Source organism: Sphaerisporangium album, assembly GCF_003323745.1.
Classification (GTDB): Bacteria; Actinomycetota; Actinomycetes; order Streptosporangiales; family Streptosporangiaceae; genus Sphaerisporangium; species Sphaerisporangium album.
Window position 1 is genome coordinate 44411 of record NZ_QOIL01000028.1, and the last position, 57671, is coordinate 102081.

Sequence of the window (57671 nt, forward strand, 5' to 3'; positions counted from 1 at the left end):
CGCGAGGACGCCAACGCCGAGGAGGACTTCGCTCTCGGCGGCTACCGCGACCGCCTGATCGTCGAGCTGGCCCAGAACGCCGCCGACGCCGCCCTGCGCGCCGGCGTCCCCGGCCGTCTCCGGCTCACCCTGCGCGACGGCGTGCTGAGCGCCGCCAACACCGGTGCCCCCCTCGACGCGACCGGCGTCGAGGGCCTGTCCACGCTGCGCGTGTCCGGCAAGCGCGACGAGGCCGGCTCGATCGGCCGGTTCGGCGTGGGCTTCGCGGCCGTCGTCTCCGTCTGTGACGAGCCGCTGATCGCCTCGCGCGCCACCGGGGCCGTCCGCTGGTCGCGGGCCGAGACGACGGAGCTGGTCGCCGCCGAGCCCGCCCTGTCCCGCGAGCTTGCCGGGCGTGACGGCCATGTCCCGCTGCTGCGCCTGCCCTTCGAGGCCGGGCCGGTGGAGGTGCCCGACGGCTACGACACCGTGGTGCGGCTGCCGCTGCGCGACAAGACCGTCGAGCAGGCCGTGCGCCAGATGCTCGCCGAGACCGGCCCTGCGCTGCCGCTCGCCATGCCCGCGCTCGCCGAGATCGAGGTCGAGGCCGACGGCGAGTCCCGCACGATCACCGCCGACGGCTGGCAGGTGGTCGAGGCCTCCGGCGACTTCAGCGCCGAGCAGGTCGCCGAGCTGTTCGCCGACCGTCCCACCGAGGAGCGCGCCCGGCCGTACTGGCTGGTCCGCTGGGCCGTGCCCGACACCCAGGGGCGGCTGCCCAAGGACGTCGCGCCCGTCGTCCACGCGCCCACCCCGAGCGACGAGCCGCTCGACCTGCCCGCGCTGCTGATCGCCACCTTCCCCCTGGCCACCGACCGGCGGCACGTCGCGTCCGGGCCGCTGACCGACTACCTGGTCGAGCGCGCCGCCGAGACCTACGTCGAGCTGCTCAAGACCCTGCCCAAGACGCCCCGCCTGCTCGATCTCGTGCCCGGCCTGATGGGCAAGGGCGAGCTGGACGCCGCGATCCGGCGGGCCATCCTGCGCCGCCTGCCGGACACGCCCCTGCTGCCGGCGATCTCCCCGCCCGCCGACGCCGAGCCCGCCGACCGCTCCGGCGATCTGTTCGTCGTGAGCGGCCGTGAGGCCTCCGTGGTCGAGGGCCCGGCCGAGTTCCTGGACAGGATCGCCTTCGCCGTGCCCGGCCTGCTGCCCGCCGGCTGGGCCGGGCGTCACCCCGCGCTCACCACCCTCGGCGTGCGCCGGGTCGAGCTGTCCGACGTGGTCGACATGCTGTCCGGCGACGCGATCGACGACAGGACGCCCGCCTGGTGGCATTCGGTGTACGACGTCGTGCCCGCCGACGACCGCGAGGCCCTAGGCGCGCTGCCCGTCCCCCTGGCCGACGGCCGCCTCGTCCGGGGGCCGCGCGGCACGCTCCTGCTCGGCGACGCCTCCTCTCTCGACGCCTCCCTGCTGGCACCCCTCGGCCTGCGCGTCGTCCATCCGGAGGCCGCGCACCCGCTGCTTCTGCGGCTCGGCGCCGCCGAGGCCACCCCGGGCAGCGTCCTGGACGACCCGCTCACCCGCGCCACCGTCTCCGAGTCGCTCGACAGCGCCGATCCCGAGCCGGTCGCCCAGGCCATCCTCGCGCTCGTCGAGGCGGCCGGGCTGTCGGCGGGCGAGGCCCCGTGGCTGTCCGCGCTCGCGCTGCGCGGCGCCGACGGCGAGCTCTACCCCGCGGGCGAGCTGCTGCTCGGCGAGGGCTCGCTGGCCAAGCTCATCGACCAGGACGTCCCGTTCGGCGTCGCCGCCCCCGACCTGGTCGAGCGGTACGGCACGCACGTCCTGTCCGCGGCCGGCGTCCTGGACGGCTTCGCCGTGGTCAACGACTCCGACGTGCCGCTCGACCCCGACGAGTGCGACCACGAGCTCGACGCCGAGGACGAATGGCTGGAGGCCGTGCTCGACCTGCTGCCCGAGACGATCGTCCCGCCGGTGGCGCGTGAGTTCACCGCGGTCCGCGACCTCGAATACGTCGCCGACTGGCCCTCGGCGCTGGCGCTGCTGTCCCGCCCGCCGCTGCGGGCCGCGCTCCAGCCGCTGCGCGCGCTCGCCGACGGGCAGATCGTCGAGGTCCCCTCGTACACCGCGTGGTGGCTGTCGCGCCACCCCGTCCTGGACGGCCGGCGCCCGACCTCCCTGCGCCTGCCCCACGGCGACCCGCTGCTGTACGGCCTGTACGGCGACGCGCCCGAGGGCCTGGACACCGGCGCGCTGGCGATGATCGGCGTGCGCACCACCCTCGCCGACCTCCTGGCCTCGCACGGGGGCCCGGACGAGCTGCTGGACCTGCTGGCCGACCCCTCCCTGGAGGTCGACCGCGCCCAGCTCAGGTCGCTGTGGATCGCCCTGGCCGCCGTCGAGCCGTCCCGCGTCGCCCCGCCGGCCGCCGTCCGCGCCGTGCTGAACGGCCGCATCATCGTCGCCGACGCCGAGGACGGGCGCCCGCTCGGTGGTAACGGCCCGGCCGACGCCGACGTCGAGGGCCTGGTCGCGGCCGGCCCGCCGGTCGTCGTCGAGGCCCCCGACCTGCTCGCGCTCGTCGCCTCCCGCCCGCTCGTGCTGGCGCCGTTCGACCTCGCCGAGGCCCTCTCGGAGCTGCTCGACGTCCCCGTCGCGGGGGAGGAGGTCGCGGGCGAGGTCACCTCGACCGGCGAGCAGCGTCCCGTGCCCGTCCAGGTGCGCTCGCTGCTGCCCTCCGCGCCCGCGACGTACGTCGAGCACGCCGAGCTGAGGGTCGACGGCGTGCCGGTGCCGTGGCGCTTCTACGAGGGGGCCGTCCACGCGACCGGCGTCGAAGGGCTCGCCCGCGGCCTCGCCTGGGCGAGCGGGCAGTGGGGAGACCGGCTCGCCGTCGCCGCCCTGCTCCGCGACCCGGACGCCGTGCCCCTGCTCCTGGCGGAGGCCGACCTCGACAACTAGCCGATCCGCGGCCTCGCGCACCCGGGGCCGCCGGACGCGTCCGGCTCGGAGGTGCGTGCGGATCAGGAGGACGGAGCCCTCGCCGGCAGCGGCGACGGCTTCGACCTCACGATCGTCCGCTACCGCCGTCCGATGCCCGCTCGCTGACGCGCGACGAGCCGTCGCCGGCCGGAGCCTGGGCCCGTGCGGCGGCGCGCCGGTCGCGGCGCCAGACGTAGAACATCCCGAACAGCCCGAGGCCCACGCCTGCGACGCACGTCCAGATCCACCAGCGATCCTCCGGGGGGATGCCGAGGGCGAGCAGGACGACCAGCGCGACGATCCACAGGCCCGTGCCCGCGAGAATCGCCGCGATGTCGTTGGTCTCCAACGGGGCGGGATCCGGGGGGCTCGGCTCGTTCACGCAGTCCAGCCTAGGCGAGAACCCCCGGCGCGGTGCGCCCGGGGGCGGCGATCTTCGCACAGGATCCGAACCGCATACAAGTTGGTCTCGAAAGGACTACGAGCAGCTCAGGACTCTTCTCCCCTCTCAGAGGGCCTGCCACTCTGCCCGCGTGAGCGAGATAACTGCCCCCACATCCCATCCGACCGGTGTCGTCGGCCGGCTCGACCGGTACTTCCACATCACCGAGCGGCGGTCGACGATGAGCCGCGAGATCCGCGGCGGCCTGGCCACCTTCTTCACCATGGCCTACATCGTCGTGCTGAACCCGCTGATCCTCGGTGGGGTCAAGGACGCCGACGGCCAGTACCTCGGTGACGGAAGCGCGCCCAACTACGCCCTCATCGCCGCCGCCACCGCCCTGACGGCCGGAGTGCTGACGATCCTCATGGGGTTCGTCGCCAAGGTGCCGTTCGCCCTGGCGGCCGGCCTGGGCCTGAACGCCTTCGTCGCCTTCGGCATCGCGTCCCACATGTCCTGGGAAGACGCGATGGGCCTGATCGTGCTGGAGGGCATCGTCATCACGATCCTGGTCCTCACCGGGTTCAGGACGGCGGTCTTCCACGCGATCCCGGCCCAGCTCAAGACGGCGATCAGCGTGGGCATCGGCCTGTTCATCGCGCTGATCGGCTTCGTCGACTCCGGATTCGTCCGCAAGGCCGCCGGGACCCCGCTGGAGCTGGGCATCGGGGGCTCGCTGACGAGCTGGCCCATCTTCGTCTTCGTCGCCGGCCTGCTGATCACCGTCCTGCTGGTGGCCCGCAAGGTCAAGGGCGCGATCCTCCTCGGCATCGTCGGCACGACGATCCTGGCCATCATCGTCGAGGCCGTCGCCAAGGTCGGGCCGTCGCTCGGCGGCAAGAACCCGCTGGGCTGGAGCCTCGTCGTCCCCACGCTGCCCGAGAAGGTCTTCGGCATCCCCGACCTGAGCCTCATCGGGCAGTTCAGCCTGTTCGGGTCGTTCGGCAGGATCAGCGTCGTGCTGGCCGTGCTGTTCGTGTTCACCCTGCTCATCACCGACTTCTTCGACACGATGGGCACCATCGTGGGCGTCGGGGGGCAGGCGGGGCTGGTCGCGCCGGACGGCACGCTGCCGCGCACGCGCGAGATCCTCCTGGTCGACTCCATCGCCGCCGCCGCCGGCGGCGCCGCCTCGACCTCCTCCAACACCACCTACATCGAGTCGGCCGCGGGCGTCGGCGAGGGCGCCCGCACGGGCTTGGCGAGCGTGGTCACCGGCATCCTGTTCCTGCTCGCCGTCTTCCTGTCGCCGCTGGTCAACGTCGTCCCCTACGAGGCCGCCGCCCCCGCCCTGGTCGTCGTCGGCTTCCTCATGATGACCGCCATCCGGGAGATCGACTTCACCGACTACGAGATCGCCATCCCCGCGTTCCTCACCGTCGTCCTGATGCCCTTCACCTACTCCATCTCGAACGGCATCGGCGCGGGCTTCATCACCTACGTCCTCATCAAGGCCGTGAAGGGCAAGACCCGCGAGGTCCACCCCCTGCTGTGGGTCGTCACCGCCCTCTTCGTCATCTATTTCGCCATCGGCCCCGCCAAGATCCTGCTGGGCCTGAGCTAGCGCGGGCGGCCGTTCCGGCGCCTCGCGCGTCTCCGGGGCGGCCGTACTGAGCGACCTGCGTCGCCCCGAAATGGTGCCGGGCCTCGCTCGGGCCTTCGCCACGGTCCCGGCCGGGGCGGTGGCCGCGATGTCGGTCCCCATCGTGGCGATCAGCCTGTACTGGTTCTTCGACCGCGTTCCTCTGCCGCTCACGACTTGGTGCTCGGGCTTCGCGGCAGGACGCTTGCATTCGGGCCGGGAGTTACTTATAACTGTAGTAAGAGGTTTTCGAGGAGGCAGGCTTGAGGAAACCTGCCTGGTTCAGTGGAGGTGGTGACCGATGTTGCTGACGTCGATCGACCCGTTCATCCAGGAGTTCGACCGGCAGTTCGACAGGTTCGCGCGGCAGGCCCTCGGGACGGGCGAGAACGGGGCGCGGGGAGTCATGCCGCTGGACGGCGTCCGGCGCAAGGACGACGTGCTCCTGAAGTTCGATCTCCCCGGCATCGACCCGGACTCCATCGAGGTGACCGTCGACCGCGGCGTGCTTTCCGTCAGCGCCTCCCGCGCGGAGGAGTACGGCGAGGACGACCGGCTCTTCGTCCGCGAGCGCCCGATGGGCTCCTTCACCCGCCGGGTGTACCTCTCCGAGCACCTCGACAGCGACAAGATCGACGCCGCCTACTCCAACGGCGTGCTGGCCGTGCGCATCCCGGTGATCGAGAAGGCCAGGCCCCGCAAGGTGGAGATCCACAAGGGCCAGGAGGTCAAGTCCATCAAGGCCTGAACGCCCTGATCCGCACACCGACATCTCGACAGGGTGGGTGCCGCGCCGGCGCCCACCCTGTCGGGGTTCACACGACACCCAGGAGGTCCGGACGTACCCCCGGAAGGAGCCGACATGGTCCGACTGCCCTTCGACGACGAGCACGCACCCCTGTACTCGGTGGGGCAGGTGGCGGACATGCTCAACGTCGAGCAGGCGTTCCTGCGGCGGCTGGACGAGTACGACGTGGTGCGCCCCGCCCGCTCGAGCGGAGGCCAGCGCCGGTACAGCCGCCACGAGATCGGTGATGTGCAGGACGCCATCGCGCTCGCCGGCGAGGGCATGACCCTGGTCGCGATCCGCCGTATCTTCGAACTCCAGCAGCAGGTCCGCGACCTCCAGGCCGAGCTGGCCAGAGAGCGCGCCCTGCGGCGGGATCCCTCGTAGTCAGCGTTTGACGGCGCGGAGGACGACGAACTTCGGGTCGCTCGCCGCGACCTCGCAGTTGCCGAAGAGGCGGCGTAGTTTCGCGTGGTACCCGAGGTGGCGGTTGCCGACCACCCAGAGTTCGCCGCCGCGGCGCAGGGCCGCGCGCGCCCCGTTGAACATGCGCCAGGCCGTCGCGTCGCTCGTCGCGCGGTGGGTGTGGAACGGGGGATTGTTCAACACGAGGTCGACCGACCCGTTCGGGATGCCCGACATGCCGTCGGTGGTCACGAACTCCGCGGGAGCCTCGACGTTCGCCCGCCACGTGGCCTCGGCGGAGGCCAGCGCCTGGTAGGACTCGTCCACGAAGACCACCTCGGCGTCGCCGTTGTCCAGCGCGGCGGCCAGCCCGAGGACGCCGTTGCCGCAGCCCAGGTCCACGACGCGCTCGCGCCCCCGCCGGTGGGGGAGGTTGCGCAGGAAGAAGCGGGTGCCGATGTCGAGGCGGTCGGCGCAGAAGACGCCCGCGTGGCCGACGACGGTCCTGCCCGACACCGCTCCGACGTCCTCGGGCAGCCTGTGGCTTCGGGGCCACGGGTTGGGGGGCGGGGTGAGCCCGGGGTCGGGGGAACAGAAGACGAGCCGGGCCTTCTTCACCGCCAGGGACGTCCTGGTGGGCCCGAGGATCCTCTCGAACGCCCGCAGCGTCGAGGTGTGGATCTCGGTGACCATTCCCGCCGCGACGACGACGGTGCCGGCGTGCAGGTGCGGCGCGAGGCGGTGGAGCTGGTCCTCCAGGAGCGCCAGGTTCTTGGGCACCCGGACCAGCAGCACGTCCACGCGCTCGGGCGGGGGGTCCTGGGTGGTCAGGAGCCGTACGGCGGCCGCGTCCACGCCGTTGCGCGTCAAGTTCGCCCGGGTCGCCTCCTGGGTGAGGAACGAGTCGGTGATCTGCACGGGGTGGTGATCGGCGAGCGCGGTGACGAGCGCGCCCCAGCGGTCGCCCAGCGCTACCACGGTGCCCGACAGGTCCACGGGGGCGGCGTCGACTCCGCCGAGATGGCGCAGCAGGTATTCGTCGGCGGCGTCCCAGGCGCGGAGCGGGTCGCGAGGGTCCTCGGGGAAACGGGCGAGGTCGAGCTCACCCCTCGACGTCGTCATCCGGTTCATCGCGCCCCAGGCTAGCGAGTCGCCCGGCGTACCGGGTAACGAGTCGCCTGGCGCGGGTGATCCCGTGAGCCGGTTACGGCGGGCCGGTGGTCTTTCCGGGCCGGAGCTCCTTCGTGGCCGGAGCTCCCCCGTGCTCCGCCGGGGCGGGCCGAGCACGGGGGGAACTCCCTGGCCGGCCCCTGGGGGCCGGCCGCCGATCATGGCCGGGCGGGCCGGATCGGACTCCGAAGCCTGCGGCGGGCCGCGCACGATGCGGCGTGCCCGGCCCGCCGCAGGCCGGTCTCGGGCAGGCTATTTGGCGGTCACCTCGGTGACGTACGTCCCGCAGGTGAACAGGGTGGTCGTGGCGGGCGGCTGGAGGCCGCCGGCCGACGGGTTCTGCTCCGGCAGTCGCTGCAGCGCCTCCACGTCGAAAGTCAAGATTTCTCACCTCCTCGCTGGGTCGAGGGGTCCCGCGGCGGGTTCGCCGGGGAGGTCTGGTGGATGTGGTGGTCGCCCGGCCTCCCGCGCAGCACGATGACCCCGTCGCCCGCCACGGGCACCGCGCGGGTGTGCGAGGTCTCGCCGTCGGCGAGCCGTTGCCAGGCGCCGCCGGGCAGCCGCCGGATCTCCAGGGCGAGGCGCTCGGAGCCATAGGGGGCCGTCAGGCTGGTCACCGTACGGCCGTCGGGGGAGGCCTGGTAGGAGGTGCGGAACCGCATGTGCTCCACCGAGGCGGTGGCGGGGGCGAGTTCGGGGGCGTTCACGTGGCCCCCTCGCCGTCGGCAGCCGGGGCTGTGGCGAGCACCTGCCGGCGAGAGGTGGCCTGCGAGGCCGGGGCCGTGGCGAGTGCGGGGAGCGTGGGCAGCCACAGGCGCGGGCCGCCGTCGCGCAGCCGCGTCAGCAGGGCGAGAAGGCCGCTCAGCCCGGTGCCGTAGGCGGCGCTCGCCGTCCGGCCCGGCGCGTCCGCCACGACCAGGTGGCCGTCCTGGTCTGTCGGGCGGGCGAGCGCGCAGGCGGCGAGTTCCGCGGCCTGGTCCCGGTACCGGGGCTCGCCGAGGGATTCGGCCAGGTCCAGGAGGAAATCGGCGTCTCCGGCGAGGCCGTGGCAGGCGACCGGGTACGCGCGCCAGCGGTTGCGGTACACGGCCGAGGCCGCCTCGCGCGCCAGTCCGGCGAACCGCTCCTCACCGGTGACGGCCGCGAGGCGCAGCAGGAACGTGCCGACGCCCGACGATCCGCTGCACCAGTGCGCCACGGGGGTCTGGTCGTGCGGGCCGGCGGGCCACCAGGCGGCGCCGTCGCGGCGGTCGGCCAGGCTGGCGAGGGTCATGCCGGCCTCGATGGCGAGGCGCAGGAGGTCCTCGCGGCCGGCGGCCGTCCCGGCGGCGAGCAGGAACGTTGCGATCCCCGCCGTGCCGTGGGCGAAGCCGTAGTGGGTGGCACCGGCCAGCTCCGAGCGCAGGCTCGCGGGGATCGGCCAGTACACGCCGCCGTCGCGGCGGGTCACGGCGGTGGCCAGCCCGTCCGCGCAGGCCAGGGCGCGCTCCCGGAAGGACTCCTCGCCGGTGGCCTGCCACAGGTGGAAGTGGGTGAGGCCGGCTCCGGCGGCGCCGTGGCACACGTCCGGGTTCGGCCAGGTCGACGGCAGGTTCCGCGCCTGGGTGAGCGCCACGGCGGCCAGGTCCTCGTCGCCGAGCGCGCGGGCGGCGTCGTACAGGGCCCACGCGACGCCGGAGCGGCCGAAGTACAGGCCGGGCAGGACGCGGTCGTCGCCGGTGAGCCTGACGCGGATCCATTCGGCGGCGCGGCTCAGCGGATCCTCCAGGCCGCCGTACAGGGTGTGCGCGCGGGCGAGCACGCCGAGGGTGCCGGCCGCGCCGTGCTGCACGGTCAGGGGGTCGCCGTCGCCCTCGCCGGGCCACAGCCGGGCCTCGCCGGGCCTCATCGCCGCCACGACGAACGCCAGTCCATCGCGCAGGACACGCTCAGCCCGGTCGCCCGGCCCCGTCCGCGCGTCGCGGGACGACGGGAGGGCGGGCGGGGTGGCGGGCGGGGTGGCGGCGCGGAGGAAGGCGTGGACGCGGTGGAGGCGCCAGCGGGCGTCCGGGCTGTCGGTGAGCAGGCCGAGCAGCAGGGGACGGAGCCGTCGCACCGCGCCGTTGGTGGCGGCGGCGAGGTCGATCAGCTCCTCGGCCGGGCCGGCGCCGGGGTGCCGCGGGCGGCCGTCCACGACGTCGTACGCGGACACGGGCGGGTTCGCCCCGGTCAGCAGCAGGAACAGCAGCGCGCCGAGGGCGTACCGGTCGGCCGCGAATCCGGGCGCCGGGCCCCACGGCGGGCCGTCGATCTGCTCCGGGGCGGCGTAGCCCGGTGTGAAGGCGGCCTGGACGAGATCGCCCGGCCGGGCGGCCATCTCCAGGTCGATCAGGCGGACCTCTCCGCCGGGCTCGACCATGACGTTGCTCGCCGTGAAGTCGCGCAGGACGTACCCGGCGGCGTGCACGCGGTCGAGCAGACCGGTCAGGCGGCGGGCCATGCCGATCGCCACCGTCCAGTCGGGTTCGAGCGTGTCCTGGTCGTTGCGCGTGAGCCGCTCGTGCACCCAGCCGGCGAGGGTGGTCCCCGCGATGTGCTCCTCGGCGAGGAACAGGTCGCCGGCCTGCCGGAACAGCTTCACCGGACGCGGGGTGACGCCGAGCTCGGCGAGGTCGGCCAGCACCTGCGCCTCGTGGCGCAGGCGGTCGCGCGCGTCCTCGCCGGTGAGGCCCGAGGCCACGTGCCGCCGGGCCTGCTTGACCACCACGGTCGCGCCGGTCCCGGTGTCCGTGGCGAGGTACACCCCGCCGCGGTTGGCGTGCCGGATCGCCTCGTGGACCTTGAACCGGCCGTCGAGGAGCACCGCCCCGGACGCGTCGCCGTCGTGCGGCGCGGCCGGTGCCTCGACGGGCGGGACGGCCCACGGCGGCGGGCTGAACCACGGGTCGCGCCGGTCGTCCACGAGGACGCCGGTCGGGGAGACGATCACGTGCCGGATCCGTCCGTCGTCGTCGCGTCGCGTGACCCCGCGGAACGCGCCGTACCGGTAGTGGACGAGGCTGCCGGGCGCGTACGGCCGGTCGGACAGGATCCGCGGGCCGGGCAGACCCAGCGTGGCCTCGTGCAGCTCGGCGGCGACGCGGCGGAAGTGGTCGTCGTCGAGGGGGTAGGCCGTGACGAACTTGCCGGAGGCGCCGCGCGCGGTGTGCGCGCCGCCGAGTTCGAGCACGCGGGCCAGGGTGGGGGCGAACTTGAACGCGCACCCGTGGCGGACGAGCACCCGCGCGGCGCGCCGCAGGACGTGCGGCGCCGCCAGCGCGGTCGTGGAGACGTGCAGCTTCCAGCCCTGGCGGGGGTACCGGTAGCCCACGGGCTCGACCGCGCACCACACGTCGTGGTCGCGTACGACCCAGCCTGGCGGGTCCTGCTCGTCGTCCCTCACGCCCTGCCGGCCCAGGATCGCGCGGACGACGTCCGTAAGCGGGAACCCGTCGTCCGGCGCCGGAGCAGATCCGGCCGCCGCGATACCCATCACGCCCCCCCGAGTTCGTTCGTGACTGTCGAACCCGGGTAAGGCTGTCCGGCGGGGGCGCCGGGGCGCATCCGTGTGCGCTACCCGGTTTGCGGCGGGGAGTTTCGGCGGTACTGGGTGTGGGCGGGTGTCGTCGCCGTTCGCCGTGCCGGTCTGGGGGCGGGGCGTGGGTTCGTGGGATCGGCGGGGAAGTGTGCTGGTCAGCGGGCTGAGTGGAAATATGGGTATTCAGCACCCATGTCCGGACTAATGGCGTCCTGGCACAGTCGGGCTCATGTCCGGAACGCCGATATTCGCCCCGACCTCAGTACTGGCCCCCGATTGGTGGACCCCCGCCCTCACCCTCACCGAACGCACCACCCCGGCCGACACCCGCGCGACGGCGCCGGACTGGGTGGCGGATACGGAGGCGGCGCTGGCCCTGCCCCTCGGCGGTCCCGAGGGCGGCGCGGTGGTTCCCGGTCGGGTCCCCGGTGCGCAGGCGGCCTCTCACGGTGCCGGCGGTGAGGCCGTGGCCCGGGGTTCGGCGGCCGGTACGGAAACCGTGGAGCCCGGCGCCCGTCCGGAGCCGGACGGGTTCGGGGCGGTCGTGTGGCCGTTCGTCGCCCACGCGCGCCGTGAGCTGGCCGGACGGCCGGCGTTCGGGCCCGGCGTGGACGTCCAGGCCGTGATGGACGCCTTCGCCGCGCGGCTCGGCGCCCGCCTGGTCCGCGCGGCGAGCCGCACCCTGGTCCTGGAACTCCACCGGGCCAGGAAGGCCGGACGGCTCGCCGGGGCAACGCCCGAGCGGCGGTTCGACGACTTCGTGCGCCTGCACTCGACTCCCTCGGGCCTCGCCCACCTGCTCACCGAGTACCCCGTGCTCGCGCGGCTGCTGGCATGCATGAGCCGGCAGGCCGTGGACGCCGCCGCCGAACTGCTCGGACGCTTCGCCGCCGACCGCGCGCAGATCGTCCGGCGCCTGCTCGGCGGCGCGGATCCGGGACCCCTCACGTGCCTCGCCGAGTCCGGCGACCGTCATCGGGACGGCCGGGCCGTGGCCGTGCTGCACTTCGCCTCCGGGGCGCGCGTCGTGTACAAGCCGCGTCCGATCGCCATGCACGGGCACTTCAACGACCTCGTCCGCTGGCTGGGCGCGTCGGTGCCGGGGCTCGGCCCGCGTACGGTCGCGCTGATCGACCGGGGCGAGTACGGCTGGGCCGAGTTCGTCCACGCCCGTCCTTGTGACACGGCCGCGGGCGTCGATCGCTTCTACTACCGGCAGGGCGCGCTGCTGGCGCTGCTGTACGCCCTCGGCGCTACCGACATGCACTTCGACAACGTGATCGCCTGCGCCGACCAGCCGGTGATCATCGATGCGGAGACGCTGCTGCACCCGGCCCTCCCCGCGGCCCTGGGCGACGCTCCCGACCCGGCGATCGCCGCGCTGACCACCTCGGTGATGGACACCATGCTGCTTCCGCTGCCGCTGGTCGGCGACCAGGGGGCGGCGGACATGTCCGGACTCGGCGGGGATCACAGCGACCTGTTCCCGGTCGATGTGGTGAGCTGGGACGCGCCGGGCACCGACGAGATGCGGCTGGTCCGTCGTCCCGCCCCGTTCGCCGGCGGTGCCAACCGGCCGACGCACGACGGCGCCGCCCCGGATCCCACCGACCACCGTGACGCGCTGCTCGCGGGCTTCCGTGCCGCCTACGACGCGATCGTGGCACACCGGGACGACCTTCTCGGCCTGCGCGGCCTGCTGAACCGGTTCGCGGACGACGAGGTGCGCGTGCTGACGCGGCCCACCCACGTGTACGCCTCACTTCTGGACGAGTCCACCCATCCCGACGTGCTGCGCGACGCGGTGGAGCGGGACCGCGTGCTGGACCACCTCTCCTCGACGGCCGCCGTGCCGGTGCACCGCCTGACGGTCGGCCACGAGCTCGCCGAGCTCTGGAACGGCGATGTGCCGCTGTTCGCCGCGCGGCCGGGGAGCCGGGACCTGTGGACCGGCACGGGGGAGGTCGTTCCCGGCGTACTGGACACCTCCGCCCTCGACGCGGCCGCTCGCAAGATCCGCGGCATGGGCCCGGCGGACCGTGACGACCAGGAATGGATCATCAGAGCCTCCCTCGCGACCCGCCGCACGACCCCGATCCACGAATGCCCCGCCTCCGAAGGACCCGCCGGGGAACCCGTCTCGGAAGGACCCGTCTCGGAAGGATCCGCCGGGGAACCCGTCTCGGAAGGACCCGTCTCGGAAGGATCCGCCCCGGAAGGATCCGCCCCGGAAGGGGCCGTCCTCGATCGGGATCGGCTGGTCGCCGCCGCCCGCGGCGTGGGGGACCGGATTCTCGGCCGTGCCTACCAGGACGGGGGACGGACCAACTGGCTCGGCCTGGAGCCCGCCGGTGATCGCCGTTGGACGATCATGCCACTCGGCGCCGGCCTGGCCACCGGCTACACCGGCACCGCCCTTTTCCTCGCCGAGCTGGCTGATATGACCGGCATCGAACGGTATGCCGCCACGGCCCGCCGGGCGCTGGAGCCGCTACCCGGCCTGCTCGACGCCCTGACCGGCCGGCCGGACCATATCAGCGCCATCGGCTGCGGTGGTTTCTCCGGACTGGGCGGCGTCGCCTACGCGCTCGCCCGCCTCGCCGCCCTCCTGGACGACGCCACCCTCGCCGCCTGCGTGGAGCCCGCGGTGGATCTCGCCGCGCTCGCCGTGGACTCCGACGACGAACTCGGCGTCGCGGAAGGCAGCGCCGGGTGCCTCGCGGCGATGCTCTCCGTCCATGAGCTCACCGGTTCGCCCGCCGCCCGGCGCACGGCGATGGCGTGCGCGGACCGCCTGCTCGAACACCCGGCCACCGCGACCCTCCCGCCCGGCTTCGCCGAGGGCGCGGCGGGCGTGGGGTGGGCGCTGCTCCGCTTCGCCGCGTCCGGCGCGGACGGCCGCCCCGCCGAGCACGAACGCCTCGCCGCGCACGAACGGCCGGCCGAGCATTGCCGACCCGCCGGGCATCACCGCCCCGCCGAGCGGGACCGCTTCGCCGAGTACGGCCGTGAGCTGCTCGTACGCGCGGCGTCGAGCGTCCCCGCGGCCTCGTCCTGGTGCCGTGGCGCTCCGGGCGTGGCCCTGGCGCTCGCCGGTACCCCGGCCGTGCTCACCGACCCCGCGATCGCCGCGACGATCGACCGGATCACCGCCGGGATCGCACGCGGGGGACCGCTCGCCGACCAGAGCCTGTGCCACGGCGAGTCGGGCCGTCTCGAACTGCTCACGGTCGCGGCGCGGCTCGGACGCCCGCCTGCCGTCGCCGCGCGGCTCCGTCAGGGAAACGCGCTGCTCGCGGCCCTGGAAACGTCCGGCCCGCGCTGCGGCGACGCGGACGTCGCCGGCCCCGGCCTGCTGCACGGCCTCGCCGGAATCGGGTACGCGCTGCTCCGGCTCGCCGCGCCCGATCTGGTGCCTTCGGTGCCGCTTCTTCAGGCACCGGACCGTAGGACGGACGCCTGACGTCAGGCGTCCGCGAACCATGAAGGGGGAGAAGGAAGTATGCGCAACAGTGATGCGGCTTCGCCGTCGGCGGAGCTGAAGACCCGCGAAACCGTCGAGGCTAATCGGGCCGGCGACGACCACGAGGCTCGCGCGGGGCAGGGGCCCCGCGACACGGGCGACGCCGGGCACCCGGCGGGAGAGATCAAGATCAGCGTGCTCAGGCGGACCACGCTACGGGCCGGGCTGCTGGCCGGGTTCATGGTCGGGGTCGGCATCACCATCGACCCGACGCACAGCACCCATTCGACGGCTCTCTTCTGACAGGGCGGCGGGGGCGCCGCGTCACCGCTCGGCGCCCCCGCAGTCCGTCCGGCCGACGAGGCCCGTGAGGCGGAGAGCCCTGCCGGGCCCGTACGTCGGGGCGGTCGAAAGTACCGGACGCCGGTGCCCGCCGGAGAGCGACGCGGGTGAAGGAGCGGGCAGCGGCTGCCCCGCGTGCCGGGGGCGCGCTGCAATCTGGAGTCGATCGTTCGTTGACGGGGCTCGTTAGCCTCGATCCATGCGCGTTTCCTCCCCCGTCCTCGTCGGCCGCGGCGACGAGCTGGACCTGATCAAGGGCCGGCTCGCCGCCACCCGTGATCGGCGCGGCGACGCCGTGTTCGTCGTCGGTGAGGCGGGCATCGGCAAGACGCGGCTCGTGGGAGAGTGCGCCCGTCACGCCGCGGACGCGGGCATGGTGGTGCTTCGCGGGCGCGGCAGCGCGGTCGGCCCGGCGGTGCCGTTCCGCGCGGTCACCGAGGCGTTGCTCTCCCTGCTCCGCGCGGCGGACGTCCCGCTGGACGACTCCGACCTCGCGCCGTACCGCCCCGCGCTGGCCAGGCTCGTCCCCGACTGGCGCGGCCACGCGACGCCCGGCACCGGCGAGTCCGTCATCGTGCTGGCCGAGGCGGTGCTCCGCCTGCTCGCGATCATCGGGCGTGATCGCGGCTGCCTGATGATCCTGGACGACCTGCACGACGCCGACGCCGAGACCCTGGCCGTCGTGGAGTACCTCGCCGACAACCTCGCCGACCAGCCGGCCGTCCTGCTCGTCACCCTGCAACCGGGCGCGCACGCGGCGGGGGACGTGAGCCGGGCCGCGGTGGTCCGGCGGGCCGCGACGGCCGTCACCCTGCGTCCCCTGGACGAGGAGCAGGTGCGGGCCCTGGCCGCGGCCTGCCTCGGCATCGACGCCGGCGACCTGCCCGGCCCCGTCTCCGACCGGCTCACCCGCGACGCCGACGGCATCCCGTTCGTCGTCGAGGAACTGCTCGGCGACCTGCTGGACCGGCGCGTCCTCGTCAGGGACGGCGGCGGGTGGCGCCTGACGGCCGCGCCGGGCAACGAGGTGCCCTCGAACGTCCTGCACGGCGTCGCGCAGCGCGCCGCGGGCCTCGCCGCCGCGACGCAGGAAGTGCTGCACCTGGCCGCCGTGCTCGGGCGTCAGTTCCCCGTCGAGGCCGTCCGCGCCGTGCTCGGGCTGGACGAATCCACCCTTTTCGGCCACCTGCGCGCCGGCGTCGACGCCCAGCTTCTCGTCCCGGACCCGGCCATGCCCGACTGGTACGCCTTCCGGCACTCCCTGATCGCGGACGCGCTGCTCGCCGTGCTGCCCTCGGCGGAACGGGCCTCGCTCGCGCGGCGGGCGGCCGACGCCGTCAGCGCCGCGCATCCAGGGCTGCCGGACGACTGGTGCCAGTTCGTCGCGGGCCTCCGCCTGGCGGCGGGGGACGCGCACGCCGCCGCGCTGCTGCTGGCCGAGGCGGGCAGGCGCGCCCTGGCGGCCGGGGCCACCGCGTCCGCGGTCACCCTGCTCGAACGGTCCTACGAGCTGGTCCCGGACGGCACCCGCGCCGACGACCGCGCCCGGGTACTCGAATCGTTCCTCCAGGCCCTGGCCGAGGCCGGGCAGGCGGACAGGGCCTTCACCGTCGCCGCGCGGGCCACCTGGGCCAGCGTCGCCACGCTGAGCGCCGAGCCGCACGTGGCGCTGCACGCGAGGCTGGCCTGGCTCGCCGTCGTGACCGGACGCTGGGCCGAGGGCGCCATGTCGGTCAAGACCGCGCGCGCCGTGCTCGGGGCCTCGCCCGAGCCGGGCCTGGTCGCGCGCATCGACGTCGTCGAGGCCCACCTGATCCTGAACGCGGGGCTCGGCCTCGACCGCGCCGCCGACGCCGAGCGGCTGGCCCGCCACGCCGTCACGTCGGCGGCGGAGGCGGGGCTGCCCGAGGTGGCCTGCCAGGCGCTGCAACTGCTCGCGATGATCGCCCGGCGGCGCGGCTTCGACGAGGCGGACGCGCACCTGAGCCGCATGCTGGCGCTCGCGGAGCGGCACGACCTGCGCATGTGGCAGATCAACGCGCTGTTCCGGCTCGGCGTCAACGAGAGCATGCGCATGGACGAGCAGGCCCGCCTGGACCAGGCCCGTCAGGCGGCCCGGCAGACCGGCGCGATCATGCTGGGGTACAGCATCGACGTGGTCTTCGCGATGCGGGCGGTCATGCACGCCGACTTCGAGGAGGCGCGGGCCCTGGCCGACCGCTGCGCGTCCGCGACGGCCCGGCTGCGCAACGTCGACGACCAGCAGTTCGCGGTGCTGACCGCCGCGGCCGCCGCCGCCCACCAGGCCAGGCGGCAGGAGATGGAGTCCCTGCTCGCCGAGTTCACCCGGCTGGGCGGCGCGCGGACCCAGCAGGCGCCGCTGGTGTCCGGGTTCTGCCAGGCGACGTGCGCCCTGCTGGAGGAGGACCGGCAGCGGGCGATGGACGAGCTCGACCAGGCATGGGCGTGGGAGGAGGAGAACCCGCCGGTCTTCTACCTGACCGGCCGCCACGGCCTGCGTCCCCTGCTCCTGGCGCTCGCCTCGGCCACGAGCTCCGCCGAGGGCGCGCCCGGCTCTCGCGACGCGGGCCTCGCCGAGTACACGGCAGGCGCCGCCAACGCCGCGGCCGACCTGCGGTGGAACCGGCAGTTCCTCCACCTGACGCACGCGGTGCTCCTCGGCAGGGACGGCCACCACGACGCCGCGGCGACCGCGGTGGCCGAGGCGATGGAGACCGCGGCGCCGTACCACATGGCTCGCCACCTGGGGCTGAGGCTCGTCGCCGAGGCGGCGCTGGCCGACGGCTGGGGCGACCCCGTGACCTGGCTCCACACCGCCGAGGAGTACTTCCACCAGGTGGACGTTCCCGCCGTGGCGGCCGCGTGCCGGGCGCTGCTCCGCAAGGCGGGCGTGACGGTGGCGCAGCGCCGCACCGGCCATGACCGCATCCCGGCCGAACTACGCAAGCAGGGCGTCACCGTACGCGAGTACCAGGTGCTCCAGCTGCTCACCGACCGCCACAGCAACCACGACATCGCCCTTCGCCTGCACCTGTCGACCCGCACGGTGGAGAAGCACGTCGCCAGCCTCCTCGCCAGAACGGGCCGTCCGAACCGCGTGGACCTCGCCGCCTACGCGACCGAACTGTCCGAACGCGAGCGCTGATCGGGCCTTCCCCGGCCGTGGAACGACCTCGCGCGACCATGGGGTTCGCGGACGCCAAGGCGCTGGTGCGCGGGGCCGGTTCGGTTAGGGTGTGGTGTGGCCGGCAGGGGGCGGCGGACGGTGCCGGTGGAGCTTCTGCCGCACCTCCGCCTGGCGCGTGACCGCATCGACCGCGACTACCGGAGCGATCTCGATCTCGACCGGCTCGCGGCCGTCGCCGGTATCTCCAAGTACTACTTCGTCCGCTGCTTCGAGGCCGCGTACGGCGAGACGCCGATGCGTTACCTCACGCGCCGCCGGCTGGAGCGGGCGCAGGATCTGCTGCGCGTCGCCAACCTGACGGTGACCGAGATCTGCATGGCGGTGGGGTTCACCAGCCTGGGGTCGTTCTCGTCCAAGTTCACGCAGCTCGTGGGGGAGAGCCCGAGCGCGTACCGCGACCGGTGGGCGGCGCGCGGCGGCCCCCACATCCCCGGCTGCTACCTGTTCATGAACGGGGTGCTCGACCTGACGAGCACGACGGCGCCCGAGCATCCCGGCGACGCCCCCGACGCCCCCGACGCCCCCGACGCCCCCGACGCCCCCGTCGCGCCCGACGACCCCGCCGGCCACGAGGGCGTCGAGCAAGATCGCTGATTGTGCAATTTTGGAGAAGTCGCAGTCCACAGGCGTGGAGTAGCTTCTCCCGCATGATTACGAACATCTCGCTGACGACGATCTACTGCCTCGACCAGGACAAGGCCCTGGACTTCTACACCAACGTCCTGGGCTTCGTCGCCCGCGACGACGTCTCCATGGGCGACGGCTTCCGCTGGGTCACCGTCAGCCACCGCGACCACCCCGAGACGCAGATCACGCTCATGAAGCCGGGCCCGCCGCTGGACGCCGAGGCGGCGGACTTCTACCGGCGGCAGCTGGAGAAGGGGCAGAGCGGCGGCCTCGGCCTGCAGGTCGACGACTGCCGCAAGACGTGCGAGGAGCTGAGCGCCAAGGGCGTCACCGTCCTGCAGGAGCCGCAGGAGCGGCCGTACGGCGTCGAGGCCGTCATCCGCGACAACTCGGGCAACTGGCTCGTCCTGGTCGAGCCCCGGGCCTACACCAACGAGGAGATCAGCAAGGGCTGGTGATCGCGGCCGGAAACCGACCGCGGTCGTCCCTGGCGTCGGGCATGGAGGGCGGGGAGACCCCCTCCAGCCGCCCGAGCTCCTGATCGGCGGTTCTTCCGGCTGGTCCGCTGACGGGTGATGTCCTTTTCACCCGCTGGACGGGGAAATGTAATCCGGCATCCCTAGTATTGCTCTTTGTCCATACAAAGGATCATGTGTCGTATGGCGTGAGAGCTGAACGGGGTGGGCGGGTGGCCATAGCGCAGGGGGCGCTGGATCACCGGTATCGGGGGGAGCATCCGCTCCGCACGCTCGCGTACCTGTTGCGCGAGGACCGCGGGTCCGTGGCGCTGGCCGTCGGGGCGTTCATGATCAAGCACAGCCCGACGTGGCTGCTGCCGCTGGTCACCGCCAACATCGTCGACGTGGTGGTGGGACACCAGCCGATCTGGCGGCTGTGGGCGAACACCTCCGTCCTGCTCGTCCTGCTGATCCTGAACTACCCCTTCCACCTGGCCTACGTCCGCCACCTGAGCGGGGCGATCCGCCGGATGGGGACGAACCTGCGCTCGGCGCTGTGCCGCCGCATGCAGCAGCTCTCCATCGGCTACCACTCGCGGGTCAGCGCCGGGGTGCTGCAGACCAAGGTCATCCGGGACGTCGAGAGCGTCGAGCAGATGCTCCAGCAGGCGGGTGACCAGGGGCTCGCGGCCCTGTGGATGCTCACCGGCGGCATCGCGATCATCGCCTTCCGGGTCCCGGCCGCGCTGCCGGTGTTCCTCGTGGTCGTGCCGGCGGCGTCGCTGCTGGTCATGCGGATGCGCGGCCGCCTGCGCTCGAACAACGAGACCTTCCGCCAGGAGGTCGAGCAGCTGTCCTCCCGGGTGACGGAGATGACCCATCTCATCCCGATCACCCGGGCGCACGGCCTTGAGCAGGACGCGCTGCGCCGCATGGACGGGACGCTGTCGAACGTCCTGCGGGCGAGCCTGCGCCTCGACCTGCTCAACGGGCGGTTCGGCTCGCTGGCGTGGATCACCCTCAACGCCCTCGGCGTCGGCTTCCTCGCCGCGTCCGCGTACGTCGCGTACTACCAGGTGCTGCCGATCACTCCCGGCGACGTGGTCATGCTCAGCACGTTCTTCGCGACGCTGACCTCCTCGGTCACCACGCTCATGAGCCTGACCCCGCTGATCAGCAAGGGCCTGGAGGCCGTGCGCTCCATCGGCGAGGTGCTCCAGGCGCCGGACCTGGAGAACAACGCGGGCAAGGCCGAGATCGACTCCGTGCGCGGCGTGGTGGAGTTCCAGGACGTCGGCTACACCTACGAGGGCGGCCGACCGGCGGTGACCGATTTCAGCCTCACCGTCTCTCCCGGGGAGACCGTCGCGCTGGTCGGTGCCTCGGGCGCGGGCAAGTCCACCGTGCTGAACCTCGTGATCGGCTTCCTGCGTCCCACGTCCGGACGGATTCTGCTCGACGGCCGCGACATGGAGACCCTCGACCTGCGCACCTACCGGCGTTTCGTCTCCGTCGTGCCCCAGGAGTCGATCCTGTTCGAGGGCAGCATCCGCGACAACGTCCTGTACGGCATGCGCGACGTCCCGGAGGAGACGCTCAGGGACGCCCTGCGGGACGCGAACGCGCTGGAGTTCATCGACCGCCTGCCCGCCGGGCTGGACACGGTGGTCGGCGAGCGCGGCGCGCGGCTGTCAGGCGGCCAGAAGCAGCGGCTCGCCATCGCCCGCGCGCTGATCCGCGACCCCCGGGTGCTGATCCTGGACGAGGCGACCTCCGCGCTCGACACGCGGTCGGAGGCGCTCATCCAGCAGGCGCTGGCGCGGCTGGTCGCCGGCCGGACCGTGTTCGTGGTCGCCCACCGCCTGTCGACCATCCGCACGGCGGACCGCATCGTCGTCATGGAGGACGGCCGCATCGCCGAGGTGGGCGCGCACGACGAACTGATCCGCCGGCGCGGGCCGTACGCGGGTCTCCAGGCGGCGCAGCTCGGCTGACCACGCCGGCGTCCGGGGTCCCGGGTGGCGTGGGGCCGGAAAGCTTGCCGTCCTGGGACGGGACCGGCGTGAAGCTTTGCCGGTCCCGTCCCCGATCACGCGTAAAACCGTTTGCGGCCACCGGAACCGCTGACTAGCGTCGGACCACTCTTCCCTCGCACGGATCGGACGATGGTCATGCCGTGGCGCGCCGCCGCCCGCCGCTTCCCGGTGCTCGCGATCCGCGACTTCCGGCTGCTGCTGGCCGACCGCCTGCTCGCCCCGGCGGCCGTCGCGTTCTCGATGGTGGGCGTCTCGTTCGCCGTCCTGGACATCACCGGGTCGACCGCCGACCTGTCGTACGTCCTGGCGGCGCAGATCGCTCCCTCCCTGGTGTTCACGCTGATCAGCGGCGTCATCTCGGACCGCATCCCGCCGCAGCGGGTGATCGTCGCGGCCAACGTCATGATCGCGGTCGCCGAGGGGCTGCTGGGCCTCCTCGTGCTCGGCGGCGACGCCCGGTTGTGGCAGATGATCCTGCTGGAGGCGCTGACCGGCGTCGGCATGGCGGTGTTCTGGCCGGCCTCGCAGGCGCTGCTGCCGAAGATCGTGCCCGACCCGCTGCTGCAACAGGCCAACGCCCTGAGCCGGCTGGCGATGAACGGCGCGCAGATGGGCGGCGCGGCCGTCGCGGGCGTGGTCGTCGCGGCGGTCGGGCCGGGCTGGGCGATGACCGTCTGCGGCATCGGCCTGCTCGGCACGATCCCGATGCTCCTCGCGATCCGCGCGCCCGGCCACCAGCGCGCGGCGGGCGAGGAGGCGGGCATGCTGCGCGAGCTGCGGGAGGGCTGGTCGGAGTTCCGCAGTCACACCTGGCTGTGGGCGATCGTCCTGCAGTACGCGGTCGTCATGATGGCCTGGTACGGGAGCTTCCAGGTGCTCGGCCCGCCGGTCGCCAAGGCCCATCTCGGCGGCCCGGCCGCCTGGGGGGCGATCGCGTCGGCCGAGGCGCTCGGGCTGGTCGTGGGCGGGCTGGTCTCGTTGCGGTTCACCCCGCGACGGCCCCTTCTGTTCGTGGTCTCCATCGGCGCGGTCGTCGCGCTCTCGCCGCTGTCGCTGGCCATGCGCTGGCCTCTGGTGGCGATATGCCTGGCCGCGGTGGTGCTCGGCGTGGCGATGGAGATCATGGTCGTGCAGTGGAGCGTCACGCTGACCCGGAACGTGCCGCCCGGCAAGCTGGCGCGGGTCTCCGCCTACGACGCGCTCGGCTCCGTCATGGCGATGCCGGTCGGCGCGCTGGTCGCGGGCCCGATCGCGGCCGAGATCGGGCTGTCGGTGACGCAGTACGGCGCGGCGGCCCTGATGGTGGTGGCGTCGGGGCTGGCCCTGCTCCCGCGGGACGTATGGACGCTACGCTCGCCCTCTCCCGGCGACGCTGCGGAGACGCCCCCCGTGCCCACGTCCTCCACCTCGGGCTGACCCGGTCCGCGGGCGGTGATCCGTCCCGGATCGCCCGCCCCGCCTCGCCCCGGTTGCGGAGCGCGCCCTGTATGTGGCAAGACGTAGCAGATGATCTCCGCCGTCTCTGGCATCTTCGGCATTTCGGACATCCGGCATGTTCGGGGGGGTCGCGCGGGAATCCCGGCTCGGGGTATATAGTTAGCAAAGGTAATGAGTTATGACGAACACCACCACAAGGACGGGACGCCTACCGGGCCCACGCAGCGACGCCGAGCTGGCCTCCGCGCTGCGCGTGTCGCTGGCGCGCCTGACCAGAAGGCTGCGGCGGCAGGCTGGAGCCAACACCCTGACCCCGACGCAGCTCGCGACTCTCGCCGCCGTCGAGCGGCACTCCGCTATGACGCCTGGCGAGCTCGCCGAGCTGGAGAAGATGCAACCCCCTTCGATGACGCGGGTGATCGCCGCTCTGGAGGAGCGCGAGCTGCTCGCCCGCACCCCACACCCGACCGACCGGCGGCAGGTGACCGTCAGTGTGACCGAGGCCGGCCGGGGGCTGCTGAAGGAGGAACGCCGACGGAAAGAGGCGTGGCTTGCCATGCGGCTGGAGGAGCTGTCGCCCGAGGAGCGGGCGACACTGCGGGCCGCGGCGCCGATCCTGGAGAAGCTCTCGCAGACGTGACCCGTCCACAGGCTGTGGACGACGCCCGGGTGGCCGTAAGGGAGGCGCGGGAATCCGAGCCGCAGGAGGTCCAGGCCGAGGAGACGCGCGGCGCCGAACCGCTTTCGCGCTCGCGCGGCGGGATGTTCCGGTCCCTGCGTAATTACAACTACCGCCTGTTCGTGTCCGGCAGCGTCGTGTCGAACGTCGGCACGTGGATGCAGCGGACCGCCCAGGACTGGCTGGTCCTGGAGCTCACCCACGGCAGCTCGGCCGCGCTCGGCGTCACCACGGCCCTGCAGTTCCTCCCGGTCGTCCTGTTCGGCCTGTGGGGCGGCATGCTGGCCGACCGGTACCCCAAGCGCCCGCTGCTCATGGCCGCCCAGTCGCTGCTCGGGCTGCTCGCGCTGGCGATGGGCCTGCTGACGATCACCGGGTACGCGCAGACCTGGCACGTGTACGTGATGGCGTTCATGCTGGGGCTGGTCTCGTGCGTCGAGGTGCCCACCCGGCAGTCGTTCGTGGTCGAGATGGTCGGCCGGCGCGACCTGGCCAACGCGATCGCCCTCAACAGCTCGACCTTCAACCTCGCGCGGGTCGTCGGACCGGCGCTCGCCGGCGTGCTGATCTACGCGCTGGGCGGGACCGGGCCGATCTTCCTGCTGAACGCGGTGTCGTTCGCCGCGGTGATCAGCGGCCTGTTGCTGATGCGCACCTCCGAACTGCGCACCCCCGAACCGGTCGCGCGCGCCAAGGGACAGCTCCGCGAGGGCCTGCGGTACGTGTGGCAGCGTCCGGAGCTGCTGATGCCGATCCTCCTGGTGGCGTTCGTGGCGATGTTCGCGACCAGCTTCTCCATGAGCATCGCGCTGATGGCGAAGCAGGTCTTCGGCCAGGACGCCTCGTCGTTCGGCGTCGCGTCCAGCGTCTTCGCGGTCGGCGCCCTCGGCGGGGCGCTGCTGGCCGCGCGCCGCGCCCGTCCCACGCGCCGGCTGCTGATCGCCGGAGGCGTCGTCTTCGGCCTCGCCCAGATCGCCGCCGGGCTCGCCCCCGCGTACCTGGCCTTCCTGCTCCTGCTGGTCCCGGCCGGCATGGCGATGATCACGACGAACACCGCCGCGAACTCCTCCGTCCAGCTCGCCGCCTCGCCGGAGATGCGCGGGCGGGTCATGGGAATCTATGTGCTGGTGTTCACCGGTGGCGCTCCCATCGGCGCACCGCTGATCGGCTGGATCGGCGAGTTCGCCGGGCCCCGCCTCGGGGTCGTGATCTGCGGGGTGATGTGCCTGGTCGGGGTCGGGCTCGCCATCCTGCTCACCAGGTTCGCCGCGGGAAGGACGCATGGTGCGGTTGTTCGTGGCGTTGTCGCCGCCCCAGGAGGCGCTCGCTGAGGTCGCCGGGGCGGTTGAGCTCCACGTCGAGGGGTGGCCCGAGCTGCGGTGGGCGGCCCCGGAGACCTGGCACCTCACGCTGGCCTTCCTCGGCGAGGTTCCCGAGACCGCGCTGCCCGGACTGAAGACACGGCTCGCCCGCGCGGCGGGCCGGTATCCGCCGATGACCCTGGCCTTCCGAGGCGCGGGCGCGTTCCCGTCCGCCCGCAGAGCCCGCGTCGTCTGGCTCGGGGTCGAGGGCGGGGACGCGGTGCTCTCCCGGCTGGCCGCCTCTGTCGCCGCCGCCGGCCGCCGCGCGGGGGCCCCGTACGAGGACAAGAAGCCGTACCACCCGCACCTGACGCTCGCGCGGGCCCGTCCCAAGGAGGGCCTGGACGTCACGCCCCTGGTAGGCGAGCTGAAGGAGTTCGCGGGAACGCCGTGGCGCGCGGACGCGGTGCACCTCATGCGCAGCCACCTCGGGCGGAAGGTCCGTTACGAGACCGTCGCGTGCTGGCCACTGGCCGGGCGCGACTAGGCTCCAGTACGTGGACCGTCCCCGTCGCTGGCTGCTGCCGGCAGTGCTCGCGCTGCTCGTGGTCATCGTGGTGATCGGCGCCCTGCTCTCCTGAAGTGCCCGCCCGAGCGATGCGAGCCGATCTCAGCCCATCCGCGCCCGGCGAGCCGATCCTCTCCGATCCGAGCCGATCTCGACCCCGCCGGAGCCGGACCGAGCCCGTTGTGACGAGTGAGGCCGTGGCCCCCGGGGGATCGGGGACCACGGCCTTCGCGTTTCCCTATGGCGGGAATCGTCCGGCTCGCGTGCCTACCAGGCGTACGCCTCGGGGGCGGGGCCGCCCGGCCCGGGGAAGATCTCGTCCAGGCGGGCGAGCGCCTTCTCGTCCAGCTCGATCTCCAGGGCCCGCAGGGCGCCTTCGAGCTGCTCGATCGTACGCGGGCCGATGATGGGGCCGGTGACGGCCTTCTGGGCCAGCAGCCAGGCCAGCGCGACGTTGGCCGGGTCCTCGCCGAGCTCGTCGCAGAACGCCTCGTACCGCTCGACCTTGTCGCGGTGCTTCTCCAGCTCCCCGAGCATCCTCTCGGACGCCGACCGCCCCTTGTCGATCTTACGGAGCACGCCGCCCAGCAGGCCGCCGGCCAGGGGGCTCCACGGGATCACGCCGAGCCCGTAGTCCTCACAGGCGGGCAGGACCTCCAGCTCGACCTGGCGGACGAGCAGGTTGTAGTGCGACTGCTCGGAGACCAGGCCGGTGAACGGGCGCCGCTTGGCCGTCTCCTGCGCCTTGGCGATGTGCCACCCGGCGAAGTTGGACGAACCCGCGTAAATAATCTTGCCCTGCTGGCGGAGGACCTCCATGGCCTCCCAGATCTCGTCGAACGGGGTGCTCCGGTCGACGTGGTGCATCTGGTAGAGGTCGATGTAGTCCGTCTGCAGCCGCTTGAGCGAGGCGTCACACGCCCGGCGGATGTTCAGCGCGGACAGGAAGGTCTCGTTGGGCCAGTCGCCCATCGAGCCGTACAGCTTGGTGGCGATGACCGTCTTCTCCCGGCGCCCGCCGCCCTTGGCGAACCACCGTCCGACGATCTGCTCGGTTACTCCCTCACCTTTCTTCCAGCCGTAGACGTTTGCCGTGTCGAAGAAGTTGATGCCCAGGTCATGAGCCTTGTCCATGATGGCGAACGAGTCCTCTTCCGAGGTCTCGGGCCCGAAGTTCATGGTGCCCAGGCACAGGCGGCTCACGGAAAGACCGGCGCGTCCGAGGTGTGCGTAATCCATGAACCTCAGCCTAAGCACCTGGAGTGCACTCCAGCCCAGCCGAAGAGCCGGGAAAGGCGTCGTACGTCAGGAAGAAGCCCCGTGAGACGGTATCTCGACCACTCCTATCCCAACTCCAGCCCCGACCCGGTGCGGGCGGTCGAGCGCGGCTCGCCTGCTCACGGGGCATGATGTGCCAATGGGGAGTAGACGGGTGGTCGTGACGGCGGGAGTGCTGGCGGCGCTCGCGTCCGTGCCGGCGGGGGGCGTCGCGGCGGCCTCCGCGTACGCCGTGACGGGGGCGGACACGGAGGGCGTGAGGGGTGCCAGGGCCGGGGGGACGGACGCGGACCGCGCCGCGAAGGCCGGCGACGGCACCGAGCGGCTGCTGTTCCGCTTCAAGGACGCGCGCATCACCGAGTCCAGCGGCCTCGCCGTCTCGCCCACGCACAAGGACGTGTACTACACGCACAACGACAGCGGCTCCGGCCCGCAGTTCTACGCCGTCGGCCCCGACGGCCGCACGCTGGCGATGTTCACGGTCGCCGGGGCGGCGGCCCGCGACTGGGAGGCGATGGCCGCCTCGGTGGACCCGGCGACCGGGCAGAGCTTCCTCTGGTTCGCCGACATCGGCGACAACCTCAACGGCGGGTGGCCCGACTACTCGATCTACAAGGTGCCCGAGCCCAAGACGATGGCCGACGCGACCGTGCACGCGACGCGGTACCGCTTCCGGTACAAGGACGGCAACCGCAACGCCGAGGGCATCATGGTGCACCCGAAGACCGGGCGGCTGTACGTCGTGAGCAAGGAGTTCGCCGGGTCGATCTACGCGGCGCCCGCGAAGCTCCGCACGGACAAGGTCAACATCCTGCGCCGCGTCGGCCCGGCGCCGATCATGGCGACGGACGCCGCGTACGCCCCGGACGGGTCGAGCTTCGTGATCCGCACCTACTTCTCAGCCTCGCTCTACAAGGCGCCCGGCGAGCTGATCGGCCGCGTCTCGATGCCCGCGCTGGACCAGGCCGAGTCGATCACCTACACCCGCGACGGCAGGTCCCTGCTGACCGGCACGGAGGGGGCGTCCAGCCCGGTGTACTCGGTGCCGCTCCCGGCCTCGGCCATGCCCAGGCGGGCGGCGCCCACGCCCGCCCGCACCAGCGGCGGGCCGCCCCCGCGCGTGGCGGCGCCGCCGAACGCGTCGGCCTCGCACGCGGCGGCCGGCACGGGCGAAGGCGACGGCGGCGTCCCGGCCGGGGTCATCGCGCTGTGGCTGGGCGTGGCGCTGGGGGCGACGGGCATCATCGCGGTCGTGGCCCGCCGCGTCGGCTGACCTTCAGGACCTGGCGCCGGCCCTCATCACGACGCCCGCGTCTGCCGAGACCTGACACGGGAAGAGCCTGCCGGGCGGTGGTCCGCCGGCAGGCTCTCATCCGTCCCGGCAGCTCTCGGCCGGGAGTCAGGTGGGCGCCATCACTGGATGCCACCCGATTGCGGGTGCTACCTCGCGGGGCGGGGGAGCGGTGCGGCCGCGGGGGGCAGAGGCGTGGCCGCGTGGGTGGACGACCACGGAGGCGCCTGCGGGCTGGTGGTCTGACCGGCCGGCTGCGCCGGGCTCGCCGGTCGTACCTGACCGGCGGGCTGGGCCGGGGTGGCCGGTTGAGCCGGGGTCGCCGGCTGCGGCGGCTTCACGGCCGGCTGCCCCGGGGTCGCCGGGGTGCCGATGTACGGCGGCAGGCCGGACGGGGCGGGCGGGGTGATCTGGTGCGGCGGCCTCACCGGGAGCTGCGCCGGGTTGGCCGGCGTCACGATGGGCGGCTGGCCCGGGCCGGGGGGCGCCACGACGGGCGGCTGGCCCGGGCCGGACGGCGCCACGACGGGCGGCTGGGCCGGGGTGGCCGGCTTCGCCGGTGCGGCCGGGGCCGGCGGCTGGACGCCCGGGTGCGCCGGGGTGCCGGGCCACGCCGGCTTGACGACGGGGACGCGGGGCGACAGCGGGAGCCCCAGCGCGTCGCACGCCTTCCGACCCGTCCTCGTCTTCGGGCACGGCGGCGTGCAGGAGACCTCGACCGAGTCGAGGAAGTTGCCGTAGCTCGGCGAGCCCGCGGCCGACGAGACCGACTCGATGGCGATCCGGGTCACCCTCTGCCCCTTGGGCACGCGGTAGATCCCGGTGTAGTGCCCCCACTGGATGCCGCCGTCGGAGATGTCGCCCGAGGTCTGCCCGACCGGGACCTGGACGGCCTGCGCGGTCCGCGTGCCGATCTTGACGCGGATGACGTCCTTGTCGTCGGCGCTGGTGCTCCGGGCGCGGTGGGCGAGCCGCCACACCAGGACCGTCTTCGGGTTGGTGACGACGTCCTGGTAGAGCGTGGAGACCTGCGTCCCGTTGAGCTCGGCGAACTGCGTCCCGGTGTCGGCGGCGACCTCTCCGCCGTTGGCGCCGGCGTTGCCCGGTCCCCAGATCTCGATGGCGCGGTCGGTGGCGGTCGTGCGCCAGGCGGGGATGTCCGTCCTGAGGTTCCCGGCGTGGGCGAGCCCGCCGGGCTGCTCGAAACCGCCGTTGCCGGACACGCAGACGGGGGAGGCCGGTGGGATCTTGGGTGGCGCCGGGGACGCCGCGGCGGCGGCGGTTCCGAGCCCCGCGGTGGGGACCGCGACGAGTGCGGCGGCGGCGCCGAGAAGGAGGACACGCTGAGGCAGGGATACCAGAGCATGGGTTTCTTTCATGAATTTCCCCTCGTTCGGATGACTACCCCGACAGGTCGGGGCGAGCACGCCGCGAACACCAGTACGAATCATGTCGGCGTGCCTGTCGAGGTATGCCCTGCTGAAACGCGAACTCCTGTGGCTCAAGTGAGTCTTGAGGCGGGCACACCCATGGTTTTACCTGGGGGATCTTCTTTGTCCTGAGTCGTCCATGCGGGCGACGAACGGCTCCCCGCGCAGCGCCTGCTCGACGAGCTCGATCGAGGCGGCGAGCCGTACCAGCCGGGGGCCTTCGCGGCGGTAGGCGGCCAGGACGGCCTCGATGGCGTGCGGCGGCAGGTGCTCCTTGAGCTCGACCGCGGCGGTGCGGTACCCGGCGCGGGCCGCCTCGACGGTGGCGGTCACGTGCTGGCGCGCCATGCGGGCGAGGGCGAGCGGGTGGCGGCGCAGCACTCCGTACGCCCGGTAGTCGGGCGGCACCGCGTCGAGCAGCCAGGCCACCGCCGACGTCTCCCAGTCCGGGCTCCCTGGGGGGAGGACCTCGGACGGCCACCCGGGTGGAAGGTACACGTCGGGAAGTGTATCGAATGTCCGTTCGAGTTAGGGTATAGGTGATATGTCGGTTACGAAGATCCGGCGGGTTGCCCGGCGGCGGTGGGTCATCGGGGCGCCGCCCTCCGTACAGTCGGACATTTCACCCTGTCTGGCGCGAGCTTCCCAAACAAAGGAAAATGTCGACTTGTGACTGAGCGAATCGGCGTGATCGGCGCGGGCATCCTGGGGCTGGCGGTGGCCCGCGAGCTCGCCGCGCGCGGCGCCACGGTGACCGTCCTGGACAAGGAGGACCGCGTCGCCGCTCATCAGACCGGCCACAACAGCGGCGTCGTCCACGCGGGCATCTACTACGCGCCCGGCTCGCTCAAGGCGCGGCTGTGCAGGACCGGCGTCGCGCTGCTGCGCGAGTACTGCGCCGAACACCACATCCCGTACGAAGAGGTCGGCAAGCTCGTCATCGCCTCGAACGGCGCCGAACGCGCCGGGCTGCGGCGCATCGCCGAACGCGCCCGCGAGAACGGCGTCCCCGACATCGCCGAGCTGGACGCCCTCGGCCTGCGCGAGGTCGAGCCGTACGCGGTCGGCGTGGGCGCCGTGCACTCGCCCCACACGGCCATCGCCGACTTCCCCGCCGTCGCCCGCCGCCTCGCCGAGGACGTCACCGAGCAGGGTGGCTCCGTCCTGCTCGGCCACCCGGTGCGCGCGCTGCGCGAGACCGCCCGCGGGGTGGAGGTCCGCGCGGGCGAGGGACGGTTCGTCTTCGACCGGCTGATCTCGTGCGCGGGCCTAGGATCCGACCGCGTCGCCGCCATGGCCGGACAAGCAGGAGACGTCCGGATCATCCCGTTCCGCGGTGAGTACTACAAACTGACCGGCGGCGCCAAGGACCTCGTCCGCGGCCTCGTCTACCCCGTGCCCGACCCCCGCTACCCCTTCCTCGGCGTGCACCTCACCCGGCGCATCGACGGCGAGGTGCTCGTCGGGCCCAACGCCGTGCTCGCCCTCGCCCGCGAGGGATACACCTGGCGCGACGTGTCCGCCCGCGACCTGCGCGAGATCATGCTGTGGCCCGGCATGCGCAGGCTCGCCGCCCGGCACTGGAGGACCGGCGTCACCGAGGTGTACGGCTCGCTGGTCAAGGGCGCGTTCCTCAAGGCCGCCCGCCGCTACGTGCCCACCCTGACGTCCCACGACCTCGTGCGGACCGCCGGGGGAGTGCGCGCGCAGGCCGTGTCCAGGGACGGCGGCCTCGTCGACGACTTCGTCGTGGACGTCCACGGACGGGTGATCCTCGTCCGCAACGCCCCCTCGCCCGGGGCCACGTCCAGCCTCGCGATCGCCCGGCACATCATGTCTTTCATCCACCCTTAAGCCGGTCGCGCCACTATAGGTAGGTGACCGAATCGTCTGAAGCCCGACTACTGATCGTCGAGGACGACCCGAACATCCTCGAACTGCTCGCCGCCAGCCTGCGGTTCGCCGGATTCGAGGTCGCCACGGCCGCGAGCGGAACCGACGCGGTCGAGGCCGCCCAGCGCCACCGGCCCGATCTCATGGTCCTCGACGTCATGCTGCCGGACATGGACGGGTTCGACGTCGTACGACGCCTCCGCGGCGGCGGCGCGCACACGCCGGTGGTCTTCCTCACGGCCAGGGACGCCACCGAGGACAAGATCCGCGGCCTCACCCTCGGCGGGGACGACTACGTCACCAAGCCCTTCAGCCTCGAAGAGGTCATCGCGCGCATCCGCGCCGTACTACGCCGCACGGCGGGCGACTCGCAGGCGCCGCCGCCCCGGATGACCTTCGCCGACATCGAGCTCGACGAGGAGAGCCACGAGGTGTGGCGGCACGGCAAGGTCATCCCGCTCTCGCCGACCGAGTTCAAGCTGCTGCGCTACTTCATGGCGAACGCCGGGCGGGTGCTGTCGAAGGCGCAGATCCTCGACCACGTGTGGGACTACGACTTCCGCGGCGACGCCGGCATCGTCGAATCGTACGTCTCGGTCCTGCGACGGAAGATCGACAACACCACCCCCCGCCTGATCCACACCCTCCGGGGCGTCGGCTACGTCCTCCGAACCCCACCCCGATGACCCCACCCCCGGCGCCTCCGCCGCCCACCCCTGCCCCGGGTCCCATGCCCGCCGGCGCCCCCCTCCCCGTCCCGGGGTCCGTGCCCGCCTCGGGCCCGGGTCCTGCCCCCGTCCAGGGTTTCGCCGTCCCCATCCAGAGTCCCGTCCACGGCTCACACCCCAGGAGGACTCCGCGGGCCGTCCTCGCGTCCCTGTTCGCGCGTACGCCGCTGCGGGTCAAGCTGATCTCCGCCATGCTCGCCCTCGTCGCCATAGCGCTGGCGGGGATCGGCGTGAGCAGCGTGTCGGTCCTGCGCGGCTACCTCGTCGACCGCGTCGACCAGCAGCTCGACACCTGGGCGCACGACGTCGGACGGCGCCTGCAACGCCTCCCCGGACTCGGGCTCGGAAGCCGGGTGCCGCCCGACGGCCTGATCCAGGTCCGCGACGCCGCCGGACGGGTCGTCGCCGAGGCCGTCGGGCTGGAGGCGGAGACCGCGCCCGAGCCCGTGCTGCCGTCCCCGCCCCCCGCCTCGGCGGTGGGCGCGTGGACGGTACCCGCCGCCACGGGAGGAGGAAGCTGGCGCGTCCGGATCGTCCCGATCGCGGGGATCGGTAGCGTCGTGATCGCGATCGACCTGAACTCGGTCGACCAGATCACCTCCCGCCTGGTCATGAGCGAGCTGCTCGGCGGCGGCGTCGTCATGGTCGTGCTCGCCGTGATGGGCGTGGTGATCGTCCGCAGGAGCCTGCGCCCGCTGGTCGAGATGGAGCACACCGCGGCGGCCATCGCGGCGGGCGAGCTCGGACGACGGGTGCCCGACCGCGACCCCCGCACGGAGGTCGGCAGCCTCGCCGCGTCCCTGAACGGCATGCTCGCCCAGATCGAGACCGCCTTCCGCGCCCGGGAGATCTCCGAGGCGGCGGCCAGGTCGTCCGAGGATCGCATGCGGCGGTTCATCGCCGACGCCTCCCACGAACTGCGCACCCCGCTGACCTCCATCAGGGGCTACGCCGAGTTCTACCGGCACAACCCCGCGGGCGACCCTGCCCGGCTCATGCGCCGCGTGGAGGACGCCGCAGCCCGTATGGGCGTCCTCGTCGAGGACCTTCTCCTGCTCGCCCGCCTCGACCAGCAGCGCCCGCTCACCATCAGTTCGGTCGACCTGCTAGCCCTCGCCTCCGAGGCCGTCCAGGACGCGCGCATCCTCGCGTCCGACCGCGACGTGGCCCTGGAGGTCGCGGGCGAAGTCGCCCCCATCGTCTCCGGCGACGAGGTACGCCTGCGCCAGGTCCTCGGCAACCTGATGACCAACGCGCTCACGCACACGCCCGCCGGCACGCCGATCCGCGTCCGAGCGGGCGCGAACACCACGACCGCGTTCGTGGAAGTGATCGACAAGGGCCCCGGCCTCACCCGCGACCAGGCCGAACGCGTCTTCGAACGCTTCTACCGCGCCGACCCCTCCCGATCCCGCACCGCCCCCCCTGCCGGCGGCGACCCGTCCGCGCGCCGTCCCGCCGGGGACGCTGACGGCGAGCCGGCGACGAGAGGCACCGGCCTGGGCCTCGCCATCGTCGCCGCCCACGGCGGCACCGTAACCGTGGAAACAGCCATAGGCGCCGGCTCCACCTTCAGAGTCACCCTCCCCCTGTCCCCCGAAGTCTTTCCACCCTCTTGACGCCCCCCAAGATCCAGAAGCTCTGGTCGGCCGCACCCGGCCTGCTCGCCCGACGACCGCCTCGGCTTCACGATCACCGGGAGCTCCAGCCTCCCGATCCAACGATCCCGCGCTTGCCTGGCTTGTATGACCGAGGTGCCAAGCCATACGGCGACACGTCGGAGAGGCGCACACGGCAGCCAGGAGGAGTGAGCGTGATGGGCGAGCGCAAGTCGTGGGCGGACAGAAGGGCGGAGATCATGGGCCGGCCAGGGGCCGGGGCCGCCTATGAAGCGGCACGGATTCGCTTCGAGCTCGGTGAGGCGGTACGCCTTCGCCGTGAAGAACTGGGACTTACCCAGCGGAACTGGCGCGGCGCACAGGTCTCTAGCAGCCGGCGGTGGCCCGGTTCGAGGCGGGGGGCTGACTCATGATTGCAGGACTGCTGGACGCCGAACCGGCCGAAAACCGATTCGCTACCGGCTGCATGCCAAAATCTCGTCCGGGGTCTCGGCTTTCTCGAAGCACCGTACGCGCTGCTGCTCTTCGTTGATGGTCGTGTTGATGGTGGTGCCGAACTCATTCAGGGCGGTGAAGGTGATACGGGCGCCATTGAACGCCATGAGCAGGGCGATAATGCCGAGCAGAGTGGCGATGTTCGTGGTTCGGCTGTTGTCCGCGACACCGCGCCGGACCCGGCCCATGCCCGCGATCCCCAGAACGACCGCGATGACGGAAAGCGGCCCCCCGATGACGAACGCGATGGGAACGAAGCCGCAGAGGACCCCGATGATGGCGCAGACCATCGCGGCCAGGCCGAAGGAATTGCGAGGCTCCGGCGGCATCATCTGGCCCGGCGGGAATGGATACGGCTGCTGGGGGTGATAAGGAGGCGGCTGCGGCGCCCATTGCCGCTGCGGCGGGTACTGGTGGTGCTGCTGGCCGCCGGGCCCGTACGGCTGCTGGTTCATGCGTAACCGACTCCTGATCATGAGGGCGCTCGGCGCCACAGTCCCCGACCGGTATTGATGTGACTCGCTCGCCATCGGGCTGGTTGTCACATTGGTCTCGTTCGTTATCGGGGAGCACTGCCGGGTGGATTGGCCCTCGCGGCGGGCCGCCTTGAGTCCGTCCAAATGTTCCGCCCATCACTGATCGAATCAAAGTCGCATGTACGCACTGCTCTATCAGGGAAGGGGAGGCAAGGCCGAGGGGCCGGTGGAGGGCAAGGACAGCCGCCGGCCACGGCTGGGATGAGGTAGTCGGAGGTCGTGATCTGCGGCTGGTGACCTTCCAACGCGTAAAGGGGATGAATCTCTCCAGGTTCGGTGTAAGGCTGGGCTCGTGAGCGACACGCACACCGTGGTCCTGGTCGAGGGAGCCAGTGATAAGTCGGCCATCGAAGCGTTGGCCGAGCGCCGTGGCCGGAACCTGGCGGCCGAAGGCATCTCCCTTGTGGCGATGGGCGGTGCCACGAACATCGGGACGTATATCGGCAGGTTCGGCCCTCCCGGTCGCAATCTCCGGCTGGCCGGTCTGTGCGACGTCGGGGAGGAAGGCGCCTTCCGGAGGGGTCTCGAGCGCGCCGGCCTTGGATCCAACCTCAGCCGAAGCGAGCTGGAGGCGCTCGGATTCTTCGCGTGCGTCGCTGACCTGGAAGACGAGCTGATCCGCGCCCTCGGCACCGCCATGGTTGAGCGCGTTGTCGATGCCGAGGGCGAGCTCAGTTCATTTCGCACGCTCCAGAAGCAACCCGCATGGCGCGGGAGCACCACTCACGAGCAGCTGCGCCGGTTCATGGGATCAGGCAGTGGCCGCAAGATCCGCTACTCTGGCCCGCTCGTCGCGGCACTCGATCTCGATCGCGTGCCGCGGCCGCTGGATATGCTGCTGGCCCACCTGTTAGGCAGTCGGAGATGGTGATTTTGTCATCGCCGGGTGAGGCGGATTCGTTGGTGGAACCATGCTCAGGGGGACGGGAAGCCGTCGGTGGGGAAGGTCGAAGGGCCGGTGGAGGGGAGCTCTATTTGGTCGCCGGCGGATAGGCCTGAGCGGATTTCGATGTACTGGTCGCCTCGCACGCCCGTCGTCACCTCACGCGGTACGCTGCCGTTTCCCTGGCGGACCACTACAGTCGCCATGCCGTCCGAGCGGGTTCTCACCGCCTGGGCCGGGACGTAGATCGCCTCGTCGGCTTTGTCCACGGTGACCATCACGGTAGCTGTTTGTCCGAGCATCAGGCCCTTTGGTGGGTGGTCGAAGGCGACGGTGACGCCGTACTGGACGAGGCGGCCGGTGGTGGTCGCGGTGGGGTCGATGTGGGTGACCTTGCCGTCGTACGCCGCGTCCTGGCGGGTCACGAGGGTCACCGACGCGCGTTGGCCGATCTTCAGGCGGCCGACGTCCGTCTGCGAGAACATGGCCTTGACCTGAAGCTCGTCGAGATCGCCCAGAGTGAGGAAGGTCGCGCCGGCGGTGGCGTCCGAACCGGCCGTGCCGGTGACGCTGAGGACGGTGCCCGACGCGGGGGCCTTGATCTTCACGCCCGCGAGCGCGTCCTCGGCGGTCCGTAGTGCGGTCTGGGCCTTCCCGACGTTCGCCTCGGCCTCGGCGACGGTCGTGACCTGTTGCCCGCCCTGGCCGCCTTGTCCGCCCGCGCCTCCTTGTCCGGCTTGTCCTCCGGCCTGGGGCGCCTGGCCGCCTTGGCCGTTCCCCGACCTGCCTCCCTGGCCCCCGCTGCCCTGCGGCGTGGTCTGCTGCCGGTTGGGCTGTTGGGTGGGCTGCTGGGTCGGGTTCTTGCCGCCGTTCCCGTCCGGCGCCGGACAGCCGCCGGTCGGCTTCGCGGTCGGCTTGACGGTGGGTTTCGCCGTTGGCTTGGTGGTGGGCTTGACGGTCGGCTTCTGGGGCGGTTTGACCGTGGGCTTCGCGGTGGGGCTGGTCGTCGGCCTGACGGTGGGCTTGGACGTGGGTTTCGTCGTCGGCTTGGACGTGGGCTTGGTGGTCGGCTTGGACGTGGGTTTTGCGCTGGGCTTCGAGGTCGGCTTGACGGTGGGTTTCGCGGTGGCGGTGGGATTCGGGCCTGGGGATGTGTGGGGTGTTCCGTTGCCGGTCCCGGAGGAGGCCGCGTTCTCGTAGGACACCGGGACGACCGGCGGCCGCGGTTTGACGGTGTACCCGAAGTGGCCGTTGTCACCGTCCGGGACGGAGGGCGTCGGCGTCGGGCTGGGAGTCGCAGGGGGACAGGTCGTGGTCGGCCCCGACGGTGGCGAGGACGGCTGCCCCTGGGGCCCGGTCGGCTTACCGCCCCCGGACCCGCCCGATCCGCCCGAGCCACCCGCGCCGCCGGCAGCGCCCCCTCCGCCCCCGGCCGCCCCTCCACCGGAGCCGGTGCCAGAGCCAGAGCCGGCGCCAGATCCCGAGATCAAGGGGGCGCCCGAGGCCGTCTTGCCGTTCTCGATGTTGTCGAGCGTCTCTTCCGCGGCGGCGAGCGCGGCCTTGGCGGCGTCGTGGTCCTCCTGGGCGATCGTGTCGTCGACGCGGGCGAGGACCTGACCCTTCTTCACCCTGTCCCCGGGCTTGACGTACACCTTCTCGACCGTTCCTGAGGCGCCGAAGGCCAGGTCGCGGCTGTGCGCGTCCACGGTGTTCCCGGCGGCCGACACGGCGCTGACCACCGTGCCCCGCTTGGCGGATGCCAGCTCCACGCGCGCCGCAGGCGCGTCCTCGCCGCTCCCCGCGTACACCAGCCCGGCCCCCACCAGCACGATCGCCGCGAGGGTCAGGCCCCCGACGCGTACGGCGGTGGGAGGAGTGCTCGATCTCATGCGGGCCATCCTGATGGGCTGACGTCATTCCCAGCTCAGCCGGAACTGAAAGTTCCCTGTGTAAATCCGGACGAAAGGCCGCATTGAGCTGGGGTTTCGTCAAACCATAGGCCGTTATAGCGGGCTATAAAGCACAAGCCACCACGTTGTCAGGAAACCTTCAGGGACGCCGGAGGTTCGCCCAAGCGGCGTGGTCCAGGCTCAATGCTCGTGAAGCTGTCGACGAAGCGCAGAGCGCTGATCGTGAACGGCGCCCTGGCCGTGCTGTTGCTGGGAGGCGCGGGCGTCGCGTACGCCTCCCTGAACCAGGGCACAACCGCCGAGGCGGCACCGCTCACCACGCGCGTGACCCGGGGGACCGTCCTGTCGGCGGTCTCGGCGTCCGGGTCGGTGGAGAGCGCGAGGACCCGCTCGCTGAGCTTCGGCACGAGCGGCACCGTCGAGAAGATCTACATCGAGGCCGGCGATAAGGTGAGCAAGAACCAGATCCTCGCCCGCGTCGACGACACCGCGGCCCGTGACGCGCTGGACGCGGCCTCCGCGAGCCTCACCGCGGCCGAGGACGGCGACACCACCACGGCCTCCGGGTACTCGCAGTACATCCAGGCCAGGAACTCCTACCGCGAGGCCAAGCGCACGCTCGACGCCACCGTGATCAAGGCGCCCTTCGCCGGGACGGTCACGGCCGTGAACGGGACGGTCGGCGGCTCGTCGTCCGGCGGTTCGTCCTCCTCAAGCTCCGGCTCCGGCTCGGCGGGATCCGGATCAGGCGCGGGGGCAGGCGCTTCGAGTGGTTCGTCCGGGTCCGGGAGCTCGGGTTCGTCCGGCGGCGGCTTCGTCGAGCTGGCCGACACCGGCCGCCTGCGGATCGTCGGCGACTTCACCGAGTCCGACGTGACGAAGCTGAAGACGGGCCAGCCCGCCACCGTGACGTTCGACGCGCTGCCCGGCGTCACCGCGAGCGGCAAGGTCACGCTCATCGACCCCGTGGCGCAGACGAACAACAACGTCGTGCAGTACTCGGCGACGATCTCGCTCAGCGACGTCCCCAAGTCCGTGCGCCTCGGCCAGACCGCGACCGTCCAGGTCATCGTGGCCAAGGCCGACAACGTGCTCACCGTGCCGACCTCGGCGATCAGGACCGCCGGGGGCCAGAGCACCGTGACCGTCCTGGAGAACGGCCGGCAGGTCGCCAAGCCGGTGCAGGTCGGCGTCAAGGGCGACACCACGACCGAGATCACCTCGGGGCTCAAGGAGGGAGACCAGGTGGTCCGCGCGACCGGCACCACGGGAGGCGGCCTCCAGGGAGGCTTCCCCGGCGGGGGGTTCCCGGGCGGCGGGGGCGGCGGCATCCGTCTCGGCGGCGGTGGCGGCCTCGGTGGCGGCGGAGGCAGAGGGTGACCGCGCCCGAGGCCCCCGTCCTGGAGGTCCGCGAGGTCAGCAAGATCTACGGAACCGGAGACGCGCGGGTGCACGCCCTGCGCGGGGTGTCGCTCACCGTCGAGCGCGGGGACTACGTCGCCATCATGGGCGCTTCCGGCTCCGGCAAGTCGACGCTGATGAACATCCTCGGCTGTCTCGACGTACCCACCACCGGCACCTACCTCGTGGACGGCACCGACGTGGGAGCGCTCGGCGACCGCCAGCTCGCCGTCCTCCGCAACAGGAAGATCGGTTTCGTGTTCCAGTCGTTCAACCTGATCCCGCGCATGAGCGCGCTCGCCAACGTCGAACTGCCCCTCGCGTACGGCGGGGTCGGCGTGGGGGCGCGGCGCAGGCGGGCCCTCGCGGCGCTCGACCAGGTGGGGCTCGGCGACCGGCTCCACCACGACCCGAACGAACTGTCGGGCGGCCAGCAGCAGCGCGTCGCCGTCGCCCGTGCGCTGGTCACCGCGCCGTCCCTGCTGCTCGCCGACGAGCCGACGGGCAACCTCGACACCACCTCGACCGGCGACGTGCTGCGCATCCTCGACCGGCTCAGCTCCGCGGGACGGACGATCGTCCTGATCACCCACGAGAACGACGTGGCCGCCCACGCCAAGCGCGTCATCCGCCTCGTCGACGGGCGGATCACTGAGGACCATCGCCAGGCGCCCGTCGACGGCCCTCCGCCCCGGCTCGCCGCGGTGGCCCCCTGATGGGCGCCCTGGAGGTCCTGCGCTTCGCCGTACGCGGGCTGACGGCGAACAAGATGCGCAGCGCGCTGACCACGCTCGGCATCCTGATCGGTGTCGCGGCGGTGATCCTGCTGGTCGCGGTGGGCGAGGGGACGTCCCGGTCCATCACCCAGAACATCCAGCGCCTCGGGGCGAACACGCTGACCGTGATGCAGTCCTTCTCGGGCGGCGGTGGTGGCGGCCGTGGCGGTGGTGGTGTCTTCGCAGGCGGCGTAGTGGCCGGGCCCGCGCAACAGCAGGGCGGCACCGGCCCCCGTACGCAGGCCAAGGAGCTCACCATCGAGGACGCCCGCGCGATGGCGGACGCCTCGGCCGCTCCCTCGGTGAAGAGCGTGTCGCCCGTGGTCAGCGCGTCGTCCCAGGCGGCCACGTACCAGGGTGCGAGCCACTCGATCGCCCAGCTCGTCGGTACGTACCCGACCTACTTCGAGGCGTCGAACAAGCCGGTCGCCAAGGGCTCGTACTTCTACAACGACGACGTGACCGCCGCCCGGAAGATCATCGTGATCGGGCAGACCGTCGCCGACGACCTGTTCGGGAGCGTCGACCCGATCGGCAGGCAGATCACGATCACCGGCGTGCCGTTCACGGTCGTCGGCGTGCTCAAGCCCTCCGGATCCTCCGGCTTCCAGGACGCCGACGACATCGCGGTCGCGCCGCTGGCCGCCGTCCAGCAGAGCCTCACCGGGTACGGGCCGCTCGGGCAGATCATCGTCCAGGCCAAGAGCGCCACCGCGGTGGACGCGGCGCAGTCGGAGATCACGCAGATCCTCGACCAGCGGCACGGCATCACCGCGACCGCCACGGCCGACTACCGCATCCTGAACCAGGCGCAGCTCCAGGAGACGGTGAGCGCCACCATCGGCACGTTCACCGTGCTGCTCGGCGCCGTCGCCGCCATCAGCCTGCTCGTCGGCGGCATCGGCATCACCAACATCATGCTCGTTACCGTCACCGAGCGGACCCGGGAGATCGGCATCCGCAAGGCCATCGGCGCCCCGCGCGGCGCGATCCTCGGCCAGTTCCTCGCGGAGGCCACCATGCTCAGCCTGATCGGCGGCCTGCTCGGGGTCACCATCGGGTTCATCGGCAGCAGGTTCACGATCGCCGGCGTCCAGCCGGTCATCGTGCCCACCTCGATCGCGCTCGCCCTCGGCGTGTCCGTCGCGATCGGGCTGTTCTTCGGCAGCTACCCGGCGAACCGGGCCGCGAAGCTGCGCCCCATCGAAGCGCTGCGGCACGAGTGACGTACGGCCACCGGATCTAGGAGTGATCATGAGCACCACCAGGCGCAAGCCGCACCCCACCGAGGACTCCGCGCCGGACCACGAGCTGCTGGAGACCTCCCCGTTCGACGGAGACCTCGGCGACGCGCTCGCCGCCCGGCCCGAAGGGCGGCGCACGTCCAAGCTGACCGCGGCCCTCGGAGCGGGGGTGATCCTCGTGGCCGGCATGCTGCTCGGCATCCAGGCCCACAAGCTGTGGGGGTCGCAGACCGGCGGCAACCGGACGGCCGCGGGGCAGGCGCTGCTCGCGGGCAACGGCGGCGCGGCCCAGCGGACGGGCGGCGGCGCGGCGCGGGGCGGTTACGGGGGCTTCGGGGGTACCGGCGGTGCCGGGGGTTCCGCAGGGCAGCAGGGCGCCGGGGACGGTTTCACCGTCGGGACGGTGAAGCTCGTGGACGGCGGCAAGCTCTACGTCGAGACGCCCACCGGTGTCGTCATCGTCACGACCACCGGCGAGACCAAGGTCCAGGTGAGCAAGGAGGGCAAGCTCAAGGACCTCAAGCCCGGCAGCCCCGTGGTCGTCAACGGCCCGCGCGGCACGGACGGTTCCGTCAGCGCGACCACCGTGAGCAGCGGCGGCGCGGTCGGCGGGTTCGGCAACCGGGGTGGCGGCTGATGGTCGCGCCGCGCCGGTCGGCAGGATGTCAGGAAATTTCACGAGAACACACCTAAGCGAGGCGAAGGCCGATGCGAGTGGAGGTCTGCCGTGGCCTGGTCCGGTAGCCGGGATGGTTCGAGCGGCCCAGGCGGTCCAGGCGGCTTCGGCGGTTCGGGAGGTTCCGGCGGTTCGGGGGGTTCGGGCGGTCACGGTGGCTCCCGGGGTTCCGCCGCTTCGGGCGCGGGCGAGGCACGGCTCCTGGTCGTCGACGACGAGCCGAACATCCGCGAGCTACTGTCCGCCACCCTGCGCTACGCCGGGTTCGACGTCCTGACGGCGTCGGACGGGCGCGAGGCGGTGCAGCTCGCCGAGCGCGTACGGCCGGACCTGGTCGTCCTCGACGTCATGCTGCCCGACATGGATGGTTTCGCGGTGGCCGGCCGTCTGCGCACCTCGGGCCGGCGTGTGCCGGTCGTCTTCCTGACCGCGCGCGACGAGTCCGACAGCAAGCTCACGGGCCTCGGGCTCGGCGACGACTACGTGACCAAACCGTTCAGCCTGGACGAGGTGCTGGCCCGCATCCGCGCCGTCCTGCGCCGTACCCGGGCCGACCTCGACCTGCCCTCGCGGCTCCAGGTCGCCGACCTGGAGATGGACGAGGAGGGGCACCAGGTCTGGCGGGCGGGCAAGCGGGTGAAGCTGTCGCCCACCGAGTACAAGCTGCTGCACTATTTCATGGTCAACTCTGGCCGGGTGCTGTCGAAGGCGCAGATCCTCGACCACGTGTGGAACTACGACTTCGGCGGTGACCGCAACGTCGTCGAGTCGTACGTCTCCTACCTCCGGCGCAAGATCGACACTGTGGAACCGAGGCTCATCCACACACTCCGGGGGGTGGGCTACGTCCTACGCGCACCACGCCACTGACACGCCGCCGCACCCCGAAGGCGCCGCACCGCCGCCCACGCAGGGAAACACGCCTCCCTTCCCGGAGCAGGCCGCGCTTCCGGACAACGGTGCCTCAGCGACGAGCACCACGGTCCCGACCAGCTCGACGACCGGTTGGGCGGACTCCCGCCTGCCGGGTAGTGAAGATACGGACCCTGCCGGAACGGACGAAACGGAAAGGTCCGGCCCAGCCCCGGACACGGATCCGAAGCCCGCCCACACGCGAGGATGGACACGGACCCCGGTCCGCGAGCTGAAACGGCGCCTCGCCCGCACCCCCCTGTGGCTACGCCTCGTCGTGGGCACACTGCTGCTGGTCACGCTCGCGATCACCCTCACCGGCGGGTTCGCCGTCCAACTCCTGCGCGGCTACCTCCTCGACCGGGTGGACCGGCAACTGATGGTTCCCGCCGTGGCCAGGCGCGAGGTGGCCATTCCCGTCACCCCGCCGCCCAAGCTTCCGGACGGCCCGCGATACCCGCGGCAGTACGGCCTGTTCTACATGGCCCTGCTCGGACCGGACGGCGCCGTCGAACGCACCCTGCAGGAGAGCCCGGACACCGACCCGCCGCGGCTGCCGCCCCTCACCCTGCGAGAGGTGCGAAGCACGTCACCCCGTCCCTTCACCGTGGGATCCGATTCCGGGGCCCGCTGGCGCGCGATCGCCGTGGAGGACGGCGACGGCACGCGCATCCGCGTGGTCGCGATCCGCCTGGACGAGATCGACGCCACCGTCACCCGCCTCGCGGTCATCGTGGCCACGGTCGGCGGCTGCGTGCTCGTCCTGCTGGGCTTCGCCTGCCACTGGCTCGTGCGCCGCAGCCTGCGTCCCCTCGCCGAGATCGAACGCACGGCGGGCGCCATCGCCCGCGGCGACCTGTCCCGCCGCGTCCCCCTGCGCCACCGCCGGACCGAGATGGGACGGCTCGGCAGGGCCATCAACGGCATGCTCGCCCAGATCGAGACGGCCTTCCGCGCCCGCGAGGCGTCCGAGATCGCGGCGCGCGCGTCGGAGAACGCCGCCCGCGCGTCCGAGATCACGGCCCGGGAGTCGGAGATCGCCGCCCGCGAGTCGGCCAAGGCGGCCCGCGAGTCCGCCTCCGAGGCCCGCCGGTCCGAGGAGCGCATGCGCCGCTTCATCGCCGACGCCTCCCACGAGCTGCGCACACCCCTGACCTCGATCCGCGGCTTCGCCGAGCTGTACCGCCACGAGAAGACCCCCGACCTCGCCGAGGCCGCACGCCTCCTCCACAGGATCGAGGGCGAGGCCGCGCGCATGGGCCTCCTCGTGGACGACCTGCTCCTGCTTGCCCGGCTCGACCAGCAACGTCCCCTGGATCGCCACCCCGTCGACGTCCTCAGCCTCGCCGCGGGAGCCGTCCTGGACGCCCAGACCCTCGCCCCCGACCGCGAGATCGACCTGGTACGCCTCGACTCCGGCGAGGATGCCGTCATGGTGACCGGCGACGAGCCCCGGCTCCACCAGGTGATCGCCAACCTGGTCGGCAACGTCCTGCGCCACACCCCGCCCGGCACCCCGTTCCGCGTGGGCGTGGGCACCGTGGACGGCCGGGTCGTGATCGAGGTGGCGGACGAGGGCCCCGGCCTGCCCTCCGACGCCGCCGACCGCGTCTTCGAACGCTTCTACCGCGCCGACCCGGCCCGCACCCGCAGCGAATCCGGCGGCACCGGCCTCGGCCTCTCCATAGCCGCCGCCCTCGTCCAGGCCCACGACGGCACGATCGCCGTGAAAAGCGCCCCAGGCCACGGCGCCACCTTCCGCATCACCCTTCCCGGCGCCGCTCACCTTCCCGAAGGTGAATCGGGCTATGCGGTGGATCGGGGACCACAGGTCGATGACCGAGTGTTTGGTGGACACAGCATTACCCGGCGTGGGTGGTGGGAGGCCTGACGGGCGGCATAGCGTCGCAGACATGGCCGTTGAGCTTACGCAGATTCTCTCTCGTGAGGTGGTGGCGGGTGTCGCCACGATGGACGTGCCCACGGAAGAGGGGACGATCAGCGCGCGCATGGTCGTGCAGGACATCACCGGGATCGACCGGGAAACCGGCCAGGACCGCAGGCTCCTGATCATCTTCGATCCGGACGGGGTCGAGGCGATGGCCGACGCCCTGCGCCAGGCGGCGGCGAAGGCGAAGGCCCCGGAATCCTGAGGCGGTCGGGGGTCCAGGGTCGGCGAACTCCGGCAGGCGGTCGTGGGTGTGCGGGAACGATGGCTCGGGGAGGCGCTATGGCGGTGAGGCTGAATCAGCGGGCGTTCGACCATGCCAAGAGCCTGGTCAAGGAAAAGCGCGTCGTGCTGGATCAGATGGACGCCTGGAGCGAACATCAGCCGTCGGCGGACCAGGAGAACAAGTTCATCGAGGAACACGGATTCGGTGAGTACGGCAGGTGGTACCTGGGCGTGGACGACGAGCACGGCGAGGAGACCAAGGGACACTACAAATTCCCCTACGGGGATTTCCAGAAGGTGCACCGGTGTGGCGTCATCGCCGCGGAGGTACGGGCCGGTCAGCGGAAGTACTTCGACATCGAGACCGCGGCGGCTCACCTCCATGGAATGTTGGACGAGCTGATGTGACCGCCGATCTCACGGCAATCGCGAATGAGCGCCACGGGCGTTCCCGAACGCCGGCGACGTCACCTTCACGCCCGCCACGTTCCGAGCCGGATCCCGGGGTGCGGCGTACGCTCCGGCCACACGGCCCCCGTCGCGTCCACCACCCACGTCAGCCCCTGAAGACTGTTGACATAGTGACGGGAACGATGGTCTACAGCGCGAGCGCGTGGCGCAGGCCTTGGCCGATGCGGACCATCGTTTGCAGGCTCAGGCCTCCCAGGTCACGTCGCAGATCTTCGGCGAAGAGGATCACGATGTCATCGCAGAGCACTCGTCCGACCAGTGGGTCTTCGGTGGTCAGTTCGATGATGCTCGGCAGGGGTGGTTTGGGTGACGTGGTGATCCGGACGGCGAGGTAGCTTGGCAGCGCCCGATTGCGGGCGTTGTTGCTGACGATGACGTACGGCTTCTCACCGTACTCCTCACCGAGGTCGGCCATGAAGACGCGACCACGCAGGGGGTATGCGCTGTTCGGTGGCATCAGTCAGCAGCGACCTCGGCGGTACGGCGACGTGCCGCGCGTCTGAAGGCGTGGTCCTCGTCGTCATGAGCGGCGGCAAGGGCCGCGTAGCCGGTCGCCATGACCTCCTCCAGGACGGCATTGCGCGCTACGTCGATCAGCGTGTGGAGAGCCGCTGAGGTGGATGTCTCCGGGCTGAGTGTCTGACCTGCCAAGGCCTGGACGGCCACGTTCTCGGGCGTTCCGGGGGTGCGGATGGCTTCCAACAGTTCTCTGTCCTGCTCGGTCAGGGGAACGGGCGCGCGACTACTAGTCATAACCCTATGTTGCAACATGTGTCGCAAAGGATGCTACAGCAGGTGCGACATCGTCGATGCTCGAATGAGTGATGAACGCCTGGCCCTCGACCGTAGAGACATCGAGGCGCCTCCGCCAAGTTGGTGAGGATCAACACCGCGGTGGCGGGGGGCCTCGCGGCGCCGATCAACTCCACGACCAGACGGTTCGGCCCGCCTCCTCCACAGGATCGAGGGCGAGGCCGCCCGCATGGGCATCCTGGTGGACGACCTGCTCCTGCTTGCCCGGCTCGACCAGCAACGTCCCCTGGATCGGCCACCCCGTCGACGTCCTCAGCCTCGCCGCGGGAGCCGTCCTGGACGCCCAGACCCTCGCCCCTGACCGCGAGATCGACCTGGTACGCCTCGACTCGGGCGACGACCCGTCATGGTGGACCGGCGACGAGCCCCGGCTCCACCAGGTGATCGCCAACCTGGTCGGCAACGTCCTGCGCCACACCCCCCCGGGCACGCCGTTCCGCGTGGGCGTGGGCACCGTGGACGGCCAGGTCGTGATCGAGGTGGCGGACGAGGGCCCCGGCCTGCCCCCCGATACCGCCGACCGCGTCTTCGAACGCTTCTACCGCGCCGACCCGGCCCGCACCCGCGGCGAATCCGGCGGCACCGGCCTCGGCCTCTCCATAGCCGCCGCCCTCACCGAAGCCCACGACGGCACCATCACCGCGAACTCCACCCCCGGCCAAGGCGCCACCTTCCGCATCCACCTCCCTACCTCACCGAACAGCGCGTAGCGTCCGCCTCGAAACGGTCCGGCCGATCGGTGACCACAGGCGACCCGGACCCCTGTCGCTTTCTTACGTCAGGACCGTCGTGCGGGACGTCAGGGCCGCTTGGACGATGCGGAGGGCCTCGTTCGTGTCGATGCCGACGCTGGTGGTGATGGCGGCGTAGTCGGCGGCGGCGCGGCGTGCGCGTTCGCGTCCCTCTTCGCCGGAGGCCGTGACGAACGAGCCCGCCCGCCCGCGGGTCTCGATGAGCCCCGCCTCCTCCAGCTCCCGGTACGCCCTGCCGACCGTGTTGACGGCCAGGCCGAGGTCGGCCGCGAGGTGGCGGATCGTCGGCAGCCGGGTGCCCACGGCCAGCGTGTGGTCCTGGATCTGCCTGGCGAGCTGGGCGCGCAGTTGCTCGAACGGCGGGACGGGCGAGCCCGCCTCAATGATGATCATCGGGCGCTCATGGCTCGCCGCGCCACCGCCGCGCCCGGCGGCGTCCTCGCCTGGATCGCGGCGCACGTGACCAGGCCGGCGACCACGAAGACGAGCGAGGCCCCGTTCCACCACCCGGGCGCGGACCCGAACAGCAACACCACGGGCAGCGCCCAGAGCACGGTGGGCGTGGCGAGCTCGCGCGCGTCCTCGACGCGCATGATGACGTCGGCGGTCAGCGAGGTCTCGTCCTCGGCCACGACCGGGCGCGCCAGCAGGTCACGCAGTTGCAGGGCGACCCCGGCGCCCACCCCGAACAGGCCCACCAGCAGGACGAAGGCCGCGTACCGCACGGTGGAGTCCTGGACGGTCAGGGCGCTCAGCGCCAGCGCCGCCGCGCCGGCGAACGTGGCGGACGCGAACAGGGCGTACGGCCGGCCGAGCACGGCTCGCCAGCCGGGCTGGACCGGGTGGGCCGCGCGTCGTCGCAACGCGTGTCCGGCACGCCGGTCGACGCGCCGCACCCACCGGCCGAGCAGCGCCTGGACCAGCAGCAGCCCGGCCGTCAACGCCGTCAGGAGCAGCAACGGCATCGGGCGGTGCGGCTCGTACCCGCCGAACGCAGAGGTGCTGAGCCGGTCGTAGGCCTGCGCGAGCGCGGCGGCGATGATCAACGCGGCCAGGACGAGGCGATCGGCCCGGCGCGCACGTCGCCGTACCGCCAGGCGCGTGGCCAGCAGCGGTGTCGGCGGGGCATCGGCCATGCCGTGCCGGGCCAGCCACACGCCCGCTTGGTGAAGATCCTCCGCCCGCGCCGACGGCTCGGCGTCCGATAACGGTCCACTCGGCATGACCCCTCCTTGTGTCGTAAGCTTTGTCTCAACATGGTGCGTCATAGATTGCGACAAAGTCAACGCCTGGAGACGCGCCTACGGCGGTCCGTATCGATCTCGAGACGCCCGGAGGATTGTGCGTCTCCGTCCCTCGCGGTGCGGGCACGGGAACATTACGTGCACATCGGTGATTGAGGTGTAATGATGTAAGCATCGAATCGCCCAGGGAGGTCCCCCATGGCGCTTGACGCCTACTCCCAGATCGTCTCGTCGGTCGCCGCCGCGCTCACCCCCAAGGTCGCCAGCGTGCGGGCGGGACGGGGGAGCGGGTCGGCCGTGCTGTTCACCGACGACGGCTTTCTGCTCACCAACGCCCACGTCGTCAACGGAACCTCGACCGGGACGGTCGCCTTCGCCGACGGCACCTCCGCCGGATTCACGCTGGTCGGCGCGGACCCGTTGTCCGACCTGGCCGTGATCCGCGCCAACGGGCCCACGCCCGAGCCCGCCGAGCTGGGGGACAGCGACGGGCTGGTCGTCGGCCAGCTCGTGGTCGCGGTGGGCAACCCCCTCGGGCTGGCGGGGTCGGTGACGGCCGGGGTGGTCTCGGCGCTCGGGCGCTCGCTGCCCGCCCGGTCGGGGTCGGCCGTGCGCCTCATCGAGGACGTCATCCAGACCGACGCGGCCCTCAACCCGGGCAACTCCGGCGGCGCGCTCGCCGACGCCTCCGCCAAGGTGGTGGGCATCAACACCGCCGTGGCCGGGGTCGGGCTGGGCCTGGCGGTGCCGATCAACTCCACCACCAGGGGCATCGTGGCCGCGCTCATGAGAGACGGCCGGGTACGGCGTGCGTACCTGGGCCTGGTCACGACGCCCGCGCCGCTGCCGCCGCAGGTCCGCGAGCGGGTCGGGCAGTCGTCCGCCCTGCGCGTCAGCGAGGTCGTCTCCGGCTCACCCGCGGCCAAGGCGGGCCTACGGGTCGGCGACCTGGTGCTCACGGCCGCCCGCCGCCCGGTCTCCGACGCCCAGGCGTTGCAACGCCTCATGTTCGCCGACGCGATCGGACGGCCCCTGCCCATCACGGTCCTCCGCAACGGAGCCCTGGTCGACGTCATCACCGAACCGGTGGAACTCGGCCCGCTGACGGTGTGATCACGCCCCTTCGAGCTCTCTTTCGGGCTTGGCCGTGAGCATCGCCTGCCCGCTGTAGGCGATGCTCACCCGAGAACTCACCGCCATCGCGCCCATGGCCCTTTCCGCCGGCTTCGCGCTGGCCGTCAGCGACACTCGTATTCCCAGGCGGTGCGAAGCACCCTGTAGACGTGGGTTCGTGGGAAGTTCACGCTGCTGGAACCTCAAATGCGACCGCCTCATCTCACAGGCGAGCCGCGTGAAAAGATCTGCTCGGTTATCGCAGACTGCAGGGTCCGTGGCTCGGGTCACGTCACCACAACCGCTTGGGGCGCGACCGCTCCGTGCACTCTCCGGAGGTATTCGACGGCGTGTTCTGTGGCCGGGTCGTGGTTCAGTCTGTCCCGGTAAAAGTGCAGGCGGTCCTCACAGTCGTCGATGATCTCGCTCCAGGTCCGTGCCCAGACACGAACCCCTCCCTCCCACTCGGCGATACAGCCAGGTGGACGGTTCGGCGCGTTGGCGTCGCGCCTCACGGTCTTCTCCAACTCGGTGGAGACCACCCAGAAGTCCCAGGAAACGCGGGCGTCCCGAAACTGGGGATCGCTGACGATCGCCTCGGCGTAGCTCTTGATCTGGGCGACTTCCGCTTGACCGACCTTGACCTTGGGAGCCTTGAGTTCGACCACGAGGTGCTCCCGCCCGGAACTTCCTCGATGCGCACGCCCCAACAGAAGGTCGACGATGCCGGCCCGGCCATCCTCACGACGCACGGGGTTGAGGCGAACGGCATCCGGCTCGCGACCAAGCTCTTTGAGGTGGCGCACGAGCACCGCGTCAAGGCTCTGGTCGCTGACCATCAGCGCGTAGGCGTCGCCGAAGATCCACGTTTCGCGCTCCAGAATTTTGTGGAGCTCGGTCCGTTCCTTGACCGTCCGGCTGGTCTCCGGCTCGAAGACGAGCTTCTTCAGCGCGGCGAGGAAGTCCAGCCGGTCACTGACCTGACCGGTCGCCTTGATCACGTCTGAAAGGCTGGTCCGCTGCAGAATCCGTTTGAGCTCCTCTTGTTCCGACTGAGGAAGCCGGAACAATTCATCAAGGACCGGGTACAGCCCACTCGGATCGTGGGAGATGATCTCCCTCAGTAGCCGCAAGGTGGTCTTCTTGCTCTGCGGTACGCCGGGCAGGCGACGTGCGATCGTGGTGGCCACCTCGTCGAACATCTGACGTTCGACCGCCTGCGCGGCCAGAGCAGGTTCGCCGGAGTAGGGGTAAACACCCTCGCTCTTCCACTCCTGGATCAGCCGTGCCCGGCGTTCCTGGTCGCGCCTCTTGAAGTGTCCGCGCAACTTCTCGCGTGCGGATTCCAGCAGGTCGGCTATGTCGTCGAGCTCGGCCAGCGGCAGATTGCTTCGCCGCTCGACGAACCCGTCCCACAAGAGGTATGCCGTGAAGTGGTATCCGGGCGCTTGGATGCCCGGCGACGGTTCATCAAGGACCACACCGTTGGCATCGCAGAGAGCGAGTACACGGCCGACGTTCTTCGGCCATTCGATGACGCGCAGCAACGGCTCCGCGTTACCGGCCGAATTCGGCCAGGGCAGCTGATACTCGGCCATGTCGGTCCACACAGTGGCCGGGTCGAGTTGCGTGCCCTGGTAGGTGATCCGTACTTCGGAATTGGCCGCCAGGAACGGCGCGAAGGTGGAGGTGAGTTGCTGGGCGGTGTCGTCCTGGGACAGGCGACTGACGAAGTCCGCGGGCACCGATGCTTCGACCCGTGTCCCACATGGGCCCTCGATGTACTCAGGTTCGGATATGTCGAAGTCGGCGGGTCGATCGACCGCCCCGGTGATGACCGTGCGCTCGACCCGGCCATCGGCCGCCGTCGCCATGGTGATCCAACGGACCTGCTCGCCCAGCGCGAACGCGCGGAGCCTGCCCTGCCCGCTGCGGCCGTGCAACCCACGCTTCAGATGCGGGGAGACCTTCGCGGTGGTCTTCCATGATCCACCCAGCCCGCTGAAGTAGCCCGCGCAGGAGGCGTTCGGCATGCCATGGCCATCGTCGGTGACGCTGACCGACTCCACACCGTTCAGTTCGTTGAGGTCGAGGTCGACGCTGACATGGCTCGCCTCCGCGTCCAGCGCGTTCCAGATCATCTCCGCGACCGCGCCCACCGGATCCTTCTGGCGCGCCAGGCGCAGAAGATGGTCTGGCTTGGCTTCGATATGAACGGTGCGCACTTGGCCACTATCCCAGACCACATGCGAGACAGTACGCACGATCACTACAACACACCGTGGTGGCGGGCATCGGGGTGGGCCTCGCCGTGCCGATCAACTCCATCATGAGGGCCGTCGTTGCTGCCGGCAGCGGACTATGGAGGTGCGTATCCCCTGGTCACCGTGGCATGCTCCCTGGTCTCATGTTCACTACCGATCTGAATAGCGATTCACCTTCTGAAGGGATCGACTTCGTCCAGAGAGCGTAAAAGTGCATAGCGGGATTTACCTTGTCTATTCCAACGGCCCCGTCCTTCACGTTTGGTCCAGGTCCAGGTCCAGGTCTAGGCCGGCGCCGGCCGTCCTTTTGTTGTTCGTTCCCCTGGGCAGAACTCCGGCGGAATCTTCTCACGCGCTTCCTGAGGACCGCCCCTCGTCTGGGTCGCAGGCGCAGTGGGGCGCGGGCCGGGCCCGGCGGTCTTCTCCGGTCGGAGGGCGGGCCGGGTTGACAGGTTAGTTTCAGGTTCGTCTCATGCGGTTCTGAGATTGGTGGCCTGTGATGGTCGGGCCAAAGTCCCTCGGTTTCCGACGGAGTCCACTTGTGACCGTGTTGCGTCGTACCCTCGGCACCGCCGCTGTAGCCGCCACTCTGCTGACCTCCGGCTGCGGCGGTGGGGATTCTTCGCAGGCCGCGTCCGGCGCCCATCCTTCGCCCACTGGGTCCGGAGACGCGCGTGCGTCGTTCGCCGAGTGCATGAAGCAGCACGGTGTGGATGTGCCCCCTGGACGCCCTGGCGGGCGGCCAACGGCTCGGCCCAGCGGTTCCCCGTCCGCTCCGCCGAGCGGGGGACCGAGGGACTTCGGCACCATGTCCCCGCAGATGCGCCAGGCGTTGGAGGCGTGCCGGTCGCTCATGCCGAACGGCGGCGGCTTCAGGCAGGGAGGGGGCGGCGGCTTCGACGCGTCCGCGCTGGAGGCGTTCCGTACCTGCATGAAGGACAACGGCGCCGAACTCCCGGCGAACGGCACGGGCATGCGCGACCTGAAGACGGACGACCCGGCCATCGCCAATGCGCTGAAGAAGTGCCGCCCCCTGCTGCCCAGCATGCCTCCCCGCCAACCCGGCGCCGGTACGGACGCCCCGTCGGCCGCACCGGCATCAGGCGCGTGACGTGACCACCCGCCCCTCTTCGGTCGGTGACACGTAGATAGAAGGCACTCCTCCTCCGACGTACGGTGGCGCTGAAATCGCCCTCGCCCCTTCCCGCCGACGCGGCGCCTGCTACGGGTCCTCAGCCGGCGGGAGAAGACCGGTGCCCCTGGGGTGGGGGCATACGGGCTTACCTCGGCTCTCCTGGGGCATGACCGGTCGTATGGCAGGGAACGATGGTCTGCTCGCGGCCCTGGGGAACCTGCGGCGTCAGCTCGATCACGACCTCTTCCCGCTGGAGATCGGGGACGTCGCGTCGCATCGCCGCGCCCTGAAGGAACTCAGGGGGCAGCTCGACGACTACCTGCTCCCGCGCGTGGCCGCGATGGACGCGCCTCTGCTCGCCGTCGTCGGCGGGTCCACGGGGGCGGGGAAGTCCACGCTGGTCAACTCGCTGGCCTGCGCCGACGTCGCCGAGCCGGGAGTGCTGCGTCCCACGACCCTCGCCCCGACCCTCGTGGCCAACCCGGCGGACGAGGCGTGGTTCAGCAGGCAGAACGTCCTGCCGGGGCTGGCGAGGACGACGGGGCGCGGGCGCGGCGAGCCGGGGACGCTCAGGGTGGTCACGGCGGACACGCTGCCTGCCGGGCTCGCCCTGCTCGACGCCCCCGACATCGACTCGGTCGTCACCGCCAACCGCGAGATCGCGGCGCAACTGCTCGCCGCCGCCGACCTGTGGCTGTTCGTCACCACCGCCGCCCGGTACGCCGACGAGGTCCCCTGGGGATTTCTGCGCAGCGCCCGCGAGCGCAGCACGGCCCTCGCCGTCGTGCTCGACCGCGTCCCACCCGAGGCCCTCGAACCGGTCGCCGCCCACCTCACCCGCCTGCTCGACGAGAACGGCCTCCCGGGGACGCCGCTGTTCAGCGTGCCCGAAGTGGTGCTTCCCGAGGAGAACGCCCGCCTGCCCGAGCCGGCCGTACGGGACGTGCGCGGCTGGCTGGCCGCCATCGCCGCCGACGCCCAGGCGCGTGCGCGGGTCGTCCGCCGGACGCTCGCCGGCGCGCTGGACAGCATCACCACCCGCGTCCCGGCCCTCGCCGACGCGGCCGAGCGCCAGCGGGCCGGGCTCGCCGATCTTCGCCGCACGATCGACGGCGCGTACGGGGCGGCCATGGCGACGTTCGACGACGGGATCCGCGACGGGTCGCTGCTGCGCGGCGAGGTGCTGGCCCGGTGGCAGGACTTCATCGGCACCGGCGACTTCATGCGCTCGCTGGAGTCGCGGATCGGCTGGCTGCGCGAACGCGTCGTCTCCGCCTTCACCGGACGTCCCGCGCCCGACACCCGGCTGCGCGTCGCCCTGGAGACCGGGGTGGAGGCGCTGATCCGCTCCGCCGCGGACGCGGCCGCCGAGCGCGCCCTGGAAGCCTGGTCGGGCATGCCCGCGGGCCGTGACGTGCTCGAACGGGCGGGCGTGATCTCCGCGGGACGCCTCGGCCGCGCCTCGTCCGCCCTTCCCGAGCGCGCCTCCTCGGCCGTGCGGGCCTGGCAGGCGTACGTGCTCGATCTCGTCGCCAAGGAGGGGGCCGAGAAGCGGACGACCGCGCGGCTCGCCTCGTTCAGCGTCAACGCGGCGGGATTGCTGCTCATGCTCATGGTCTTCACCTCCACGGGAGGGCTCACCGGCATCGAGGTGGGCATCGCGGGCGGCACCAGCCTGTTGAGCCAGAAGCTGCTGGAGGCGGTGTTCGGCGACCAGGCCGTCCGTACGCTGACGCAGGCGGCGCGGGACGATCTGCGGAGCCGGGTGAGCGCGCTTCTGGATGAGGAGGCCGTCCGGTTCACCTCGTTGCTCGAAGGGGTCGGCCCTCCCGAGGAGGCCTCCGCCGCCCTCCGCACGGCGGCCCAGGACGTGCGCGTCCACCGCGGCGAGATCGACGTCCCGGCGGCGGCGGTCTCCAGCGGGGACTCTCTGGACCCGGGCGGCCCGGTCGACGCCCCCACTCGGGTGGACGGATCACGATGAAGGTGCTTCGCCGGGCCAAGGGCGTGTCGCTGGACGATCGGCTCGCCGCGCTGGCCGAGGCCGCCGACCTCGCTGAAGGACGCCTCGACACGTCCGCGGTGGCGGGAGCGCGTGCCGTCGTGGCGCGTGCCGGGGCACGCCGCAGCCTCTCGGTGGACCACACCGTCGTGGCGCTCGCGGGGGCCACGGGCAGCGGCAAGTCCTCGCTGTTCAACACGTTGTCGGGTACGTCGCTGGCCCGGGTCGGGGTCACCCGCCCGACCACGTCGGCGGCGCACGCGGCGATGTGGGAGCCGGAGGGCGCGGGCCCGCTCCTGGACTGGCTGGACGTGCCCCGCCGTCACACGGTGGGCGGGGCCGACACGTGGCATGCGCCATCGGCCCAGGACGCTCAGCCGGACGCTCCGGCCTCCGGCGACGGGGAGCTCTCCGGGCTGATCCTTCTCGACCTGCCGGACCATGATTCGATCGAGCTGGCCCACCGGCTGGAGGTCGACCGGCTGGTCGCCGTCGTCGATCTTCTGGTGTGGGTGCTGGACCCGCAGAAGTACGCCGACGCCGCCGTCCACGAGCGCTACCTTCGCCCGCTGAGCCGCCATCGGGACGTGATGATGGTCGTCCTGAACCAGACCGACCGGCTCACGCCCTCGGCCGTGGACCGGTGCCTGAAGGACCTGCGGCGGTTGCTGGACGAGGACGGGCTGCGCGGGGTGCCCGTTCTGGCCACGTCGGTGCCGAGGGACGAGGGCATCACGGAGGTGCGCTCGGCGCTGGCCGCGCGGGTCGCCGACCGGCGTACGTGGGCCGCCCGGCTGGGCGCGGACGCGCTGATGGCCGCCGACCTCCTCGCCACGGCCTCGTACGGCGATGTGTCTCCGCGGTCCGCCGACGCCTCCCTGTCCTCCGGGGCGCTCGAAGCGTCTCCGTCGCCCGAGTCGGTGGCAGATCTGGGCAAGCGGGCGCAGGTCGCCGCGCAGGCCGTGACGGGCGAGCTGGCCAGGCCCCTGACCGGCGCGCTCGCCGAGGCGGCGGGGGTTCCGCTCGTCGTGGAGGCCGTCGCCAAGGCGCATCGGCACCGCTCGATCGTGGCCACCGGCTGGCCGGTCACCCGCTGGCTCCGCCGCTTCCGCCCCGACCCCCTGCGACGGCTGCGCGTGGGCATCCCACCCGGGGGCGGCCCCTTGGTGTCCGGTTCTTCGGACATGCGCGGTTCGGCCAAGGACGGTGCGCGCGTGGGCGTCTCACCCGAGAGACGCGCCCTGGGCTCCACACCCTCGGACGACCTCGGTCCCACCGCGCCCGGTCCCACGCCTCGTCCCTTCGCGGCCGGGCCCGATGCCGCCCCGGCCGCCTTCGGACGCGCGCCGGACGCGTCCTCGGACAGGACTGTGGGCGATGCCCTCTCCGAGAGCGGTCTGCTCGGCCGTTCGCAGGACCGGCTCGCTGCCACCTCCCCGTCCGGGCGTACTTCCTCGGCCGGTCGCCCCCCGCGCAAGGGCGGCGAGCGGGACCAGGGCATGCCGGAGCGCGGCACCCCCGCCGCAGGTGTGCCCCTTTCCATCGGACGTACGTCGATCCCGCCCGCGACGGCCATCCAGCGGTCGCAGATGGACATGGCGATCAGGGAGGTCGCCTCGGCCGCCGCGTCGGGGTTGCCCGAGCCCTGGGCCATGGCCGTACGGCGGGCCTCGCGCGCGCGGGCCGACGAACTGGCCGACAGGCTCGACCGGGCGGTCTCGCTGACGTCCGTCGGCGCCGGCAGGCGGCCGCGATGGTGGCGGGTCGCCGGGTTCGCGCAGTGGCTGGTGTTCGCCGCGATGGTCGGCGGCCTGCTGTGGCTTTCCGGTCCTTTCCTCGTCGACTACATGCGGCTCCCCGAGGTGCCCACGCCCACGCTGGGCGTCGTCCCCTGGCCCACCGTCCTCCTGGCCGGCGGTGCCGCGGCCGGCACCCTGATCGCCCTGCTCTGCCGCGTCCTCGCGTCCCTCGGCGCTCGCCGCCGAGCCCGGAAGGCCCGCAAGGCGTTGTGGTCAAGTGTGGACACGGTCGGCCACGATCTCGTCCTCGCTCCGATCCGCGCGGAGCTGACCCGCGCCCACGACTTCGCCACTTCCCTGAGCAAGGCCCGCTCCTGACCGACCCTGAGCGAAGCGCGCTCCCGACCGACCCTGCGCAGGGCCGGCCCGGAGGTCATGGGTTGGCGGGCTTGGTGGGGACCTCGTGGGTGGTGGGCTGGTCGTTGACGGTCGGCAGTGGGTCCGCGGTGGGAGCGCCGGAGGTCAGGGAGCGCGGGCCGGTGTCCTCGGCGTCGGCGATCGCGGCCCTGGCGGCCTGTTCGGCGCCGGCCGCCTCGTTGCGGGCGGCCGACTTGGTGTCGGTCGTCTCGCGGGTGGCCTCGGACCTCGGGAGGGCTTCGGTGAAGGCCCTGGAGACGCCCTGGAGGGCCGAGGTGATCTCGCTCGGGATGACCCAGAAGGTGTTCCCCTGCCCCTGGGCGAGCTGCGGCAGCACCTGGAGGTACTGGTAGGCGAGCAGCTTCGGGTCGGGGTCGTTGCGGTGGACGGCCTGGAAAACCTCGTCGATGGCCTGGGACTGGCCCTCGGCCCTCAGGATGGCGGAGGTGCGCTCGCCCTCGGCGCGCAGGATGGCGCTCTGCTTCTCGCCCTCGGCCGTGAGGATCTGCGACTGGCGAAAGCCCTCGGCGGTGAGGATGGCGGCGCGCTTGTCGCGCTCGGCGCGCATCTGCTTCTCCATCGCCTCCTTGATGGTCCTCGGAGGGTCGATGGCCTTGATCTCGACGCGGTTGACCCGGATGCCCCACTTGCCGGTGGCCTCGTCCAGCACGCCGCGCAGCTGGCTGTTGATGGTGTCGCGGGAGGTCAGCGTCTTCTCCAGGTCCATGCCGCCGACGACGTTCCTCAGCGTGGTGACCGTGAGCTGCTCGACGCCCTGGATGAAGTTCGCGATCTCGTACGCCGCCGCGCGCGGGTCGGTGACCTGGAAGTACAGGACGGTGTCGATGTCGACGACCAGGTTGTCCTCGGTGATGACGGGCTGGGGCTTGAAGGAGACCACCTGCTCGCGCAGGTCGATCAGCGGGCGCACGCGGTCGACGTACGGGATGACGAAGTTCAGCCCGGGGCCGAGCGTGCGGTTGTAACGGCCGAGGCGCTCGACGTTGCCGGCCCGCGCCTGCGGGACGATCCGTACGCCGCGCAGGACCGTGAGCACCGCGAACAGCACGATCACGATTCCGGCGATGAAAGCGGCGTCCATGCTTCACTCCCGGGGATAGACGAGGGCGGTAGCCCCTTCGATCTGGATGACGTCCACCGTCGCGCCGGCCGGGATCACCAGTGTCTCGTCATAGGCGCGGGCGGACCATTCTTCTCCGTTTATTTGCACGCGGCCGTTCCTGCCGGTGACCTCGCGCGTGACGTAGGCGGACTTGCCGACCAGCGCCGACACGCCGAACCGCTGAACGGGCGGCTGGGTCAGGTGACGCTGGGCGACGGGCCGCAGGAGGACGAGGCTCGCCACGGAGGAAAGGATGAACATCAAGAGCTGGACTCCGACCGGCAGGCCGATGGCCGCGACGGCTGTC

At 71.9% G+C, this 57671-nt stretch carries 50 protein-coding genes (1 of these 50 cut by a window edge); 32 read left to right on the plus strand and 18 right to left on the minus strand.

Annotated elements, in window-relative coordinates; all coding sequences use genetic code 11:
- On the plus strand, window positions 1–2964 hold a 2964-nt coding region (locus DQ384_RS35425), incomplete at its 5' end, for a sacsin N-terminal ATP-binding-like domain-containing protein (RefSeq protein WP_245967014.1).
- A gap of 106 nt (window positions 2965–3070) precedes the next feature.
- Here the strand turns inward: DQ384_RS35425 and DQ384_RS35430 are convergent.
- Entirely contained in the window at window positions 3071–3367 is a 297-nt protein-coding gene (locus tag DQ384_RS35430) for a DUF2530 domain-containing protein (RefSeq protein ID WP_114033316.1), read from the minus strand.
- Window positions 3368–3608: 241 nt separating this feature from the next.
- Here DQ384_RS35430 and DQ384_RS35435 point away from each other — a divergent pair, with 241 nt between their 5' ends.
- The 3 genes from DQ384_RS35435 to DQ384_RS35445 all read left to right on the plus strand — a co-directional run bounded on the left by DQ384_RS35435 (window position 3609) and on the right by DQ384_RS35445 (window position 6183).
- Window positions 3609–4991, plus strand: a complete 1383-nt coding sequence (locus DQ384_RS35435) for an NCS2 family permease (protein WP_245967027.1) — start codon at window positions 3609–3611, stop codon at window positions 4989–4991.
- 319 nt (window positions 4992–5310) lie between these two features.
- The gene (locus DQ384_RS35440) at window positions 5311–5757 is read left to right on the plus strand and encodes an Hsp20/alpha crystallin family protein (protein WP_114033255.1); all 447 of its coding nucleotides are present in this window, start codon (window positions 5311–5313) and stop codon (window positions 5755–5757) included.
- A gap of 114 nt (window positions 5758–5871) precedes the next feature.
- Complete coding sequence (locus DQ384_RS35445) at window positions 5872–6183, plus strand: MerR family transcriptional regulator (protein WP_114033256.1); 312 nt, start codon at window positions 5872–5874, stop codon at window positions 6181–6183.
- Here the strand turns inward: DQ384_RS35445 and DQ384_RS35450 are convergent, their stop codons facing one another.
- From DQ384_RS35450 to lanL, 4 genes are all read right to left on the minus strand, one after another.
- Window positions 6184–7323, minus strand: a complete 1140-nt coding sequence (locus DQ384_RS35450; protein ID WP_114033257.1) for a methyltransferase — start codon at window positions 7321–7323, stop codon at window positions 6184–6186.
- Window positions 7324–7623: 300 nt separating this feature from the next.
- A complete protein-coding gene (locus DQ384_RS42455) occupies window positions 7624–7752 on the minus strand; it encodes an ALQxL family class IV lanthipeptide (RefSeq protein ID WP_220183305.1) in 129 nt (42 codons plus the stop codon).
- Window positions 7749–8078, minus strand: coding sequence for a hypothetical protein (locus DQ384_RS35455; RefSeq protein WP_114033258.1), 330 nt, complete (start codon window positions 8076–8078; stop codon window positions 7749–7751). Before DQ384_RS35455 ends, DQ384_RS42455 begins: the two co-directional genes overlap by 4 nt.
- The gene (gene lanL / locus DQ384_RS35460) at window positions 8075–10882 is read right to left on the minus strand and encodes a class IV lanthionine synthetase LanL (RefSeq protein WP_114033259.1); all 2808 of its coding nucleotides are present in this window, start codon (window positions 10880–10882) and stop codon (window positions 8075–8077) included. The genes DQ384_RS35455 and lanL overlap by 4 nt, the downstream gene beginning before the upstream one ends.
- Window positions 10883–11156: 274 nt before the next feature.
- Here lanL and DQ384_RS35465 point away from each other — a divergent pair, with 274 nt between their 5' ends.
- The 10 genes from DQ384_RS35465 to thpR all read left to right on the plus strand — a co-directional run bounded on the left by DQ384_RS35465 (window position 11157) and on the right by thpR (window position 25025).
- A complete protein-coding gene (locus DQ384_RS35465; protein WP_114033260.1) occupies window positions 11157–14390 on the plus strand; it encodes a type 2 lanthipeptide synthetase LanM family protein in 3234 nt (1077 codons plus the stop codon).
- Between the two features lie 39 nt (window positions 14391–14429).
- Entirely contained in the window at window positions 14430–14693 is a 264-nt protein-coding gene (locus tag DQ384_RS35470) for a hypothetical protein (protein WP_114033261.1), read from the plus strand.
- A gap of 238 nt (window positions 14694–14931) precedes the next feature.
- Window positions 14932–17898 carry a helix-turn-helix transcriptional regulator gene (locus DQ384_RS35475; RefSeq protein WP_114033262.1) on the plus strand — a complete coding sequence of 989 codons (2967 nt, stop codon included), beginning with the start codon at window positions 14932–14934 and terminating at the stop codon, window positions 17896–17898.
- Between the two features lie 126 nt (window positions 17899–18024).
- Window positions 18025–18534: a helix-turn-helix transcriptional regulator gene (locus DQ384_RS35480; RefSeq protein ID WP_245967015.1), complete on the plus strand. Its 510-nt coding sequence runs from the start codon at window positions 18025–18027 to the stop codon at window positions 18532–18534.
- A 53-nt stretch (window positions 18535–18587) separates the two neighbouring features.
- Entirely contained in the window at window positions 18588–19025 is a 438-nt protein-coding gene (locus DQ384_RS35485; protein ID WP_114033263.1) for a VOC family protein, read from the plus strand.
- A 230-nt stretch (window positions 19026–19255) separates the two neighbouring features.
- On the plus strand, window positions 19256–21019 hold the full coding sequence (locus DQ384_RS35490) for an ABC transporter ATP-binding protein (RefSeq protein ID WP_114033264.1): 1764 nt from the start codon (window positions 19256–19258) through the stop codon (window positions 21017–21019).
- Window positions 21020–21190: 171 nt separating this feature from the next.
- Complete coding sequence (locus DQ384_RS35495) at window positions 21191–22477, plus strand: MFS transporter (RefSeq protein ID WP_114033265.1); 1287 nt, start codon at window positions 21191–21193, stop codon at window positions 22475–22477.
- A gap of 199 nt (window positions 22478–22676) precedes the next feature.
- Entirely contained in the window at window positions 22677–23138 is a 462-nt protein-coding gene (locus DQ384_RS35500; RefSeq protein ID WP_114033266.1) for a MarR family winged helix-turn-helix transcriptional regulator, read from the plus strand.
- Window positions 23135–24508, plus strand: a complete 1374-nt coding sequence (locus tag DQ384_RS35505; RefSeq protein WP_245967016.1) for an MFS transporter — start codon at window positions 23135–23137, stop codon at window positions 24506–24508. The genes DQ384_RS35500 and DQ384_RS35505 overlap by 4 nt, the downstream gene beginning before the upstream one ends.
- Window positions 24459–25025 carry an RNA 2',3'-cyclic phosphodiesterase gene (gene thpR / locus DQ384_RS35510; protein ID WP_245967017.1) on the plus strand — a complete coding sequence of 189 codons (567 nt, stop codon included), beginning with the start codon at window positions 24459–24461 and terminating at the stop codon, window positions 25023–25025. The genes DQ384_RS35505 and thpR overlap by 50 nt, the downstream gene beginning before the upstream one ends.
- Before the next feature lie 288 nt (window positions 25026–25313).
- On the opposite strand, the gene DQ384_RS35515 is transcribed toward thpR, so the two are convergent.
- The gene (locus tag DQ384_RS35515) at window positions 25314–26285 is read right to left on the minus strand and encodes an aldo/keto reductase (RefSeq protein ID WP_114033267.1); all 972 of its coding nucleotides are present in this window, start codon (window positions 26283–26285) and stop codon (window positions 25314–25316) included.
- 178 nt (window positions 26286–26463) lie between these two features.
- Here DQ384_RS35515 and DQ384_RS35520 point away from each other — a divergent pair, with 178 nt between their 5' ends.
- Complete coding sequence (locus DQ384_RS35520) at window positions 26464–27597, plus strand: hypothetical protein (RefSeq protein ID WP_245967018.1); 1134 nt, start codon at window positions 26464–26466, stop codon at window positions 27595–27597.
- Window positions 27598–27764: 167 nt separating this feature from the next.
- On the opposite strand, the gene DQ384_RS35525 is transcribed toward DQ384_RS35520, so the two are convergent.
- On the minus strand, window positions 27765–28994 hold the full coding sequence (locus tag DQ384_RS35525) for a hypothetical protein (protein WP_114033268.1): 1230 nt from the start codon (window positions 28992–28994) through the stop codon (window positions 27765–27767).
- Between the two features lie 156 nt (window positions 28995–29150).
- Window positions 29151–29543 (minus strand): hypothetical protein, encoded by a 393-nt coding sequence (locus DQ384_RS35530; protein ID WP_114033269.1) that lies wholly within the window; start codon window positions 29541–29543, stop codon window positions 29151–29153.
- A gap of 171 nt (window positions 29544–29714) precedes the next feature.
- Here DQ384_RS35530 and lhgO point away from each other — a divergent pair, with 171 nt between their 5' ends.
- The 3 genes from lhgO to DQ384_RS35545 are packed head-to-tail and all read left to right on the plus strand — an operon-like array spanning window position 29715 to window position 33285.
- Window positions 29715–30899 (plus strand): L-2-hydroxyglutarate oxidase, encoded by a 1185-nt coding sequence (gene lhgO / locus DQ384_RS35535; RefSeq protein WP_245967019.1) that lies wholly within the window; start codon window positions 29715–29717, stop codon window positions 30897–30899.
- A 23-nt stretch (window positions 30900–30922) separates the two neighbouring features.
- On the plus strand, window positions 30923–31624 hold the full coding sequence (locus tag DQ384_RS35540; RefSeq protein WP_114033270.1) for a response regulator transcription factor: 702 nt from the start codon (window positions 30923–30925) through the stop codon (window positions 31622–31624).
- Window positions 31625–31668: 44 nt separating this feature from the next.
- Entirely contained in the window at window positions 31669–33285 is a 1617-nt protein-coding gene (locus tag DQ384_RS35545; RefSeq protein WP_281274168.1) for a sensor histidine kinase, read from the plus strand.
- Between the two features lie 455 nt (window positions 33286–33740).
- Here DQ384_RS35545 and DQ384_RS35555 read toward each other — a convergent pair whose 3' ends face one another.
- Complete coding sequence (locus DQ384_RS35555; protein WP_147269005.1) at window positions 33741–34235, minus strand: DUF4190 domain-containing protein; 495 nt, start codon at window positions 34233–34235, stop codon at window positions 33741–33743.
- A 373-nt stretch (window positions 34236–34608) separates the two neighbouring features.
- On the opposite strand from DQ384_RS35555, the gene DQ384_RS35560 reads away from it, so the two are divergent.
- Complete coding sequence (locus DQ384_RS35560; protein ID WP_114033273.1) at window positions 34609–35187, plus strand: TOPRIM nucleotidyl transferase/hydrolase domain-containing protein; 579 nt, start codon at window positions 34609–34611, stop codon at window positions 35185–35187.
- A gap of 44 nt (window positions 35188–35231) precedes the next feature.
- Here the strand turns inward: DQ384_RS35560 and DQ384_RS41765 are convergent, their stop codons facing one another.
- Entirely contained in the window at window positions 35232–37088 is a 1857-nt protein-coding gene (locus DQ384_RS41765; protein WP_181871592.1) for an efflux RND transporter periplasmic adaptor subunit, read from the minus strand.
- Window positions 37089–37298: 210 nt separating this feature from the next.
- Between DQ384_RS41765 and DQ384_RS35585 the strand changes: the two genes are divergently transcribed.
- From DQ384_RS35585 to DQ384_RS35620, 8 genes are all read left to right on the plus strand, one after another.
- Window positions 37299–38489 (plus strand): efflux RND transporter periplasmic adaptor subunit, encoded by a 1191-nt coding sequence (locus tag DQ384_RS35585; RefSeq protein WP_220183306.1) that lies wholly within the window; start codon window positions 37299–37301, stop codon window positions 38487–38489.
- The gene (locus DQ384_RS35590) at window positions 38486–39226 is read left to right on the plus strand and encodes an ABC transporter ATP-binding protein (RefSeq protein WP_114033275.1); all 741 of its coding nucleotides are present in this window, start codon (window positions 38486–38488) and stop codon (window positions 39224–39226) included. The genes DQ384_RS35585 and DQ384_RS35590 overlap by 4 nt, the downstream gene beginning before the upstream one ends.
- Window positions 39226–40512 carry an ABC transporter permease gene (locus tag DQ384_RS35595; RefSeq protein WP_114033276.1) on the plus strand — a complete coding sequence of 429 codons (1287 nt, stop codon included), beginning with the start codon at window positions 39226–39228 and terminating at the stop codon, window positions 40510–40512. The genes DQ384_RS35590 and DQ384_RS35595 overlap by 1 nt, the downstream gene beginning before the upstream one ends.
- 28 nt (window positions 40513–40540) lie before the next feature.
- Window positions 40541–41167 carry a hypothetical protein gene (locus DQ384_RS35600; protein WP_147269006.1) on the plus strand — a complete coding sequence of 209 codons (627 nt, stop codon included), beginning with the start codon at window positions 40541–40543 and terminating at the stop codon, window positions 41165–41167.
- Between the two features lie 240 nt (window positions 41168–41407).
- Entirely contained in the window at window positions 41408–42076 is a 669-nt protein-coding gene (locus DQ384_RS35605) for a response regulator transcription factor (protein ID WP_114033322.1), read from the plus strand.
- Window positions 42077–42395: 319 nt separating this feature from the next.
- The gene (locus tag DQ384_RS35610) at window positions 42396–44009 is read left to right on the plus strand and encodes a sensor histidine kinase (protein ID WP_245967020.1); all 1614 of its coding nucleotides are present in this window, start codon (window positions 42396–42398) and stop codon (window positions 44007–44009) included.
- 22 nt (window positions 44010–44031) lie between these two features.
- Complete coding sequence (locus DQ384_RS35615; protein WP_114033278.1) at window positions 44032–44271, plus strand: hypothetical protein; 240 nt, start codon at window positions 44032–44034, stop codon at window positions 44269–44271.
- Between the two features lie 77 nt (window positions 44272–44348).
- Window positions 44349–44699: a hypothetical protein gene (locus DQ384_RS35620; RefSeq protein WP_114033279.1), complete on the plus strand. Its 351-nt coding sequence runs from the start codon at window positions 44349–44351 to the stop codon at window positions 44697–44699.
- Window positions 44700–44889: 190 nt separating this feature from the next.
- Here the strand turns inward: DQ384_RS35620 and DQ384_RS35625 are convergent, their stop codons facing one another.
- Both DQ384_RS35625 and DQ384_RS35630 read right to left on the minus strand, forming a co-directional pair.
- Window positions 44890–45219, minus strand: coding sequence for a type II toxin-antitoxin system PemK/MazF family toxin (locus DQ384_RS35625; protein WP_114033280.1), 330 nt, complete (start codon window positions 45217–45219; stop codon window positions 44890–44892).
- Window positions 45219–45515 (minus strand): hypothetical protein, encoded by a 297-nt coding sequence (locus tag DQ384_RS35630; protein WP_147269007.1) that lies wholly within the window; start codon window positions 45513–45515, stop codon window positions 45219–45221. The genes DQ384_RS35625 and DQ384_RS35630 overlap by 1 nt, the downstream gene beginning before the upstream one ends.
- Window positions 45516–45775: 260 nt before the next feature.
- On the opposite strand from DQ384_RS35630, the gene DQ384_RS35635 reads away from it, so the two are divergent.
- Complete coding sequence (locus DQ384_RS35635; RefSeq protein WP_220183307.1) at window positions 45776–46285, plus strand: sensor histidine kinase; 510 nt, start codon at window positions 45776–45778, stop codon at window positions 46283–46285.
- Window positions 46286–46348: 63 nt separating this feature from the next.
- Here the strand turns inward: DQ384_RS35635 and DQ384_RS35640 are convergent, their stop codons facing one another.
- The gene (locus DQ384_RS35640) at window positions 46349–46720 is read right to left on the minus strand and encodes a GntR family transcriptional regulator (RefSeq protein ID WP_114033282.1); all 372 of its coding nucleotides are present in this window, start codon (window positions 46718–46720) and stop codon (window positions 46349–46351) included.
- Window positions 46717–47550, minus strand: a complete 834-nt coding sequence (locus DQ384_RS35645; protein WP_114033283.1) for a hypothetical protein — start codon at window positions 47548–47550, stop codon at window positions 46717–46719. Before DQ384_RS35645 ends, DQ384_RS35640 begins: the two co-directional genes overlap by 4 nt.
- A 219-nt stretch (window positions 47551–47769) precedes the next feature.
- Between DQ384_RS35645 and DQ384_RS35650 the strand changes: the two genes are divergently transcribed.
- A complete protein-coding gene (locus tag DQ384_RS35650) occupies window positions 47770–48684 on the plus strand; it encodes a S1C family serine protease (RefSeq protein WP_114033284.1) in 915 nt (304 codons plus the stop codon).
- Here DQ384_RS35650 and DQ384_RS43860 read toward each other — a convergent pair whose 3' ends face one another.
- Both DQ384_RS43860 and DQ384_RS35655 read right to left on the minus strand, forming a co-directional pair.
- On the minus strand, window positions 48685–48819 hold the full coding sequence (locus tag DQ384_RS43860; RefSeq protein ID WP_281274170.1) for a hypothetical protein: 135 nt from the start codon (window positions 48817–48819) through the stop codon (window positions 48685–48687).
- 152 nt (window positions 48820–48971) lie between these two features.
- Window positions 48972–50909, minus strand: coding sequence for an ATP-binding protein (locus DQ384_RS35655; protein ID WP_114033285.1), 1938 nt, complete (start codon window positions 50907–50909; stop codon window positions 48972–48974).
- Between the two features lie 847 nt (window positions 50910–51756).
- On the opposite strand from DQ384_RS35655, the gene DQ384_RS35660 reads away from it, so the two are divergent.
- From DQ384_RS35660 to DQ384_RS35670, 3 genes are all read left to right on the plus strand, one after another.
- The gene (locus DQ384_RS35660) at window positions 51757–52059 is read left to right on the plus strand and encodes a hypothetical protein (RefSeq protein ID WP_114033286.1); all 303 of its coding nucleotides are present in this window, start codon (window positions 51757–51759) and stop codon (window positions 52057–52059) included.
- Between the two features lie 202 nt (window positions 52060–52261).
- A complete protein-coding gene (locus tag DQ384_RS35665) occupies window positions 52262–54067 on the plus strand; it encodes a GTPase family protein (RefSeq protein WP_245967022.1) in 1806 nt (601 codons plus the stop codon).
- A complete protein-coding gene (locus DQ384_RS35670) occupies window positions 54064–56202 on the plus strand; it encodes a GTPase (protein ID WP_114033287.1) in 2139 nt (712 codons plus the stop codon). Before DQ384_RS35665 ends, DQ384_RS35670 begins: the two co-directional genes overlap by 4 nt.
- A gap of 55 nt (window positions 56203–56257) precedes the next feature.
- Here the strand turns inward: DQ384_RS35670 and DQ384_RS35675 are convergent, their stop codons facing one another.
- Window positions 56258–57343 carry an SPFH domain-containing protein gene (locus DQ384_RS35675; protein WP_114033288.1) on the minus strand — a complete coding sequence of 362 codons (1086 nt, stop codon included), beginning with the start codon at window positions 57341–57343 and terminating at the stop codon, window positions 56258–56260.
- Between the two features lie 3 nt (window positions 57344–57346).
- Window positions 57347–57671, minus strand: partial view of an NfeD family protein gene (locus DQ384_RS35680; protein ID WP_114033289.1) — the 3' portion only. The gene runs 107 nt beyond the window's last position; only the last 325 of its 432 coding nucleotides appear in the window; the start codon falls outside the window, past its right edge — the gene reads right to left on this strand; it ends in the stop codon at window positions 57347–57349.

Excerpts from the sequence above, each read along its gene's own strand:
- DQ384_RS35435 (WP_245967027.1), top strand. The coding sequence starts at position 3,609 with ATGAGCCGCGAGATCCGCGGCGGCCTGGCCACCTTCTTCACCATGGCC.
- DQ384_RS35440 (WP_114033255.1), top strand. The coding sequence starts at position 5,311 with ATGTTGCTGACGTCGATCGACCCGTTCATCCAGGAGTTCGACCGGCAG.
- DQ384_RS35445 (WP_114033256.1), top strand. The coding sequence starts at position 5,872 with ATGGTCCGACTGCCCTTCGACGACGAGCACGCACCCCTGTACTCGGTG.
- DQ384_RS35450 (WP_114033257.1), bottom strand. The coding sequence starts at position 7,323 with ATGACGACGTCGAGGGGTGAGCTCGACCTCGCCCGTTTCCCCGAGGAC.
- lanL (WP_114033259.1), bottom strand. The coding sequence starts at position 10,882 with ATGGGTATCGCGGCGGCCGGATCTGCTCCGGCGCCGGACGACGGGTTC.
- DQ384_RS35465 (WP_114033260.1), top strand. The coding sequence starts at position 11,157 with ATGTCCGGAACGCCGATATTCGCCCCGACCTCAGTACTGGCCCCCGAT.
- DQ384_RS35470 (WP_114033261.1), top strand. The coding sequence starts at position 14,430 with ATGCGCAACAGTGATGCGGCTTCGCCGTCGGCGGAGCTGAAGACCCGC.
- DQ384_RS35475 (WP_114033262.1), top strand. The coding sequence starts at position 14,932 with ATGCGCGTTTCCTCCCCCGTCCTCGTCGGCCGCGGCGACGAGCTGGAC.
- DQ384_RS35485 (WP_114033263.1), top strand. The coding sequence starts at position 18,588 with ATGATTACGAACATCTCGCTGACGACGATCTACTGCCTCGACCAGGAC.
- DQ384_RS35495 (WP_114033265.1), top strand. The coding sequence starts at position 21,191 with ATGGTCATGCCGTGGCGCGCCGCCGCCCGCCGCTTCCCGGTGCTCGCG.
- DQ384_RS35500 (WP_114033266.1), top strand. The coding sequence starts at position 22,677 with ATGACGAACACCACCACAAGGACGGGACGCCTACCGGGCCCACGCAGC.
- thpR (WP_245967017.1), top strand. The coding sequence starts at position 24,459 with ATGGTGCGGTTGTTCGTGGCGTTGTCGCCGCCCCAGGAGGCGCTCGCT.
- DQ384_RS35515 (WP_114033267.1), bottom strand. The coding sequence starts at position 26,285 with ATGGATTACGCACACCTCGGACGCGCCGGTCTTTCCGTGAGCCGCCTG.
- DQ384_RS35520 (WP_245967018.1), top strand. The coding sequence starts at position 26,464 with ATGGGGAGTAGACGGGTGGTCGTGACGGCGGGAGTGCTGGCGGCGCTC.
- DQ384_RS35525 (WP_114033268.1), bottom strand. The coding sequence starts at position 28,994 with ATGAAAGAAACCCATGCTCTGGTATCCCTGCCTCAGCGTGTCCTCCTT.
- DQ384_RS35545 (WP_281274168.1), top strand. The coding sequence starts at position 31,669 with ATGCCCGCCGGCGCCCCCCTCCCCGTCCCGGGGTCCGTGCCCGCCTCG.
- DQ384_RS35555 (WP_147269005.1), bottom strand. The coding sequence starts at position 34,235 with ATGAACCAGCAGCCGTACGGGCCCGGCGGCCAGCAGCACCACCAGTAC.
- DQ384_RS41765 (WP_181871592.1), bottom strand. The coding sequence starts at position 37,088 with ATGAGATCGAGCACTCCTCCCACCGCCGTACGCGTCGGGGGCCTGACC.
- DQ384_RS35595 (WP_114033276.1), top strand. The coding sequence starts at position 39,226 with ATGGGCGCCCTGGAGGTCCTGCGCTTCGCCGTACGCGGGCTGACGGCG.
- DQ384_RS35600 (WP_147269006.1), top strand. The coding sequence starts at position 40,541 with ATGAGCACCACCAGGCGCAAGCCGCACCCCACCGAGGACTCCGCGCCG.
- DQ384_RS35615 (WP_114033278.1), top strand. The coding sequence starts at position 44,032 with ATGGCCGTTGAGCTTACGCAGATTCTCTCTCGTGAGGTGGTGGCGGGT.
- DQ384_RS35620 (WP_114033279.1), top strand. The coding sequence starts at position 44,349 with ATGGCGGTGAGGCTGAATCAGCGGGCGTTCGACCATGCCAAGAGCCTG.
- DQ384_RS35625 (WP_114033280.1), bottom strand. The coding sequence starts at position 45,219 with ATGCCACCGAACAGCGCATACCCCCTGCGTGGTCGCGTCTTCATGGCC.
- DQ384_RS35630 (WP_147269007.1), bottom strand. The coding sequence starts at position 45,515 with ATGACTAGTAGTCGCGCGCCCGTTCCCCTGACCGAGCAGGACAGAGAA.
- DQ384_RS35640 (WP_114033282.1), bottom strand. The coding sequence starts at position 46,720 with ATGATCATCATTGAGGCGGGCTCGCCCGTCCCGCCGTTCGAGCAACTG.
- DQ384_RS35645 (WP_114033283.1), bottom strand. The coding sequence starts at position 47,550 with ATGCCGAGTGGACCGTTATCGGACGCCGAGCCGTCGGCGCGGGCGGAG.
- DQ384_RS35650 (WP_114033284.1), top strand. The coding sequence starts at position 47,770 with ATGGCGCTTGACGCCTACTCCCAGATCGTCTCGTCGGTCGCCGCCGCG.
- DQ384_RS35660 (WP_114033286.1), top strand. The coding sequence starts at position 51,757 with ATGTCCCCGCAGATGCGCCAGGCGTTGGAGGCGTGCCGGTCGCTCATG.
- DQ384_RS35665 (WP_245967022.1), top strand. The coding sequence starts at position 52,262 with ATGGCAGGGAACGATGGTCTGCTCGCGGCCCTGGGGAACCTGCGGCGT.
- DQ384_RS35670 (WP_114033287.1), top strand. The coding sequence starts at position 54,064 with ATGAAGGTGCTTCGCCGGGCCAAGGGCGTGTCGCTGGACGATCGGCTC.
- DQ384_RS35675 (WP_114033288.1), bottom strand. The coding sequence starts at position 57,343 with ATGGACGCCGCTTTCATCGCCGGAATCGTGATCGTGCTGTTCGCGGTG.